The sequence below is a fragment of the Thiohalorhabdus sp. Cl-TMA genome (genome assembly GCF_041821045.1).
GTDB classification, from domain to species: Bacteria; Pseudomonadota; Gammaproteobacteria; order Thiohalorhabdales; family Thiohalorhabdaceae; genus Thiohalorhabdus; species Thiohalorhabdus methylotropha.
In genome coordinates this window covers 1-56,382 of record NZ_JBGUAW010000008.1, presented here as the reverse complement: position 1 = coordinate 56,382, position 56,382 = coordinate 1, and the positions used below count along the sequence as shown (strand labels likewise).

At 66.8% G+C, this 56,382-nt stretch carries 54 protein-coding genes, 5 tRNA genes and 1 pseudogene (1 of these 60 only partly in view); 41 read left to right on the top strand and 19 right to left on the bottom strand.

The genetic code is table 11. From position 1 onward, the window contains the following. The 15 genes from ACERLL_RS12230 to ACERLL_RS12160 all read left to right on the top strand — a co-directional run. Positions 1-648: the 3' portion of an NADH-quinone oxidoreductase subunit B family protein gene (locus tag ACERLL_RS12230; RefSeq protein WP_373656375.1), read on the top strand. The gene continues 372 nt to the left of window position 1, outside the view; 648 of the gene's 1,020 nt are visible here — the last part of the coding sequence; its start codon lies beyond the left edge, outside the window; it ends in the stop codon at positions 646-648. A gap of 45 nt (positions 649-693) precedes the next feature. After that, complete coding sequence (locus tag ACERLL_RS12225; RefSeq protein ID WP_373656374.1) at positions 694-2,145, top strand: nickel-dependent hydrogenase large subunit; 1,452 nt, start codon at positions 694-696, stop codon at positions 2,143-2,145. Positions 2,146-2,155: 10 nt separating this feature from the next. Beyond that, positions 2,156-4,498 (top strand): carbamoyltransferase HypF, encoded by a 2,343-nt coding sequence (hypF, locus tag ACERLL_RS12220; protein ID WP_373656373.1) that lies wholly within the window; start codon positions 2,156-2,158, stop codon positions 4,496-4,498. Between the two features lie 3 nt (positions 4,499-4,501). Continuing rightward, a complete protein-coding gene (locus ACERLL_RS12215) occupies positions 4,502-4,729 on the top strand; it encodes a HypC/HybG/HupF family hydrogenase formation chaperone (RefSeq protein WP_373656372.1) in 228 nt (75 codons plus the stop codon). 65 nt (positions 4,730-4,794) lie between these two features. After that, a complete protein-coding gene (gene hypD, locus ACERLL_RS12210) occupies positions 4,795-5,940 on the top strand; it encodes a hydrogenase formation protein HypD (RefSeq protein WP_373656371.1) in 1,146 nt (381 codons plus the stop codon). Positions 5,941-5,989: 49 nt separating this feature from the next. Beyond that, entirely contained in the window at positions 5,990-6,979 is a 990-nt protein-coding gene (gene hypE / locus ACERLL_RS12205) for a hydrogenase expression/formation protein HypE (protein WP_373656583.1), read from the top strand. Between the two features lie 10 nt (positions 6,980-6,989). Next, positions 6,990-8,723, top strand: coding sequence for a hydrogenase maturation protein (locus ACERLL_RS12200; protein WP_373656370.1), 1,734 nt, complete (start codon positions 6,990-6,992; stop codon positions 8,721-8,723). A gap of 5 nt (positions 8,724-8,728) precedes the next feature. Continuing rightward, entirely contained in the window at positions 8,729-10,075 is a 1,347-nt protein-coding gene (locus tag ACERLL_RS12195; RefSeq protein WP_373656369.1) for a sensor histidine kinase, read from the top strand. 349 nt (positions 10,076-10,424) lie between these two features. Then, complete coding sequence (locus ACERLL_RS12190) at positions 10,425-11,147, top strand: DUF4198 domain-containing protein (protein ID WP_373656368.1); 723 nt, start codon at positions 10,425-10,427, stop codon at positions 11,145-11,147. Then, on the top strand, positions 11,144-11,587 hold the full coding sequence (locus ACERLL_RS12185) for an ABC transporter permease (protein ID WP_373656367.1): 444 nt from the start codon (positions 11,144-11,146) through the stop codon (positions 11,585-11,587). Before ACERLL_RS12190 ends, ACERLL_RS12185 begins: the two co-directional genes overlap by 4 nt. After that, on the top strand, positions 11,584-12,567 hold the full coding sequence (locus ACERLL_RS12180) for a transporter (protein ID WP_373656366.1): 984 nt from the start codon (positions 11,584-11,586) through the stop codon (positions 12,565-12,567). Before ACERLL_RS12185 ends, ACERLL_RS12180 begins: the two co-directional genes overlap by 4 nt. 112 nt (positions 12,568-12,679) lie before the next feature. Continuing rightward, positions 12,680-13,330: an energy-coupling factor ABC transporter permease gene (locus ACERLL_RS12175; protein ID WP_373656365.1), complete on the top strand. Its 651-nt coding sequence runs from the start codon at positions 12,680-12,682 to the stop codon at positions 13,328-13,330. Then, positions 13,327-13,878: an energy-coupling factor transporter transmembrane component T family protein gene (locus tag ACERLL_RS12170; protein WP_373656364.1), complete on the top strand. Its 552-nt coding sequence runs from the start codon at positions 13,327-13,329 to the stop codon at positions 13,876-13,878. The genes ACERLL_RS12175 and ACERLL_RS12170 overlap by 4 nt, the downstream gene beginning before the upstream one ends. After that, the gene (locus ACERLL_RS12165; RefSeq protein ID WP_373656363.1) at positions 13,871-14,647 is read left to right on the top strand and encodes an energy-coupling factor ABC transporter ATP-binding protein; all 777 of its coding nucleotides are present in this window, start codon (positions 13,871-13,873) and stop codon (positions 14,645-14,647) included. Before ACERLL_RS12170 ends, ACERLL_RS12165 begins: the two co-directional genes overlap by 8 nt. A 398-nt stretch (positions 14,648-15,045) precedes the next feature. Further along, complete coding sequence (locus ACERLL_RS12160; protein ID WP_373656362.1) at positions 15,046-15,714, top strand: glutathione S-transferase family protein; 669 nt, start codon at positions 15,046-15,048, stop codon at positions 15,712-15,714. Between the two features lie 51 nt (positions 15,715-15,765). Here the strand turns inward: ACERLL_RS12160 and ACERLL_RS12155 are convergent, their stop codons facing one another. The 4 genes from ACERLL_RS12155 to nrtS form a co-directional block, all read right to left on the bottom strand. Next, a complete protein-coding gene (locus ACERLL_RS12155) occupies positions 15,766-16,485 on the bottom strand; it encodes a flavodoxin family protein (protein ID WP_373656582.1) in 720 nt (239 codons plus the stop codon). 167 nt (positions 16,486-16,652) lie between these two features. After that, positions 16,653-17,909 (bottom strand): DUF3179 domain-containing (seleno)protein, encoded by a 1,257-nt coding sequence (locus ACERLL_RS12150; RefSeq protein WP_373656361.1) that lies wholly within the window; start codon positions 17,907-17,909, stop codon positions 16,653-16,655. Between the two features lie 196 nt (positions 17,910-18,105). Beyond that, positions 18,106-19,392 carry an alpha/beta fold hydrolase gene (locus ACERLL_RS12145; protein ID WP_373656360.1) on the bottom strand — a complete coding sequence of 429 codons (1,287 nt, stop codon included), beginning with the start codon at positions 19,390-19,392 and terminating at the stop codon, positions 18,106-18,108. A gap of 4 nt (positions 19,393-19,396) precedes the next feature. Then, the gene (nrtS, locus tag ACERLL_RS12140; protein ID WP_373656359.1) at positions 19,397-19,636 is read right to left on the bottom strand and encodes a nitrate/nitrite transporter NrtS; all 240 of its coding nucleotides are present in this window, start codon (positions 19,634-19,636) and stop codon (positions 19,397-19,399) included. Between the two features lie 69 nt (positions 19,637-19,705). Between nrtS and ACERLL_RS12135 the strand changes: the two are divergent. The 6 genes and pseudogenes from ACERLL_RS12135 to ACERLL_RS12110 all read left to right on the top strand — a co-directional run. Then, positions 19,706-19,954, top strand: a pseudogene (locus ACERLL_RS12135) (helix-turn-helix domain-containing protein); the annotation flags it as partial. Then, on the top strand, positions 19,955-20,560 hold the full coding sequence (locus tag ACERLL_RS12130) for an MEDS domain-containing protein (RefSeq protein WP_373656581.1): 606 nt from the start codon (positions 19,955-19,957) through the stop codon (positions 20,558-20,560). A 143-nt stretch (positions 20,561-20,703) separates the two neighbouring features. Continuing rightward, entirely contained in the window at positions 20,704-21,306 is a 603-nt protein-coding gene (locus ACERLL_RS12125) for a TetR/AcrR family transcriptional regulator (RefSeq protein WP_373656358.1), read from the top strand. A gap of 78 nt (positions 21,307-21,384) precedes the next feature. Continuing rightward, positions 21,385-21,939, top strand: coding sequence for a carboxymuconolactone decarboxylase family protein (locus ACERLL_RS12120; RefSeq protein WP_373656357.1), 555 nt, complete (start codon positions 21,385-21,387; stop codon positions 21,937-21,939). Between the two features lie 108 nt (positions 21,940-22,047). Further along, positions 22,048-22,812, top strand: coding sequence for a peroxiredoxin-like family protein (locus tag ACERLL_RS12115; protein ID WP_373656356.1), 765 nt, complete (start codon positions 22,048-22,050; stop codon positions 22,810-22,812). 201 nt (positions 22,813-23,013) lie between these two features. After that, positions 23,014-23,730 (top strand): haloacid dehalogenase type II, encoded by a 717-nt coding sequence (locus tag ACERLL_RS12110; protein WP_373656355.1) that lies wholly within the window; start codon positions 23,014-23,016, stop codon positions 23,728-23,730. 176 nt (positions 23,731-23,906) lie between these two features. Here the strand turns inward: ACERLL_RS12110 and ACERLL_RS12105 are convergent, their stop codons facing one another. Next, complete coding sequence (locus ACERLL_RS12105) at positions 23,907-24,284, bottom strand: hypothetical protein (protein ID WP_373656354.1); 378 nt, start codon at positions 24,282-24,284, stop codon at positions 23,907-23,909. A gap of 132 nt (positions 24,285-24,416) precedes the next feature. Between ACERLL_RS12105 and ACERLL_RS12100 the strand changes: the two genes are divergently transcribed. Further along, positions 24,417-25,325 carry an AraC family transcriptional regulator gene (locus ACERLL_RS12100; protein ID WP_373656580.1) on the top strand — a complete coding sequence of 303 codons (909 nt, stop codon included), beginning with the start codon at positions 24,417-24,419 and terminating at the stop codon, positions 25,323-25,325. 26 nt (positions 25,326-25,351) lie between these two features. Here the strand turns inward: ACERLL_RS12100 and ACERLL_RS12095 are convergent, their stop codons facing one another. The 5 genes from ACERLL_RS12095 to ACERLL_RS12075 all read right to left on the bottom strand — a co-directional run bounded on the left by ACERLL_RS12095 (position 25,352) and on the right by ACERLL_RS12075 (position 31,642). Further along, complete coding sequence (locus ACERLL_RS12095) at positions 25,352-26,971, bottom strand: putative bifunctional diguanylate cyclase/phosphodiesterase (protein WP_373656353.1); 1,620 nt, start codon at positions 26,969-26,971, stop codon at positions 25,352-25,354. A gap of 44 nt (positions 26,972-27,015) precedes the next feature. Further along, complete coding sequence (locus tag ACERLL_RS12090; protein ID WP_373656579.1) at positions 27,016-27,534, bottom strand: HvfX family Cu-binding RiPP maturation protein; 519 nt, start codon at positions 27,532-27,534, stop codon at positions 27,016-27,018. Positions 27,535-27,734: 200 nt separating this feature from the next. After that, the gene (locus ACERLL_RS12085) at positions 27,735-28,001 is read right to left on the bottom strand and encodes an HvfA family oxazolone/thioamide-modified RiPP metallophore (RefSeq protein ID WP_373656352.1); all 267 of its coding nucleotides are present in this window, start codon (positions 27,999-28,001) and stop codon (positions 27,735-27,737) included. Between the two features lie 362 nt (positions 28,002-28,363). Further along, complete coding sequence (locus ACERLL_RS12080) at positions 28,364-29,707, bottom strand: glycoside hydrolase 100 family protein (RefSeq protein ID WP_373656351.1); 1,344 nt, start codon at positions 29,705-29,707, stop codon at positions 28,364-28,366. Positions 29,708-29,908: 201 nt separating this feature from the next. After that, entirely contained in the window at positions 29,909-31,642 is a 1,734-nt protein-coding gene (locus ACERLL_RS12075; RefSeq protein WP_373656350.1) for a methyl-accepting chemotaxis protein, read from the bottom strand. Here ACERLL_RS12075 and ACERLL_RS12070 point away from each other — a divergent pair. Next, positions 31,625-31,777 carry a hypothetical protein gene (locus ACERLL_RS12070; protein WP_373656349.1) on the top strand — a complete coding sequence of 51 codons (153 nt, stop codon included), beginning with the start codon at positions 31,625-31,627 and terminating at the stop codon, positions 31,775-31,777. The genes ACERLL_RS12075 and ACERLL_RS12070 overlap by 18 nt on opposite strands. A gap of 125 nt (positions 31,778-31,902) precedes the next feature. Here ACERLL_RS12070 and ACERLL_RS12065 read toward each other — a convergent pair whose 3' ends face one another. The 8 genes from ACERLL_RS12065 to ACERLL_RS12030 all read right to left on the bottom strand — a co-directional run bounded on the left by ACERLL_RS12065 (position 31,903) and on the right by ACERLL_RS12030 (position 35,825). Next, complete coding sequence (locus tag ACERLL_RS12065; protein WP_373656348.1) at positions 31,903-32,568, bottom strand: anti-sigma factor; 666 nt, start codon at positions 32,566-32,568, stop codon at positions 31,903-31,905. A gap of 74 nt (positions 32,569-32,642) precedes the next feature. Next, complete coding sequence (locus ACERLL_RS12060) at positions 32,643-33,296, bottom strand: sigma-70 family RNA polymerase sigma factor (RefSeq protein ID WP_373656347.1); 654 nt, start codon at positions 33,294-33,296, stop codon at positions 32,643-32,645. 544 nt (positions 33,297-33,840) lie between these two features. Continuing rightward, a tRNA-Ser gene (locus ACERLL_RS12055) sits at positions 33,841-33,929 on the bottom strand. 53 nt (positions 33,930-33,982) lie between these two features. Beyond that, positions 33,983-34,066 (bottom strand) — tRNA-Leu (locus ACERLL_RS12050). 68 nt (positions 34,067-34,134) lie between these two features. After that, positions 34,135-34,210 (bottom strand) — tRNA-Gly (locus tag ACERLL_RS12045). A gap of 37 nt (positions 34,211-34,247) precedes the next feature. Then, a tRNA-Gly gene (locus ACERLL_RS12040) sits at positions 34,248-34,321 on the bottom strand. Between the two features lie 77 nt (positions 34,322-34,398). Continuing rightward, entirely contained in the window at positions 34,399-34,695 is a 297-nt protein-coding gene (locus ACERLL_RS12035) for a hypothetical protein (protein WP_373656346.1), read from the bottom strand. A gap of 17 nt (positions 34,696-34,712) precedes the next feature. Beyond that, entirely contained in the window at positions 34,713-35,825 is a 1,113-nt protein-coding gene (locus tag ACERLL_RS12030) for a hypothetical protein (RefSeq protein WP_373656345.1), read from the bottom strand. A 176-nt stretch (positions 35,826-36,001) separates the two neighbouring features. Between ACERLL_RS12030 and ACERLL_RS12025 the strand changes: the two genes are divergently transcribed. From ACERLL_RS12025 to ppa, 17 genes are all read left to right on the top strand, one after another. Beyond that, a complete protein-coding gene (locus ACERLL_RS12025) occupies positions 36,002-36,823 on the top strand; it encodes a FecR family protein (RefSeq protein WP_373656344.1) in 822 nt (273 codons plus the stop codon). Then, positions 36,820-39,396: a right-handed parallel beta-helix repeat-containing protein gene (locus ACERLL_RS12020; protein WP_373656343.1), complete on the top strand. Its 2,577-nt coding sequence runs from the start codon at positions 36,820-36,822 to the stop codon at positions 39,394-39,396. The genes ACERLL_RS12025 and ACERLL_RS12020 overlap by 4 nt, the downstream gene beginning before the upstream one ends. A 71-nt stretch (positions 39,397-39,467) precedes the next feature. Then, positions 39,468-40,572, top strand: a protein-coding gene (gene prfB / locus ACERLL_RS12015; protein WP_373656578.1) for a peptide chain release factor 2 whose coding sequence is annotated in 2 segments (ribosomal slippage) — positions 39,468-39,542 and positions 39,544-40,572 — 1,104 coding nt in all. Because the reading frame shifts where the segments join, the coding sequence is not laid out codon by codon here. Between the two features lie 94 nt (positions 40,573-40,666). Next, a complete protein-coding gene (gene lysS, locus ACERLL_RS12010; protein WP_373656342.1) occupies positions 40,667-42,166 on the top strand; it encodes a lysine--tRNA ligase in 1,500 nt (499 codons plus the stop codon). A 28-nt stretch (positions 42,167-42,194) separates the two neighbouring features. Next, a complete protein-coding gene (locus tag ACERLL_RS12005) occupies positions 42,195-43,439 on the top strand; it encodes a lipoprotein-releasing ABC transporter permease subunit (protein ID WP_373656341.1) in 1,245 nt (414 codons plus the stop codon). Continuing rightward, complete coding sequence (locus ACERLL_RS12000) at positions 43,432-44,112, top strand: ABC transporter ATP-binding protein (RefSeq protein WP_373656340.1); 681 nt, start codon at positions 43,432-43,434, stop codon at positions 44,110-44,112. Before ACERLL_RS12005 ends, ACERLL_RS12000 begins: the two co-directional genes overlap by 8 nt. A gap of 100 nt (positions 44,113-44,212) precedes the next feature. Next, a complete protein-coding gene (locus tag ACERLL_RS11995; protein ID WP_373656339.1) occupies positions 44,213-46,546 on the top strand; it encodes a DNA internalization-related competence protein ComEC/Rec2 in 2,334 nt (777 codons plus the stop codon). A gap of 40 nt (positions 46,547-46,586) precedes the next feature. Continuing rightward, positions 46,587-47,195, top strand: coding sequence for a MotA/TolQ/ExbB proton channel family protein (locus tag ACERLL_RS11990; RefSeq protein WP_373656338.1), 609 nt, complete (start codon positions 46,587-46,589; stop codon positions 47,193-47,195). Then, the gene (locus ACERLL_RS11985) at positions 47,192-47,623 is read left to right on the top strand and encodes an ExbD/TolR family protein (RefSeq protein WP_373656337.1); all 432 of its coding nucleotides are present in this window, start codon (positions 47,192-47,194) and stop codon (positions 47,621-47,623) included. The genes ACERLL_RS11990 and ACERLL_RS11985 overlap by 4 nt, the downstream gene beginning before the upstream one ends. Beyond that, entirely contained in the window at positions 47,620-49,404 is a 1,785-nt protein-coding gene (gene msbA, locus ACERLL_RS11980) for a lipid A export permease/ATP-binding protein MsbA (RefSeq protein WP_373656336.1), read from the top strand. Before ACERLL_RS11985 ends, msbA begins: the two co-directional genes overlap by 4 nt. A gap of 325 nt (positions 49,405-49,729) precedes the next feature. Then, the gene (locus ACERLL_RS11975; protein ID WP_373656335.1) at positions 49,730-50,398 is read left to right on the top strand and encodes a tyrosine-protein phosphatase; all 669 of its coding nucleotides are present in this window, start codon (positions 49,730-49,732) and stop codon (positions 50,396-50,398) included. 545 nt (positions 50,399-50,943) lie between these two features. Further along, entirely contained in the window at positions 50,944-51,603 is a 660-nt protein-coding gene (locus tag ACERLL_RS11970; protein WP_373656334.1) for a lysophospholipid acyltransferase family protein, read from the top strand. Next, positions 51,600-52,766: a hypothetical protein gene (locus tag ACERLL_RS11965; protein WP_373656333.1), complete on the top strand. Its 1,167-nt coding sequence runs from the start codon at positions 51,600-51,602 to the stop codon at positions 52,764-52,766. Before ACERLL_RS11970 ends, ACERLL_RS11965 begins: the two co-directional genes overlap by 4 nt. Continuing rightward, positions 52,763-53,767 (top strand): tetraacyldisaccharide 4'-kinase, encoded by a 1,005-nt coding sequence (gene lpxK, locus ACERLL_RS11960; RefSeq protein ID WP_373656332.1) that lies wholly within the window; start codon positions 52,763-52,765, stop codon positions 53,765-53,767. The genes ACERLL_RS11965 and lpxK overlap by 4 nt, the downstream gene beginning before the upstream one ends. 44 nt (positions 53,768-53,811) lie before the next feature. Continuing rightward, positions 53,812-54,003 carry a Trm112 family protein gene (locus ACERLL_RS11955; protein ID WP_373656331.1) on the top strand — a complete coding sequence of 64 codons (192 nt, stop codon included), beginning with the start codon at positions 53,812-53,814 and terminating at the stop codon, positions 54,001-54,003. After that, a complete protein-coding gene (kdsB, locus tag ACERLL_RS11950; protein WP_373656330.1) occupies positions 54,000-54,800 on the top strand; it encodes a 3-deoxy-manno-octulosonate cytidylyltransferase in 801 nt (266 codons plus the stop codon). Before ACERLL_RS11955 ends, kdsB begins: the two co-directional genes overlap by 4 nt. A gap of 24 nt (positions 54,801-54,824) precedes the next feature. Continuing rightward, positions 54,825-55,346: an inorganic diphosphatase gene (gene ppa, locus ACERLL_RS11945; protein ID WP_373656329.1), complete on the top strand. Its 522-nt coding sequence runs from the start codon at positions 54,825-54,827 to the stop codon at positions 55,344-55,346. 54 nt (positions 55,347-55,400) lie between these two features. Here the strand turns inward: ppa and ACERLL_RS11940 are convergent, their stop codons facing one another. Next, positions 55,401-55,682 (bottom strand): hypothetical protein, encoded by a 282-nt coding sequence (locus ACERLL_RS11940; RefSeq protein ID WP_373656328.1) that lies wholly within the window; start codon positions 55,680-55,682, stop codon positions 55,401-55,403. 534 nt (positions 55,683-56,216) lie between these two features. Here ACERLL_RS11940 and ACERLL_RS11935 point away from each other — a divergent pair. Then, positions 56,217-56,293: transfer RNA gene (locus tag ACERLL_RS11935), tRNA-Met, on the top strand. Positions 56,294-56,382 lie beyond the last annotated feature (89 nt).

Sequence of the window (56,382 nt, the reverse complement as noted above, 5' to 3'; positions counted from 1 at the left end):
GCCTTCGGCGGGGTCACCTCTGCCGGCCCCAATCCCACCGAGGCCTGCGGCCTGCAATACGAGGGCGAGCAGAGCGGCGGCCTGCTGGGGGACGCCTATCGCTCCGGGGCGGGCCTGCCGGTGATTAACGTGGCCGGATGCCCGACCCATCCCGGATGGGTGCTGGAGACCCTCATGACCCTCGCCCTGGACGGCATGGGCGATCCGCTGCTGGACGACCTGGCGCGGCCCGCCCTGTACACGGACCACCTGGTCCACCACGGCTGCGCTCGCAACGAGTATTACGAGTACAAGGCCTCGGCGGAGGTGCCCTCGGACCTCGGCTGCATGATGGAGCACATGGGGTGCCTGGGCACGCAGGCGCGCGCCGACTGCAACATCCGGCCCTGGAACGGAACCGGCAGCTGCACCGACGGCGGCTACCCCTGCGTCAACTGCACTGCCCCGGAGTTCGAGGAGCCTGGCCACCACTTCCTGGAAACGCCCAAGGTGGCGGGCATCCCCATCGGACTGCCTACCGACATGCCCAAGGCCTGGTTCGTGGCCCTGGCCTCGCTGGCCAAGTCGGCCACTCCCAGGCGGGTCCGGGAGAACGCCGTGGCGGACCACATCGTCAACTCCCCGGCCAAGGAGCATGACGGGGAATAGCCGCGGCCGCCGCAGGGCCGCGTTCACCAGCAGGGAGCAGCGACCATGAGCCGCCTCGTCGTGGGTCCGTTCAACCGCGTGGAAGGGGATCTGGAGGTCCGTATCGAGGCGGAAGCCGGACAGGTCTCCTCGGCGTGGGTGAATTCGCCCATGTATCGCGGATTCGAGCAGATCCTTCACGGCAAGGATCCCGGGGACGCCCTGGTCTACGCGCCGCGCATCTGCGGCATCTGTTCCGTCTCCCAGTCCGTGGCCGCCGCGCACGCCGTGCGCGACGCCCTGGGCGCCGAGGCGCCGCCCAACGGCGAACGGCTCACCAACCTGGTGCTGGCCGCCGAGAACCTGGCGGATCACTTCACCCACTTCTACCTGTTCTTTATGCCCGATTTCGCCCGGGCCGCGTACGAGGGCCGCGCCTGGCACCCCGACGTGGTTCGCCGCTTCCGGGCGGAGCAGGGGGCCGCGGCCACCGACGCGGTGGCGGCCCGGGCGGCCTTCATGAACCTCATGGGCGTGCTGGCCGGGAAGTGGCCTCATACCCACACGGTGCAGGCCGGAGGGGCGGCCAAGGGCGTAACCGGGGCGGAGAAGCTCCGGGTGCTTTCCCTCCTGGGCCAGTTCCGCCGCTATCTGGAGGAGCATACCTTCGGCGACCGGCTGGAGACCGTGGCCGCCCTCGCCGGAGGAAGCGATCTGGCGGCCTGGGCCGCCGAGCGGGGACCGGAGGGCAGCGATCTGGCGCGCTTCCTGCGGGTGGCGGAGGACGTGGGGCTGGCGGAGCTGGGCCGTTCCCATGACCGCTTCATGAGCTACGGCAGCTACCCGTTCCAGGGCGAGCGGCTGTTCCCCGGCGGGGTATTCGCGGGCGGCGACCTCATGCCGCTCGATGCCGACGCCATCCGCGAAGACCTGTATTCCAGCTGGATGAGCGGCGCCCGGGAGCCCGTGCATCCCTACGAGGGCGTGACCCTCCCCGACGCGGAGCGGGAGGAGGCCTACAGCTGGTGCAAGGCGCCGCGGCTGGCGGGCCGACCCGTGGAGGTGGGGGCGCTGGCCCGGCAGGTGGTGGCCGGGCATCCCCTGATCCGGGAACTGGTGGCGGAAACCGGCGGGAATGTCCGCAACCGCGTGGTGGCCCGGCTGCTGGAGCTGGCCCGGGTGGTGCCGGCCATGGAGGCGTGGGCCCGGGCCATCGAGCCCGGTGAGCCTTTCTACCGGGAGCCCGGCGCGCTCCAGGAGGGTGAAGGGGCGGGCCTGGTGGAGGCCGCCCGCGGCAGCCTGGGCCACTGGATCCGGGTGCACAACGGCCGGATCCTGAACTACCAGATCGTGGCCCCCACCACCTGGAACTTCTCGCCGCGTGACCGGGACGGCGTGCCGGGGCCCCTGGAAGCGGCCCTGGAAGGAGCCCCGGTGGGGGCCGACGAGCGGACGCCGGTGGCGGTTCAGCACGTGGTCCGCTCTTTCGACCCGTGCATGGTCTGCACGGTCCACTAGGAGCGCCTCCATGATCCCCTCCGAGCATTCGCCGTCCGCCACCTCCCGCGCCGTCACCCCGGCGTGGGAAGGGCTGCGGGTGGACGGCCTGGTGCAGGGTGTGGGGTTCCGCCCCTTCGTGTGGCACCTGGCGCGCGAGGAGGGTCTGCGCGGCCGGGTCTGGAACGACGCCGAGGGGGTGGGGATCGCGCTCTGGGGCCCGCAGGCCGGACGGGAGCGCTTCCGCCGCCGCCTCCGGGCAGAGGCGCCGCCCCTGGCCCGCATCGACGCGGTCCGGTCCGTGCCGGTCGGGGAGGAGCGGCCTCCGGCGGATTTCACCATCGTTTCCAGCGGCGAGGGGCCGGCGCGCACGGGCATCGTACCCGACGCCCCGGTCTGCGCCGCCTGCCTGGAGGAGCTGTTCGATCCCGCCGGCCGCCGCAACCGCTACGCCTTCCTGAACTGCACCCACTGCGGTCCGCGCTATACCATCACCGGCGCGGTCCCCTACGACCGACCCTCCACCGCCCTCGCCGGATTCCCCATGTGTCCCGACTGCGCGGCGGAGTATGCGGATCCCGGCGACCGCCGCTTCCATGCCCAGGCCACCGCCTGCCCGGCCTGCGGGCCGCGCTTGGTCTTCCGCCGGGCGGGGGACGAGCCGGAGGGGGGTGATGCCATCGCCGCCGCCCTGGGGGCGCTGGGAGCGGGCGCAGTGGTGGCAATCAAGGGCCTCGGCGGCTATCACCTGGCCGTGGACGCCCGTAATGAGCGGGCCGTGGAGCGCCTCCGAGAGCGCAAGGAGCGCGGCGGCAAGCCCTTCGCCCTCATGGCGGCCAATACGGCCTCCCTGGACGGGGTCGCGGTGCTGGACGAGGCGGCTCGGGCGGCGCTGGAAGGCCCGGCCCGGCCCATCGTGCTACTGCCTAAGACGGAAGCGGGCGAGCGGCGCCTGCCGGGCATCGCGCCTGGCCTCGTCCACATCGGCTTCATGCTCCCCTACGCGCCGATCCATTACCTGCTCTTCCACGAGGCCGCCGGACGCCCGGCGGGGCGGGAGTGGCTCGAGGCGCCCCAGCCCCTGCTGCTGGTTATGACTAGCGCCAACCCGGGCGGAGAGCCGCTGGTCACGGACAATCACGAGGCGGAGCGCCGGCTTTCCGGCATCGCCGACGCCTTCCTGGAGCACGACCGCCCCATCCTGGTGGGCTGCGACGACAGCGTGGTCCGGCCCCGGGACCGGGGCGCACCGGTGTTCCTGCGGCGCTCGCGCGGCCACGTTCCAGCGCCGGTGGTCCTGCCCGAGGAAGGACCGAGCGTGCTGGCGACGGGCGGCTGGCTGAAGAACACCGTCTGCCTGACGCGGGGCGGGGAGGCCTTCCCCTCCCAGCACGTGGGCGACCTGGCTAACGGGGCCACCATCCGCGTCATGGAGAGTGCGGCGGCGCACCTGCGGCGGGTGCTGGAGGTAGACCCGCGGGTGGTGGCCTGCGACCTCCATCCCGATTTCCCAAGCACCCGGTTCGCCCAGGAGCTCGCCGACCGTTGGGATGTGCCCCTGGTGGCGGTGCAGCACCACCACGCCCACATCGCCGCCGTTGCCGCCGAGCACGGCCTAACCGGACCGGTCCTGGGCGTGGCCCTGGACGGCGTGGGGCTGGGACCGGCCGGGGAGGTCTGGGGCGGCGAGCTGCTGCGGGTGGACGGTGCGGATTACCGGGCCCTCGGCGGGCTCCGGCCCATTCCCCTTCCCGGCGGCGACCGGGCGGCGCGCGAGCCGTGGCGCACGGCCGCCGGGCTGCTGTACCTGCTCGGTCAGCGGGAGGAGATCCCCGCACGCTTCCGCCGGGAGGGCGCGGAACGGATCGCCGACTTGATGGACCGGGGCCTCAATTGCCCCTGGACCTCCAGCGCGGGGCGGCTCTTCGACGCCGCCGCGGCCCTCCTCGGGCTTCGGGAGATTACGGGATTCGAGGGGCAGGCGGCCATGGAGCTGGAGGGTCGCGCGCAATCGCGGGGACCGGTACCCGCCATGTCCGGCGGCTATCGGATCGCTGGGGGGCAGCTGGACCCGGCTCCCCTGATGGAGGCCCTCGCGGACTGCCGGGATTCCGGATGGGGGGCGGCCGTGTTCCATGCCACCCTGGCCGCCGGAATTGTGGACTGGGTGGCCTCGGCGGCCGCGGCGCAGGGTCTGGACCGGGTGCTGCTGGGCGGCGGCTGCTGGGCGAATCGGATCCTGGAGGAGGACGTGCGGTCCGGCCTGGCGGCGGCCGGCCTGCGGGTATTCACGGCGGAGGCGCTGCCGCCTGGCGACGGCGGGCTGAGCCTGGGCCAGGCCTGGGTGGCGGCGCGAACCATGAACAAGGAGTAGGTCATGTGCCTGGCGGTTCCGGGAAGGGTTGCCGAGGTGCGGGAGGACGAAACCGCGCTGGTTGATTTCTCCGGGGTTCGGAAGGAGGTGAGCCTGGCCCTGGTGGACGGTGTGGAAGTGGACGAATACGTGCTCGTGCACGTGGGCTACGCGCTCCAGCGGATCGACCCCGAGGAGGCGGAGCGGACCCTGGCGCTGTTCGCGGAGATGGAGCAGCTGCAAGGCGGGTAACAGAAATGGGCGAACGCCGGCTCGGATGCCTGGCGTGGTTGTGTTCCTGAAAGGCGGTTTGCGGCATGAAATACGTAGACGAGTTCCGTGACGGCCAGAGGGCCCGGCAGCTGGCGGGTGCCATCGCCGAGGAGGTGGAGGAGGAGCGGAGCTACCACTTCATGGAGTTCTGCGGCGGGCACACCCACGCCATATTCCGCTACGGGGTCCCGGACCTGCTGCCGGAGAACGTGCACATGGTCCACGGTCCGGGCTGCCCAGTGTGCGTCCTACCCATGGGCCGGGTGGACGCCGCCATCGACCTGGCCCGACGCCCGGAGGTGATCCTGTGCACCTATGGCGACCTGCTGCGGGTGCCGGGGTCGCGGAAGTCCAGCCTGCTTCAGGCCCGGGCGGCGGGGGCGGACGTGCGCATGATCTATTCGGCCGCCGACAGCCTGCAGATCGCGCGCGACAATCCGGACCGCGAGGTGGTGTTCTTCGCCATTGGCTTCGAGACCACCACGCCGCCCACGGCCGTGGTGCTCAAGCAAGCGCACGCGGAGGGCATCGAGAACTTCAGCGTGGCCTGCAACCACGTTCTGACCCCCGCCGCAATCACCCACATCCTGGAGTCGCCGGAGGTGCGCGAGCTGGGCACCCTGCCGTTGGACGGCTTCATCGGCCCCTCCCATGTCTCCACCGTCATCGGCAGCGCGCCCTACGAGTTCTTCGCCGAGGAGTACGAGAAGCCGGTGGTGATCGGTGGCTTCGAGCCGCTGGATGTGCTCCAGGCCATCCGCATGCTGGTGCGGCAGGTGAATGCGGGGAGGGCGGAGGTGGAGAACGAGTTCACCCGGGCGGTGACCCGGGCGGGCAACCGCAAGGCGCAGGCGCTGGTGGCGGATGTCTTCGAGCTGCGCAAGCAGTTCGAGTGGCGGGGACTGGGCACCGTTCCCTACAGCGGCCTGCGGATCAAGGAGGCCTACGCCGCCTTCGACGCGGAGCGCCGCTTCGCCGTGGAGGTGGGCCGGCCGCGCGAGAACCAGGCCTGCCTCTGTCCCTCGGTCCTGCGCGGCGTGGCCAAGCCCACGGACTGCACCCTCTACGGCACCACCTGCACCCCGGACAACCCCATCGGCTCCTGCATGGTGTCCTCGGAGGGGGCCTGTGCCGCCTACTACGCCTACGGCCGAACCCGGGAGCCGGCCGTCGCGCCGGTGGATGCCTGAGGAGGGCGCCTTGAGCGGAAAACTGGATCTTAAGCGCGGCCGGGTGGAGATGGCCCACGGTGGGGGGGGCCGCGCCATGAGCCGGCTCATCGACGAGCTGTTCGCGGCCGCCTTCGACAACGAATGGATGGCGGCCGGCAACGACGCCGCGGCCTTCACCGCGCCGGCCGGGCGCATGGTCATGGCCACCGATAGCCATGTGGTCACGCCGCTGTTCTTCCCCGGCGGCGACATCGGTGCGCTTTCCGTGCACGGCACCCTCAACGACGTGGCCATGGGCGGTGGCCGGCCCCTCTACCTTTCCGCCGGCTTCGTGCTGGAGGAGGGCTTCCCGCTGGCGGATCTCAAGCGCATCGTCGATTCCATGGCCGCGGCCTCCCGGGAAGCTGGGGTGCCCGTCGTTACCGGGGACACCAAGGTGGTGGAGCAGGGCAAGGCGGACGGTGTGTACATCAATACCACCGGCGTCGGCGTGGTGCCCGAGGGCGTGACCGTGGGCGGCAACCGGGCCCGGCCCGGGGATCGCATCCTGGTGAACGGCACCCTCGGCGATCACGGCATGGCCATCCTCTCCGTGCGCGAGGACCTGGGCTTCGGAACCGACCTGCAATCGGACAGTGCCGCCCTGCACGGGCTGGTTGCCGCTATGCTGGAGGCCGTGCCCGGAATCCGCTGCCTGCGCGACCCCACGCGCGGCGGGCTGTCCGCCACGCTGAACGAGCTCGCCCACCAGTCGGAAGTGGGCGTGCGCGTCCGCGAGGCGGAGCTGCCCGTACGGGAGGAGGTGCACGCCGCCTGCGAGTTTCTGGGGCTCGATCCCCTGAACGCGGCCAACGAGGGCAAGCTCGTGGCCGTCTGCCCGCCCGAATCGGCGGAAGTCCTCCTGGAAACCATGCGGGCCCATCCCCTGGGCCGTGCGTCCGCAATCATCGGCGAGGTGGCCGATTCCGATCGCCCCCTGGTGGAGATGGAGACCGCCTTCGGCGGCACCCGCCTGGTGGACTGGCTGCACGGCGAACAGCTGCCCCGCATCTGCTAAGGAGCCGGGAATGCGCATCCTGTTCCTCACCCATGCCTTCAACAGCCTCACCCAGCGGCTGTTCGCCGAGCTGGAGCGGCGCGGCCACGAGCTGTCCCTGGAGCTGGACGTTAACGACGCGGTGACCCGGGAGGCGGTGGCCGCCTTCGAGCCCGACGTGGTCCTCGCTCCCATTCTGAAGCGGGCCATTCCCGCGGAGATCTGGCGGCAGCGACCATGCCTGGTGGTTCACCCGGGCATTCCCGGGGATCGGGGGCCTTCCGCGCTGGATTGGGCGGTCCAGGAGGGCATCGAGCGCTGGGGGGTGACCGTGCTTCAGGCGGAGGCGGAGATGGACGCGGGCCCCGTCTGGGCCTGGGAGGAGCTCCCCATGCGGGACGCCCGAAAGAGCAGCCTGTACCGCAACGAGGTGACGGAGGCGGCCGTGGCGGCGGTGCTCCGCGCCTTGGAGCGGTTGGCGGCCGGCGATTATCGGCCCCTGCCGGCGAGCGCGCTGCCGCTGGACCACCAAGGGGGCTGGCGGCCCCTAATGCGGCAGGCGGACCGCCGCATCGACTGGAGCCGGGAGGACACGCGGGCCATCCTGCGCAGGATCCGGGCCGCCGACGGCCAGCCCGGCGTCCGCGACGAGCTGGCCGGCCGCCCGGTGCGGCTGTTCGATGCCCATCCGGAGGACCGACTGCGGGGTGAGCCGGGGACGCTGCTCGCCCGGCGGCACGGGGCAGTCTGCCGGGCAACCGTGGACGGGGCGGTCTGGATCGGGCACCTGCGGGCCGAGGACGAGGAGGCCGGCCCCGCCTTCAAGCGGCCGGCGGTGGAGGTGCTCGGCGAGGCGGCGCGGGCACTTCCGGAGGTCCCCGTGCCGCTGGAGAAAGGCTCCGGGCGCACGTTCCGGGATTTGATATACAGGGAGCGGGACGGCGTGGGCTTTCTCGACTTCCCCTTCTACAACGGTGCCATGGGCACGCCCGAATGCGAGCGCCTCCTCGCGGCCTACCGCGAGGCCCTGGAGCGGCCCACCCGGGTCCTGGTGCTGACGGGCGGGCCGGACTTCTGGTCCAACGGCCTCGACCTCAACCGCATCGAGGCGGCACCGAGTCCGGGCGAGGAGTCCTGGCGCAACATCCAGGCCATGAACGACCTGGTGCGGGCCGTCCTGACCACCGAGGACCGCCTGACCGTTTCGGTGATGCGCGGCAACGCCGGCGCCGGCGGGGTGTTCATGGCCCTGGCGGCAGACCGGGTCTTCGCCCGCGACGGGGTGGTCCTGAATCCCCACTACAAGAACATGGGTAACCTCTACGGATCGGAGTACTGGACCTATCTGCTCCCCCGCAGGGTGGGGCAGGAGCAGGGCCGCGCCATCATGCAGCGCCGGCTTCCCCTGCTGGCCGCCGAGGCCGCCGAGATCGGCCTGATCGACGGCGTGCTCGGAACGACGCCCGAGCAGGCCGGCCGGGCGGTGGAGGACTGGGCCGTGGCCCGGGCCGCCGATCCGGCGCTTGACCAGGAGCTTGCCGCCAAGCGGCAGCGCCGGGCCGCCGACGAGGCCGACAAGCCCATCGACGAATACCGGGCCGAGGAGCTGGAGCGCATGCGGCTCAACTTTTTCGGCTTCGATCCCAGCTACCACGTGGCCCGGTACAACTTCGTGCATAAGGTCCCCCACTCCCGGACCCCACTGTATCTGGCCCGTCATCGGAGCCTGCGCTACGGGCCGGGAGCCGCTGCAGCGGAGGCCTGACCCCAATGGCGCGCCGCAAGGAGCCAACCGCCTCGGAAAACCAGGATCCCGGACTTTCCGCGGAAGGCGAGCAGGCCTGGGTGGAGGTGGTGCGGAAGATGGACGAGACCTACGAGGAGCTCGTCCAGCAGCAGGTGGCGCTCGAGGAGAAGAATTCCGCCCTGGAGGAGGCCCAGCGCTTTATCGAGAGCGTCCTGGGCTCCATGTCGGACCTCCTGATCGTCTGCGACGTGGCCGGCCGCATCAAGCGGGTCAACCCGGCCTTGGAGGAGCTGGTGGGCCGCGCGGCCACGTTCCTCCAGGACACGGAGTTCCACCGGCTGTTCGCCGAACCGGACCAGGAGCGCCTGCGCACCTTCCCGCAGGTCATCCGCAATGACTCGGTGACCGACTGCGAGGTGCGGCTGGTGGACGCCGCCGGGCACTGGCAGCCGGTGGCCATGAACTGCACCAGTCGCTACGACCACCGGGGCCGCCTGGTGGGCATGGTGCTCACGGCGCGCAATGTCGGCGAGCTGCGGCGCGCCTACACGGAGCTGGACCAGGCCCACCGGGAGCTACAGGAGACCCAGCACCAGCTGGTCCAGTCGGAGAAGATGGCCTCCCTGGGGCGCCTTATCGCGGGCGTGGCCCACGAGCTGAACAACCCCATCTCCTTCCTCTACGGCAATGTCCACGTGCTGCGCCGCTACGCCGGGCGTCTGGAGCGCTATATCCGGACCCTCGAGGAGGGGGCTGACGAGGAGGAGCGGCTGCGGCTCCGCGAGGAGCTTCGTATCGGCGAGCTGCTGGAGGACCTGGATCCGGTACTGGAGGGCACCCTCGAAGGCGCCCAGCGCGTCGGCGACCTGGTGGGGGAGCTCAAGGGATATTCCGGGGGCCGGCGGGGCAGTCCGGAGACCTTCAACCTGAGCCCGGTGATCCGCACCGCCTCGCAATGGGTTCAGAAGGGCGCGGGCAGTATCGTGTCCGTGGATCTCGACCTGGCCGAAGAGCTGCCGGTCCGCGGTTATTCCGGCCAGATGCACCAGGTTTTCGTGAACCTAATCCAGAACGCCGTGGACGCGGTATCCGAGCACCGGGGCTCGGGCGGTGTCACCGTGGTTGCCGCCCGCACCGGCGGGGAGGTGCGCGCCTCCATCCGGGACGACGGCCCCGGCCTTGAACCGGACCGGATCCCCGAGCTCTTCGAGCCCTTCTTCACCACCAAGCCGCCCGGCCAGGGAACCGGCCTGGGCCTTTACATCGCCTACGGCATCGTCAGCGAGCACGGCGGCACCCTGCAGGCCGCCAACCGGCCCGAGGGCGGCGCGGAGCTCTCCCTGAGCCTGCCCCTGGAGGGCGCGGTGTGACCGCCGGCCGCGCGGGCCCGGCTCGGGACAGCGAGCCAGGCCCGCGCCTGTCCCGCGATGAAATCGCTACCGCTTTTGAGCCACCCTGCCCCTGGACGGGTGGAAGGGCTTCCTTCCCCCTCCACCGTTGGGCGCTCGGCGACCGGAAAGCTGCCTTCCGGTTTTTAGGAATACTGGCTGATGGGGTGCCGGTTCCGTGCCCATCCCGCGCCGGGAAATTCGGTCGATCGGGTAGACGCCGCTTGGCCCGGTTCTTGCCTGGATCGCTCCGCCCCATGGCCGTCGGCATCCGGGGCTCAGTGAGCCCGGAAGGGGAGCGACCGGTCCGGATAAGGTCAGGAGGAAGGCATTGAAACGGGGAAGCGCGCGAATCGCCCGGCAGGGTTTGCTGGCGCTGCTTATGGCGCAGGCCGCTCCGGCCTCCGGGCACGAGCTGTGGCTCGAGCCCGTGGACGGGGACCTGGCGCTCCAGAGGGGGCACCGAGACGGCGGCCACCAGGGCGACAAGCGCGTGACCTACGAGCCCTCCCTGGTCAAAGCGGTCCGATGCTGGAAGCCTGCCGAGGGAGCCCGCTCCGTGGATTTCGAAGCGGAATGGCCGGTGCGCGTGCCCGGGAACTGTGCCGCCCTGCTGGTCCGGACCGGATCCGGGTTCTGGACCCAGACCGCCAGCGGGCTGCGCAACATCCCCGCCACCGAGGCCGGGGAGCCCCTGGAGGCCTGGCGCTCCGTGGAATCCCTGAAACGCCTCTCCACCGCAGGGCGGCTGCCCGACGGACCCATCAGCGAGGGCCTCGAGCTGGTTCCGGAAACCGATCCGCGAACGCTGTCGGTGGGGGAGAAGTGGACCCTGCGCCTGTACTTCCGGGGCGAGCCGCTGGGCGGGGCCGAAGTCACCAATGACGGCCGCGTGGTGGGCGTGACCCGGAAGAACGGCGCCATCAACGTGCGCCTGCGCCAGGCCGGAGCGCAGCGGTTCGGCGCGGCCCACGCGGTGCCCTTTGACGGTCCCGAGGCGGAGCGAACGGAGTACCGGACCGTCCTCACCTTCACTGCCGGAGCAGGGGAATGAGACGGGTGGCTACCGCGACCATGCTCTGTGGAGGTCTTTGCCTCCCGCAGCTCGCCGGCGGCCACGAGGTCCACCACCGCGTGCTCCACCAGGAAGCCGTGGTGGTGCAGCTGCGCTATGCCGACGACCACCCCTTTCGCCATGAGCGATACACGGTCCGTCGCGCGGGGGCGGAAGCCCCCTTCCAGCGGGGTCGGACCGACGCCCGGGGGCGCATCGTATTCGTTCCGGAAGGGAAGGGGCCCTGGCGAATCAAGGCGCAGTCAGCAAGCGGTCACGGCCAGGTCCTGACCGTCGAGGCCGGCGGCGCGTCCGCCCGGGAGCCGGCGGAAGGTTCCGGAACCGGCACGCGCTGGTCACGGATGGTCTTTGCCGTGGGGCTCATCCTCGCCCTGTTCGGAGGTTTCACCCTGTTCCAAAACCGAAAGGGGAAAACGTGATCCCGCACCGGATACTGGCCGCAGGGGCGGCCTTGTGGCCGGCGCTCGCCGGCGCCCATCACGGGGTCGCCAGTCTCGGTGCCATTGGGCTGGAAGGCCCGGGGGCGCCCATCGAGACGTCCAGCTCGCAGACGCTTCCCGAAGGGAGCGCGCTCGCCTACATGAAGCTGGACCGCGCCGAGTATGAGCGCAAGACCGCCGCGCGGGACGACGAGCTGGAATATGCCGAGTTCTGGCTGTTCGGCCTCGGCTATGGCTTCACTCCCTACCTGTCCGGGTACGTCTTTTTGCCCAAGCATGACAAGGTGGTGGAGGACAACAGCTACAATACCGCCGGCTTCGCCGACATATCGCTTATGGCGGTGCTCGGATTCAAGTACGACGAGGGCTTCAGGCTGGTGCCGGAAAGGGAGTCCCTGGCTGACCTGGAGGACTGGCATTTCACCGTCTACGGCGGAGGCACCCTGCCCACCGGGGATCCCAATACCCGGGACGCCTCCGGAAACATCGATCCGGGCATGTCCCTGAGCTTCGGCGAGCCGTCGCTCACGGTGGGCGCCACGGCCACCAAGGCCCTGGGGCTCCGGCTGACCTGGGTCGCGGAAACCTCCTATATCCATTTCCGCCCGCATACCTACGCCGATGGCCAGCGCGTCCAGTTCGGGAGTGAGCTGCGGGTGAACAGCGCGTTTTCCTATCGTTTGCTCTCGTTTCCGGAACGCCGATTCCGGCTCGACGCCAACCTGGAGGCCCAGTTCCTGCGCCTGGGGCGGGACGAGGTGGATGGCGAACCGGAGGCGGCCACCGGTGGCGATATGCTCTATGCCCTGCCGGGCGTGCGGGCGTACGCGGATGCACTCAGCATCGGTGCCGGCCTCAAGGTGCCCGTGTGGACGGCGCTCAATGAGGAGGAACGCCAGCAGGGCGGAGAAGGCAGCGAGAAGTACCGGGTCATCGTGACGTTCTCCGCCCTGTTCTAGCGCTCCTTGTTTCGCCGCGCGTTTTCGCGACGGAGCACCAGATTCGGCGGCCGGATCCGGATCGCGGAGGGTTCAGCGAGTCGCAGGCGGAACGGATGCTTGAGGAGGCGGTTTGCACATTCCTGACGGGTTCATCGCGCCGCAGTGCTATCTGCCCGCCTACGCCGTCTGCGGCGGCCTCTGGATGCTCGCCGCCCGGCGGGCCCGGACCGGCCTGGCGGAGGAAGTCATTCCGAGATTGGCCGTGATGACGGCCCTGGCCTTCGTCCTTACTACCGTCATGATCCCGATTCCCGGAGGAACCTCCGTCCATGCATCCGGTATCGCTTTGCTCGCCTTGCTCTTCGGCGTCTGGCAGGCCTTCATCTCCATGAGCCTGGTGCTGCTGCTTCAGGCCCTTCTGCTGGGCGCGGGCGGCATCACCTCCCTGCCGGTCAACGCCCTGGCCATGGGGCTGGCGGGTCCGGCGGCGGCCGTGGGGACGTATCGGATGCTGCGGAGCCTCCGGGAGGAGCTGGCGGTGGGTGTCGCAGGGTGGACCGGCGTGGTGGCTTCCGGCGGCGTCCTGGCGGTGGTGCTCGGGCTGCAGCCGCGGTTGGCGCACACTCCGGACGGCGAGCCCCTGTTCTTCCCCTTCGGGCTGGTCGTGACCCTGCCCGCCGTGGGTTTTCCGGCGGCGCTGGTGGGCGTGGGGGAAGGGGTTCTGACGGTTCTCGTCTGGCGCTACGCCCGCCGGCGCGGCTGGCTGGAGCTCCGGGAATGAGGGACCGCTTCCTGCTGGCGGGGTATCTTGCGGCGGTGGTGGCGCTCACCTTCCTGCACAGCATTCCCGCCCTGGGCGTCTGCATCCTGGCCGCCCTGGCCCTCTCCGGACGGGCGGCGCCCCGGCTGCTCGGGCGGAGCGTCCGGGCGATCCTGCTCTTCAACCTGACGGTTTCCCTCAGCTACGCGGCGGTGGCCTGGTGGCAGGGCCACTTCCCGGCGGAGTACCTGCTGCGGATCAACCTGCGCGTGCTCCTGCTCGTCTTCCTAGGCTTCTGGCTGGTGGAGCGCGTCAACCTGGCGCGCGCGCTCGCCTTTTCCCGGTCGCTTATGGTCCTGGTAACCCTGTCGGCCGGTCAGGCCCTGGCCTTCCGGCGGCTGGTGGGGGAGTTCAGGCAGGCCTTCCGGAGCCGCGGCGTGGGCCCCATGACCCTGGCGGACCGCTACCGGTTCGCGGCCACGCTGGCCGGTCATCTCCTGGACCTGGCCGTGGAGCGGTCCGCGGAAGTGGTTCGGGCCATGCGCTCCCGGGGAGTCTTCGATGATTGAGCTCGACGGAGTGAGCTTCCGCTACCCGGGCGGAGAAACGGCCCTGAGCGACGTTTCCATGCGCCTGGAGGCGGGGGAGAAGGTCGTTCTCCTGGGTGCCAACGGTTCCGGGAAAAGCACCCTGCTCCGGATCCTCGACGCCCTGGAGATGCCTCAGGCGGGCACGTTTCGCTTTCGCGGGGAGGCCGTAAGCGGCCGGCGCCTCCGGAACAAGGCCTGGGCCCGCGATTTCCGGCGCCGGGTGGTGCTCCTGTTCCAGAATCCGGAGGCCATGCTGTTCAACCCGACCGTGCACGACGAGATCGCCTTCGGGCTGCGGCGGGCCGGGGTGGAGGGCGTGGAGGAGCGGGTGCGGAGCTGGGCCCACCGGCTGGACCTCAGCCGGCGGCTGTCCGCCTCCCCCCTGGCGCTAAGCCAGGGGGAAAAGCAGCGTACCTGTCTCGCCGCCCTCCTGGTGCTGGAGCCGGAGGTGCTGCTCATGGACGAGCCCACCAGCAGCCTGGATCCCCGCAGTACCGGCTGGCTGGTGGACCTCCTGGAGGAGCTTCCGGCTACGGTGGTGACCAGCACCCACAATCTGTCGCTGGCCGCCGAGCTGGGCGGACGGGCCCTGGTGCTCGGGGAGGATCATCGGCTGATAAGCGACCAGCCCACGGCGGAAACCCTGGCGGACACGGAAACCCTGTATGCCGCCAACCTCATGCACACCCACCGGCATCGGCACGGCGCCCTGGAGCACCGTCACTACCACCTGCACGACTGGGATTGAAGGGGCGGTTTGGGTGGAAGGAGAATCATCCGGGCTTTGTCGCAAGGGATTGGCGGAGAGGAGGGGGTTTCATTGGCTGCCCTGTCCTCGTGCCCTTGAACGTCGAGGAGATGGGTGCTGAACAAGCGCCACGATGATTCTAAAATTGTCTTCTTGAGTCCCGGATTAGGCTCAAAAAGACCTTATTTAACAGAAACGGTGTGTCTTTCCCCCCGGCTCTCCTGGCTGGTCGAATCCGCTCGCGGTCTCCGGACGTATGCTATTGGTAGCAAAGAACGGGAATAGGGCCCGGTGCAGCTAAGACTGAAGTTGCCGCCTTATCCTCAGGAGATGCCCAAGGCGGAGGCTGGTTCTTGCTCTGCTGATCCGGTCCTCCACAACCGAGAGAGGGGATATCCATGATTGAGCTTTATACCGCCGCCACGCCCAACGGGTGGAAGGCCTCCATCGCCCTGGAGGAAATGGGGCTGGAGTATACGGTCCGACCCATTGATTTGAAGGCGGGGGAGCAGAAAGCCGAGTGGTATCTAGCAATCAATCCCAATGGCCGAATTCCGGCCATTGTGGACCGGGACAATGAGGACTTCCCTGTCTTCGAATCCGGAGCCGTGCTGGTTTACTTGGCCGAAAAGACAGGCCAGCTCCTGCCGAAGGATACCAAAGGCCGCTCCCGGGTTATGCAGTGGCTGATGTTCCAAATGGGTGGGGTGGGTCCCATGCAGGGCCAAGCGAATGTCTTCTACCGCTATGCCCCGGAGACCATCGACTACGCCATCCAGCGTTACCAGAAAGAAACCCGGCGCCTGTACGAGGTGCTGGACCGCCAGCTCACCGAGCATGAATTCGTGGCGGGGGACTACTCCATCGCCGACATCGCCCACTGGGCCTGGGTGCACGCCCACGAGTGGTCCGGGGTTTCGGTGGACGGCCTGCCCCATCTCCAGCGCTGGCTGACCGCCGTGGGAAACCGCCCCGCGGTTCAGAGGGGACGCAATATCCCCGAGCCCGAGGGGGCGGGCGAGTCGGAGGAAGAAAAAAAGCGCAAGGGCTCGGGCATCCTGATCTAGCTGGCGCTCGTCCAGGGACATAGAGGCCAGGAGATAGAGCTCTGCAGGGGTCTATCTCCGATACTCGGGGTTGGCGTAATCAAAGCGGCATCCGGCCTGCCATGCCTCGCGGTCGTTCCCCTGGTTGGGGATGCCTCCGGCGTCCTTAAGGATCCGGGCCATGTGCATCAGGTTCCAGGTCATGATGGTGGTGTTTCGTTGGGTAAAGTCGTTATCGAGGCCGGCTTGTGAGCCATCCTCTAGAACATCCCCGTAGGAGGGGCCGGGGCCTGCCTCGCCAATCCAGCCACAATCGGCCTGCGGCGGGATGGTATATCCCAAGTGCGAAAGGGCGTAGCCAACGGTCATGGCAATGTGCTTGATGCCGTCCTCATTGCCGGTGACTATGGTGCCTCCTACCTTGTTGTAGTACACCGACTGACCCCGGGCGTTTAGCTGGCCGGACATGCCGTAGAGCCGCTCAATTAATACGCGGCAGACGGAGCTTTCCTCGCCGAGCCAGATTGGCGTTCCGATCACCAGAATGTCGGCGTCCTGTATCTTCTCCCAGATGGCGGGCCAGTCATCCCGGTCCCAGCCATGCTTGGTCATATCCGGGTAGATACCCGGCGGGACCTGATGGTCGAGCAGATGCAGGTGACTAACCTGGACCCCATTTTTCTTCATGATGTCGCTGGAAGCGTTGAGCAAAAGCCGGGTGTGGCTCCTGGCGGACTCCTTTTGGAGGGAGGTATTGATGAACAGGGCGTTCAGATTGGAAAAGCCCTCCACGGGCTGGGTATTTTCCTGGTTTTTCGTAGACACAGATTACTTCCCCATTTAACGGCAGGATCAAATTCAAAAGCTACCGATGGGCTTGGGTGGATCCGATTGTTGCCTGATAGTCCATTATTCCGGGTCGGAGACCACCCGGGCCGAACCCTGTAGGTGTCAGTTTTCTAGGCGGCTTTCCTCTGTTCGGCGGGCTGGGTCTCGGCAAAGACTTTGGTGTCGGGTTTGAAATGGGCCCAGGCAAACCAGAAGAGCTTGTTGAAATGGGGGAGCTCGGTGAGGTTCCTGCCCGCCAGGCCTCCCTCCCTGGCCCTGCCATGGATGTCCCACAGGCTTCCCGTTTCCAGGTCCCTGGCTACGATCCCTTCCTGCTCAAGGCGGTAGGGCTCAAACCTCAAGGTTTGCGCATCCAGTCGCCGGGAGAACACGGACCCCACGTCTGAGGCGGCGTCGTATAGAACCACTAAGGGCTCCCCGCCGAGGGTGTCCTGTATGACGCCTTTTTTCTTGGCAATGTCCACGGGATAGGCGCGACGTTCCCCGCCCTGCTCCACACCCAAAACGAAGGACATGGCCGGCAGCCGGTCATCGACCGGAGCCTCAAGCCGGTGCCACGGGCTCCGGCGACGGGTCAGCTTTTCCAGCGGGATGAGCTTTTGCAGCATCCAGTTGACCATTCGGTCGCGCAGGGTGCGTGGCGGGGCGAAACGGACCCGGGTCTCCGGGTGCAAGGCCTTCCATTCCGCCCAAGTGGTCAGCAGGAGGGGGAGGGCCTGAAGCTCTCTGCCCTCGTCGGGGCCCGCAAAAATCCGGCCATCCAGCTGCTGGATGAAGTTTCCCCGTTCCGGTTCGAAGAAAATGATGTTGTTGTTGGTGGCGGTCAGGGCCCGGAGGTTCAGGGGGCGACCGTCCAGCTCTGCCTCGAAGGCGATGCCGCTATTGCACAGGATGCAATAGGAAACGGTGACCGGGTGGCCGCCCAATTCGTCATGCAGGTAATGGGGCCGCGCCAGCAAACTCCGGGGATAGGCTCGGGTCTCCTCATTGTGGAAAAGCCCCAATACATGGGTATCCGGGTCAAGGAGCTCGTCGCCCTCCTCCGCCGACAGGATTTGTTGTCCTTCCGGTGGTGTCATTACGTAGGGGACGTAGCCGCTCCAGAACAGGAAGGCAAGGAAAGCCCCCGAGCCTAGGGTGAGCCAGAGCCAGAAGGGGTCGGTGGAGCCCGCCGGGAATGGCAGGGCGGCCGCCCCCTCTGCGAAGGGGCCGATTGCGCCCGCTAGCCCCCGAAGCAGCAAGGTCCCCAAGGCAAGGAGCCCAATGGCCCAGAAGAAGTGACGGTAGCGATAGATCCGGACCACCTGGTTACGGGGCACGAGGACAAAATCCACCGTCATGGGGGAGAAGGGGAGGAAGATGACCAACAGCGCTCCAACCCCGGCCAAAAAGAGAAACGAATTGAGGGCCAATTCCGGCAAGTTTTCCTCCTAAGTTTAAGAAAAAGGCTCCTCGACGCCGCGCATGGAATAGTCCTCGTACGGCCAAGGCCAAGGCCAAGGCCGAGCGGCGGGGGCAAGGCCTCCAGGCTCCAAGGGGCCCTGCCCTCCTTTCCTGTCGTCGTTAGACTTCTATCCCGTCGAGGGTCCGCAGCTCATTGATCATGGCCCTTTCGTCCCCCTTCCAGATGCCCTCATTGCCGAGATAGATGTCACCCATGTTTTTCCGGCCCACGACGCGTCGCATGAAATCGATCATGGTCTCCGCCACCCGTCGGGGCTGGTCGGTATGGGCAAAGTGCCCCGCGTTCGGGATGAGGGCGGTCTGCACATTATCGGTGCCGAGCACGTTGGCGTAGCGGTGAATCTGGGCCGCCGGCATCATGGTGTCGTTCTCTCCCCAGGCGATCAGGCAGGGGCAGTGGATGGCGGAATAATCGACCCCCAGCGGCTGACGGTCCGGATCGTAGGGAAGTAGCTGGGCCGGGCTGAGGGCCGCCGCCCGGTCGGACAGGACCCGGATGTTGTGGAAGTTCAGGGGGGCGGTGGCGGAACGGAAGACGTCGGTGACACCGTCTCCGTTCCGGTTGCGGGCATAGTCCACATCCACGTACGGGAAGGTCAGCAGGCGCAGCTTGTACTGGTTGTAGACCTGCTTGTTGTGGACCATGGTTTTGAGGATCTGCACCAGGGCTTGGTCGAAGGCCCCGAAGGCCGCCGCGAACTGCCGGTCGCCCTCCTCGTCATTGGGGAGCATTGCTGCGCGGCCGATGGCCTGGATCTCATTGACGGGGTACCCGTCGAAGGCAATGGCATCGAGCTCGATCAGTCCCAGAAGCCGGTCGCTAAGGCGCGCGGCGTAATGGGAGGCGATCCCGGCGCCCCAGTCGTCGGCGATCAGGAAGAATTTGCGCCCCGGGTACTCGTGCTGCATGAGGGCTTCGAGGTAGTCAACGTCATTGGCCCAATCCCACTGCGTAGCCTTGCCCTCCGGGATGGCCTGATCGACGCCTGCTCCGATCTTCTCTCCGTATCGCCGGGGCTTGCTGCTTTCCCCCATGCCCAGCATGTCGACATTGATGGTTTCGCAGAAAGGCGCCAGAAGCCGCTGTACCTCTTCCCACTGCCCCCGGTTGCAGGGCACCCCGTGCAGCATCAGGACCAGGGGGCCCTGGTCGCCGTGTTTGGTCCAGGCGATCTCGAAGCGGTCCGTCCATTCCGCTTGGGTAGGCCAGCCGCTTGAATCGCGGTCTCCAGTAGGGACCAGCCCTTGCGTCGGCCCCTGAAAGGGGAAACGGCCAAAGGTCATGGGCCCCGGGTTCCGGTATATGGAGCGGTCCACCTCGTTTCCTGCGGCCCGCTCGGGGTGATGGCTCAAGGCGGTATAGGCGTTATGCGGTTGTGCGGTCATTTTGCTACCCCCCGCTGGGAGGTTGGTGACCCCCGGGTGCCTGGGGGTCAGGCTTGGGACTGCTGGAAAGCTGGCCATGCAGGGAAACCAGAAAGGGGACCAGGAAGGTAAGGATCATCTGGGCACCCCGCCCCAAGGTCATGGGCGCACCCAGAAGGAGGTCCCCTTGGTTGATCGCATTCAAGGCGGTACCAACCACCAGAGCGACCTTCCCGGCTCGAATGGTGTAGTCTTTCCTGATCATGGTTCCAGTGTTCGCAAAGAGCAATTAAGATAATCATAGATCGTTAACGAGGCATGTCAACGTTCGCGTATGATCGCTTGGCCCTTCTCAGATTGGTTGGTAAATTCTCTGGGACCTGTAAGCCCAAGACCTAAAGGAGCCCTAATGGCCCCGCCAGCGGACCTAGAAACCGCCTCGGAGCCTCTGCTGACAACTCGGGAGGCCGCCGAATTGCTGAACGTCAGTGAGGTTTCGGTGCGCCGGTGGACCAACGAGGGCAGGCTACCCTGTATTCGGATGGGGCGCCGTGGCGTTCGTCGTTTCCGCCGGGAGGACCTCATGGCCTTCGTGGGGGGAATGCCAAATGCAGAGGAGCATGGCCCGGTCCTTGAGGGGGAAACTCCGACGGAGGTCACCCTGGAAGGCCTTAAAGTGAAATCCGGTAGTCACCTCTGCACCGTGTACGAAAGCGAACGTGGTCGATTGAAGCTCGCCCTGCCATTCCTGGAGCAGGGGCTGTCTCGGGGCGAGCTCTGCTTTCTGGTGGCGCCTGAAGGGTCCCGTGAAGCCTTGCTGGAGAGGCTTTCCGAACGGGTCTCCGTCCAGCAGGCAAGGGACGAAGGGTATCTGGTGGAAGCCAGCGGCTTCCCTACGGGCGACGAGGCATTCCGCTTCTTCGAGGAGGCCTTCTCCGAGGCCGTAGCCAGAGGCCGGAATGCCTTCCGGCTTCTGGGGGACATGGCCTGGATGCTCGACGCCGGGTTGGACGTGGAGGCCATGAACGCCTTTGAAATGCGCTATGAGCACTTCCTGGCCAAGCAATACCCTGTAGTCAGTCTCTGCCAATACGACGCTAGCCGGTTTTCGGGCGTAGAGGTGCTCCGCGCGCTCAAATGCCACAGCGATACGTTTGGGCAGCCGGTCGAGCGATTTTTGGCGGGATAGACCCCCCGGCCGGTTTCCAATCAAAGCGCTGCCGCGGGGAAGGCCCTGCACATAGGAACCTGTTTACCGGTCTGCCGGAATGGGTTGACGGCGGGAGGTAAAAGGGCGAGTCTTTATAGACAACCAGTCAAATAGAGGTAGTCATGGGCCGCCCCAGCACCGCAAGAGAGGATTTGGTCACTACGGCCGCCAACGAGCTTTGGCAGGGTAGCTACGGTTCGGTGAGTGTTGGGTCCTTGTGCTCGTCCGCCGAGGTCAAGCGGGGCAGCTTTTACTACTTCTTCGACTCCAAAGACGACCTAGTCTTGGCAGCGTTGGAGCACTCCTGGAAGCGAATGCAAGGTCGGTTCGAGCGCATTCTCGGTGACGAGACAATTCCTCCCTTGCAGCGCCTATCCCATTTTTTCCATGCCCTGGCGGATGTACACGAGCAATACCGGAGGGAGTCGGGTCACGTCCCGGGGTGCCCATTCGGGAATTTATCGGTGGAGCTCGGTAGTATCCATGATCCGATCCGGGAGCGGGTATCGGATATCTTTGGCAGGATCGTCGGATACTTAGCCGAACTACTGCACGCAGCTAGGGATGCCGGTGAGCTAGAGGCAAATTCTTCCGAGATCGAGCGCCGGTCGGAACAAATCTTCGTATGCTTGCAAGGGGCCCAAGTTCTGGCCAAGACCCATTCCGACCCTGAGGTTATACGCCGCATGGCTCCTGTTGCGGTGGCTATCGCTACAGGCTTTTGAAGGGGAAGAGGGCAAGGAGTAGCGGCGTTTTTTTAATCTCTAGTAGACGACCGGTAAACTACTAAGTCTGGAGGCTTCATGAGCGACTACCCAGTTCACACTCCCGAATCCGCCCCTAACGAGGCTGGCGACTTCATGCGCGAGCTGGAAAAGGGGTATGGATTCATTCCCAACTTGGCAGGCGTAATGGCCACTGCCCCCGCCCTCGTGCAGGGATACTTCAACCTCAATCAACTCTTCGAGAAGACCAGTCTTTCCGCCCCGGAGCGCCAGGTGGTCCTGCTGGCCGCAAGCTTCACCAACACCTGCGACTACTGCATGAGTGTTCATACTGCCCTGGCCGAGATGGCGGGGGTCCCCGAGGATTGCATCGCCGAGTTGCGCCAGGGGAGTCCCTTGCCCGATCAACGCCTGAACGCCTTGCGGCGCTTTACTCAGGCCGTGGTGGAAGACCGAGGGCACATGCCCGAGTCCCAGCTTCAGGCCTTCTACGAGGCCGGGTTTACTCCGCAGAACGTCCTGGAGGTGGTGCTGGGGGTAGGTATGAAGACCCTGTCCAACTACACCAATCATATTGCCGAGACCCCGTTGGACAAGGCCTTCGCAGGCAAGGAGTGGAATCCGCCAGTTTGATTCCCTCATCGGCTTCAGTGCGGAACAGGGCAGCAGTCCGCCCATCCCGTTGGGGAACTGCCGGAAGACCCCCGAAAGAGGGGACGGTCGAAGTACAGGAGGACGTCTATGCGAAAGAGGATTTTGCCCCTTGCCCTGGGTAGCCTGGCACTCCTTTCCGGAGGATTGGGGGCGGCTAGTGCCGACGAGCAGTCGGTACCGGATCTGGATGAGCGAATCGACAGCTATCAGCAGGAGCGTCGGGAGGAGGGTGAGCAGCTAAATCCCGCCACCCGCGAGACCGTACAGCGCTCCATGGAGCAGGTCCGCGAGGAGCTGCCTGATCCGGGCTTGAAGGTCGGAGCCGAGGCGCCGGGGTTCAGGCTCCCCAATGCCTTTGGCGAGCCCATAAGCCTTGCGGAGTACCTGAAGAAAGGTCCGGTCGTCCTTACCTTCTACCGGGGAGCTTGGTGTCCGTACTGCAATCTGGAGCTGCGGGCCCTGAAGGAAAGCCTGCCCGCCTTCCGCAAGCACGGCGCCCGTGTCCTCGCTGTCACTCCCCAGAAGCCTGGGCGCTCCCTTGAGCAGGTCAAGGAGGACGGCTTTCCGTTCGAGATCTTGAGTGACCTGGATAGCCGGGTAATGCGTGACTATCGCCTGCTCTTCCAGGTTCCTGAGGATCTGGTGGCGGTGTACAAGCGGGAGCTCGGGCTCGATCTGGCCGACTACAACGGCGATGGGCGCCATGTCCTGCCCGTGCCCGGCACTTTCGTGATCGACCGGCAAGGAATTGTCCGGGCCGCCTTCGCCGAGGTGGATTACAAGCAGCGCATGGAGCCGACAGCCATCCTTAAGGCCTTGCGCCGATTACCCGCCCCCGAAGACCAAGAATAGAGAAGGAACCGAAGAGCCATTCCCTACCTGAACGACAGCCGTTGAAGGATGGCCCAAAGATTGTCGTGGTGTATGCAGTCTGGATGTTGCCTGGTCTGGAAGTACCCAATAATCGCATACCCATCCAGGCTTCCTACTTCGTCCATTCCTGCCCAACCGATTGCCGTGTAATCAATCGCTTCCCCAGGGATTGCTAATAAAATGCCCCTCTTCGTTTTTGACCTCAATGAGACCCTGCTTGACCTGAAAGGGCTCGACCCGGCCTTCGAGGCGGTTTTCGGCGATGCCCGAAAGCGCACGGAATGGTTCGGGCAGGTGGTCGTTTCGACCCTTACCCTTGGTGCAACGGGCCGATACCGCCCTTTCAATGAGGTAGGCAGCTCCGCCCTTCGTAAACTAGGCGAGCGGCATGGCATTGCCATTGGAGCGGAAGAAACTGCCCGGGTGACGGAGGCGCTTCGCCGGCTCCCGCCCCATCCGGAGGTTACCGATGCCCTCGCCGAGCTGCGGTGGGAGGGCCACCATCTGGCCGTGCTGACCAACTCCCCGACCACGGTGATGGAAGCGCAGCTCGCCAATGCGGGCTTGGATGCCTTTTTCACCGACAGGATTTCGGTGGAGGAGGCGGGCGCGCTCAAGCCCGCACCCTTGGTGTATCGGAATGCGGCGGAGCGCTTGGGCGTCGCTCCGGAAGAGATGGTGATGGTGCGCCGCGCACGGTTGGGATCTTGCCGGTGCCGCGGCTGCGGGCTGCCGCTCCGCCTTCATTGCCCGGCCCGGCCAGGTCCCCGAGGATTTGGCGCCTGCCCCCGATATCCAGGCCCCGGACCTCCAGAGCCTTATTGGCCGCATGGATGTCCTGGCCCGCCTGGCGTAGCGGCCCCATACCATGCGGCTTCCGGATGTGCCCCGGGGTGAAGCCTGGGGACCCAAGAAGCGGTCTCCGGGCCGGAGATCGCCAGCCATGTTTCTGTGGTCTTGGTACAGCCCGTAAGACCCGGATTCTTGCCGCCTCCGTGCCCGGTTAAAGGGGGCGGGCGGCAGGCTGATTCGAAAAGACCGGCCCTCTGGGCCGGCCCTTTCGTGCCGGAGGTTCAGTCGGTGGTGATGTTGTCCAGGTTGTACCAGGGCGTGGGGTTGATGGGGCACCGGTAGCGGACCCCGGCTTCGCCCACTCGTACCGTGGCGCTCTTGGTATGTCCCGGTTTCAGCGGGAATTTGGCCAGGGTCTCGTGGCTTTCCATGTGCTGGACCTGGAACCCCACCACCTTGGGCGCCTTATTGGTGACCACGAATTTGTACCGGCCCGGTTGCAGTCCGCCCAGGGTATCCTCGGCGGCGAAATAGCCGTTGTACTCGTCCAGGTGGATAACGGTTACGCCATCCACGGTCTCCGGTTTCCCGGCCTGGGCCGTGGTGGTGGTCAGCAGGACGGCCAGGGCCATTCCGAGCAGCGCGGTGAATCTTCTCATGGTTACCTCCCTTGGATGAATGACCGGGCGAGGCCCGGGGTATTGCGGGATAGTCTGGGCGGTCCGGCGGAAAGGAGCTATGTCCATTTCGGCTGTTTTTATGTCTGAAAATCCAGAAAAAAGGCCACTGCCATCGACCCGCTAAGCGATGTCCTCCGCAACCTTCGGCTCCGGGCCCGGGTCATTCTGCACGCTGATTTCTGTGGTCACTGGGCGGTGGATACCTCGGGGCAATATGCCGCCACCTTCCACCTTGTTGCCGGAGGGCGCGCCTGGCTGCATCGCGAAGGCCGGAAGCCGCTGGCTCTGGGGGGCGGGGAGCTGGTGGTGTTCCCGCACGACGCTCGCCATGTGCTCAGCCACTCGCCAGAGCCCCCAGATCCATTCCCACGCAACCGAATCGGCGGGGTTGAGGAGGGGGCAGCGACCCGGCTGGTATGCGGCTATATCGAGTTTGAGCACGCTGGGGTCAACCCGGTCCTGGAGGCCTTGCCGGACATGCTGCATTTGGATCCTGCAAGGGAGAGGGCGGGACTGGAAGGAATTTGGCAGCTCTTGATGGTGGAGCTGGAGCGGGAGCGTCCGGGTGGCGAGGCCGCGGTCGACCGCTTGGCCGACCTTTTGTTCATTGAAGTTGTTCGGATTTTCATGGAAGGCTGGACAGAGCAGGTCGGTTTTTGGGCCGCGGTGAGGGATCCGGCTCTGTGCCGGGCCCTTGCCGCGATCCATGGGGACCCTGGACACCCCTGGCAGGTGGAGGAGCTGGCGCGAAAAGCGGCACTCAGCCGCTCCGCCTTCGTGGATCGGTTCCGGCGTTTTTTGGACAGAACCCCGGCCCAGTACCTGACGCAATGGCGCATGCAGTTGGCCGCGGAACGCTTGCGGAATGGAGGGGAGTCAGTGATCGCCGTTGCCGAGTCGCTCGGATATACCAGTGAGGTTGCATTCCGCAAGGCCTTTCGCCGTGAGGTGGGGTGCGGGCCCGGACGGTTGCGGCGGGAGCAGGCCGAGCCCCTGGACGAGGAGGCGGGAGGGCTATGACTCGGAAGGGATCCCCCGCTTGTAACCTACAGCCAGGCTTCGGCCTCGGGTGCGGGCAGGGCGGGGGCGAACCGGAAACCCTGGACGTATGCGGCCCCGGCGCCACGGACGAGCTCCAATTGCTCATCGGTCTCTACGCCCTCCGCCACCACAGCCAGGCCGAGGCTTTCGGACATGGCCATGATGGCGCGTACAAGCTCAAAGGAGCGTGAATGGGTGGGGGCGTCGACGACGAAAGCCCGGTCCACCTTCAGGGTATCGAAGGGAAAGCGGTGGAGGTGCGACAGGGAGGAATAGCCGGTTCCGAAGTCGTCAATGCTCAGGCTGCAGCCGATTTCCCGCAAACCTTCCAGGTTGCCCCGAACCCAGTCGGGGTCCCCAACCAGCGCGGACTCGGTGAGCTCCAGGCGGATCCAGGCCGGTTCGCAGTCCACCTCCTGCAAGATGGTCTCCACTTTCTCGACCAGACCCGCCTCGACTACCTGCTGGGGCGCCAGGTTGACGCTGACCGTGGCGGGACTGGCGGTCCCCCGGTTCCAGACGGCAGCCTGTTGCGCTGCCTGTTCCAGCACCCGCCAGCCCAGGCGCCCCACCAGGCCCGCATCCTCGGCCAATGCGATGAAAGCCCCCGGTCCCAGCCGGCCAAAGTCGGGGTGGTTCCAGCGGACAAGGGCCTCGAAGCCGACGGCCACCGGCTGGATCTCTGGCAGGGTCAGGATGGGCTGGTAATGGACAACCAGCTGCCCATCGGCCTCCAGCGCGGCGCCCAGATCGGTCTCCAGCCGCAAGCGGTCCCGAAACGCTTTTTGCAGGGATTCATCGAATACCCGCTCGCGGCCGGGTCCGGTGCTCTTGGCCCGCGCCATGGCGCTGTGGGAATCCCGCAGTAGCCCCGCACCGTCGCGGCCGGACCATCCGAGGACGATGCCGACGCTCAAGGAAATGGGGAAGGGGGCCCGCTCGGAGCACACGGGGCTGGAAAAGGCCTGCTGGATACGGGCCGCCTCCGACCGAGCCGCGTTCATATCCGCGATATCGGGAACCACCACGGCAAATTCGTCTCCGTGCACGCGTGCCACGAACCCTCGGGGGAACAGTCCGGACAGACGCTCGGCCACGGCGGAAAGCACACGGTCCCCTTGGGTATGCCCCAGCCCGGAAACGATGTTTTTGAAGCGGTCGGCCCCCAGGTAGAGGAGGGCGAAGGCGGAGGTGGCCGTCTCGTGCGGCCAGGTGCGCTCCAGATATTGAAGGAGGTGTGTCCGGTTGGGCAGGCCGGTGAGCAGGTCGTAATACGCCAGATGCCGAAGGCGCATGCGGGCTTCGTGGGCATCGGTGTCATCGGTGGCATACAGGTGCAGACAGCCGGTCTCCATATCCGGGACCAGGCGGAAGCTGAACAGACGATCGGCAACGGGGGCATTGAGCTCTACCGCCTCTTCTCCCGCCATTACTTCCGATACGGCCTGGCGCCAAGCAGGGGGCAGGGGGCCGCCCTCGACGGCGTCCCACCCCCGGAGCAGGACCGCGGCGGCCTCGTTGGCATACGCAATTTCCCCGTCAGTGGTGACCGCCATGACGGGTTCCGGATTGATCTGCGGGAAGCGGGCCAGGGCCGGGAGGGATTGCAGTTGGGAACCGGACATTAGAGGTCCTCGGTAACGAATCCAACGAATAGCGCTACGCCTTCCTACTCCAGACGGTTGGCCGCGGGCCCGGCGGGAGACGGGGCGTGGCGGGGCCGCCGATTCCAGAAACGGTTCATCCGGGTGCTGATCGGATAATCCAGGCTCAGTTTGCCGCCGCCCTTCAGGAGCAAGGGGAGCAACATGACCAGGAACAGCAAGGGCAGCTTCCAGCCATTGTCGCTTACGTTGTACCCGTGGCCGGCGTGGACGCTGACCCACGCTACGAGATCCAGAATAATCAGTACCAGAGCAGCCGGACGGGTCGCGAGGCCCAGAAGCAGCAAGACCGCGCCGATCAGCTCCGCCCACATGGCGATGATCCAGTTCAGCGCGTCGGGAAGCACGTTGAACGGGAAGGGATAGTCAAGAGCCGCGAACCATCCGGGTGCCGGGCCGAAGGCGCCGTTGGCCATGAACTTCATGACCCCGGACTCCCAGAATTCGTAGGCCAGTACCAGCCGCAGCCCCAACGGGGCCAGGTAGTCACCAACCCGGTCAAGGCCGGAGTACAGGCCCAGCATGCGCGCCATCCATTTATCCATTGTTTCCGTCCCTCGTGCTCTCGTTCCGGGGAGCATCCTCTCCCGAAAGCCGCGTCAAAGTGTCCCGGGTAAACGGGATACAATTTCCACTGTGCGGATGCCCCATAGGTACCCGTTTAATTAGCCGGGAGCGGGCCTAGGGCCCGCCCCCAGCTCGTCCTTATGGAATCTATGCGGACTCAACCGCTAGCGCACTTGCCCTCTCCGCATTTGCCTTCCCCGCCTTTTTTGTCGCCGTCATCTTTGCCGTCACCCTTGCTCCCGCATTTCCCTTCGCCGCATTTTCCCTCCGCGGCGGCGACGGAGTAGCCGCTTCCGAGGTCCGCGACCATGAAGGGATTGGCGCTGTCGGCTGCGGCCGGGCTGGGGGAAAGGGCCAGGCTGACCGCGAAGGCAGCGCCAGCGGCGCTTAGGTAGGCGGTGTTTTTCTTGAAATTGACGGACATGGTGCTGCCTCCAGATGGACAGTTGGTTCCAAGGGGGCCCGTATGGGCCCGGTGCATATAGATATACGGAGACCCAACGGCTGCGGATTCGCCTCCGGATTTTTCATGGGAGTGATTTGCCTTTTTTAGGAATCTCGGGCGTTTCTACGGTTTAGCCTCTGTCCGGCCGTTGTGGCCTTTGAGTGAGGAGGGGGCAGCGGTCAGTTCCGAATCCTCGGTCAGAGGAGTCGGGCTTTTCTGGGGCGTGCTTGTATTGTCCCTGGAGCCGGCTGGGAGCTTTTTCCTCAGCGGTTCGCAGGTATGGAATAGCCCTTTGGAAAATGCGCAAGGGGACCACCGATGACCATGATTCGGTGGCGGATTCAGAAGGTGCAGTCCTCGGCCGTAATGTTATCGGCGAAGGTGATGGCATCCATCAGGGCTGGCTCCGCCAGCAGGTGGTCAGCCAGCAGGCTCCCGGCGATGGTCCAGGTCTGATATAGGCGCGCTTCTTTCCCCACCAGGCGGCCCCGTCGACTGTCGAAATATTCCGGCCATTGCGTGGCCTGCAGCCGCGGGGCTGCATTTTCCAGGGCGGAGCGGGCCAGCGCCGTTTGGCCATAACGTAGCCCCGCGGCGGCCAGGATCCACAGGAGTACCGGCCAGCTGCCCCCATTGTGGTAGGACCAGGGAATGTTCTTGGGGTCGCTGCCCGTGACGGTGCGCCAATCCTGGCCTTCTAGAGCGGGGAAGCACAGCTTGAGTGGCATATCCGCCACGAGGTCGTCGGCCTTGGCGGTTACCAGAGCCAGAATGGCCTCTCCTTGTTTTTTGTTGGCCAGCCCGGAGATCACGGCCAACAGGTTACCCAGGGAAAAGAATCGGAAATCCATCCGCGAAGGCCCCAAATTCCCAACCAGGTAGCCGCCCTCCTCCGGCAGCCAGTCGGGTAGCCAGTCGGGGATGGAAGCGGGCAAGATGTTGAAGGCGTTGCTTCCCGCAACCCCGTATTCCTCGGTGCTGGCCCGGTAAATGCGGTTGAGCGCGGCTAGATCCAGCCAGTAATAGGTGCGCACGTAATGGATCAGCTTGCCCAGGCGGTCCCGTACCGCCTCGCGGTAGGGCAAGCTCTCCTCGCAGTCACCGAGCAGTTCGTCGGCGGAGCGCAGAGCCATATAGAACAGTACCTGGACTTCCAGGGGGTATCCGTAGACACCGAGCCGCCGGTCCACCATGAATGATCCATCGGGGACGAGCAGGGTGGGGTACATGTCAAACCGCCCGATCAGGCATAGCTCGAGGACGCGCTTTATGGCCTCCTGAAACTCGGTCCGGGCCGCCAATTCCCGATCGCCGGTTGCGCGGGTGTAGACCCGCAGCAGGTAGAGCCACCAAAGGCTGGAATCCACCGGGGCAATCCGGGCGATGGCCTGGCCTCCATAATCCGGCACAAGTCGGGTACCGTCATCGCTTACCTTGAAGCTGGCGGGAATCAGGCCGGCACCCGGGCGATAGCAGTCCATGGAGCGCTCCTTGGCCTGCAGTTGGCAGCAACGCTCCAGGAAGCGGTGAACCAAGGCCGGCTCCCCGGTAGCCAGGAAGTACAAGGCCACGGGAATGAAATCCCGTACGAAGATCTGATCGTAGTTGAGAAGCCCACGCGCGGGATCGGAGGCGGCCAGGGTTCCGATCGGGTCCCCGCGATAGGTAACGAACGCCTGTTTCAACAAGCGTTGGCCCTCCTGGCGTGATCGGGACGCCATTACGGCATCATTCGGTGCGATTGGGCCTTGCATCTCGGTCAGCTCCCGGGCTGGTTTGCATCACAGCCGCCGAGTGGTACGGCGTGAGCTCCGCATTTATCAATACCCCTGTCCTTCTCGCCCGCCTCATGGCCCCAGGAGCCTCGTCCCGGCAGCGGGACAGAGCTAAGAATGGGCTGGCTGGGGCCCCTCCTTCGGCCGAAAGCGGGTCGTAACGGCCTGTAGCTCATCGGCGAGCGCACCGATCTCCGTGGCCGTGCCCTGGATGGCGGCCACCTGGTCGGCCACCTGGTCGGTGTGGTTGCTGATGACCTGCATGTTGTCCGTGGTCTCGCCCATGGTGGCGGCCAGCTCCTCCGCGCTTGCGGCAATCTGGTCGGCGGAGCGATCGATCTCGCTGACGCGCTCAAGAATGGCATCCATGCGCTCCAGGACCTGGTTCATTGCCTCCTCGGACTCTTTCGAATGCCCCTGGACCTCGCCGACAATGTTTCCGACCTGGCCGGTGGCCTGACGGGTTTGCTCGGCCAGCTGCCGGACCTCGTCGGCGACCACCGCGAAGCCCTTGCCCTGATCACCGGCATTTGCGGCCTCGATGGCGGCATTGAGCGCCAGCAAGTCGGTCTTCTTGGCCACGGTCTGGATGGAGTTGAGGATCTCATCAGCGCGACCGCTGGCTTCCCTGAGTGCCCGGATCTTGTTCGCGGCCTCATCCACTGCCTGCTTGCCCTGCCGGGTGGTCTGGGCGGTTTCGGTGGCCGATTCCGATACACCCGTTATGTTGCCGGCCACCTCTTGGACAACGCCGTTGACCTCCTCGGCCGAGGTGGTCATTTGCTGCACCTGTTCCCGGGCCTCGTTGGCGCCCCCCGCGATGGCCTCGGCTCCTGCGGTCAGATTCGAGCGCCCGCGAGTAAGGTCATGGGTCTTGTCATCCAATGTGGCCACCACCTCCTGGAGGGCATCCAGGAAGGTGTTGAACGCCTGCCCCAGTTGGGCGACCTCGTCGCGGCCATTGGCTTCGATGCGGAGAGACAGGTCCCAGCGCTCCGACTGGGTGATGCGCTGCGTCATTCCCGCCGCATCCTGCAGGGGACGCACGATACTGCGCCCAACGGCGGCCACCAGACCGATGGTCGCCAGCACGATTAATCCCGCGAACCCGGAATACCCCCAAAGGGCCAGCTGGGCCGCGGCTACCCGCCGGTCGGCCTGGGCGGCCAGCTCAGAGGCCACATGGTCCGCCACTTCCTGGATCCGCTTGATGCGCTGCGAGGCAAGGCGGAACCAGGCATCGGCCTCCGGTCCCGAGCCCACCTCCTTGGAAGTGTTTAGGAAATCTTCTCGAATCTGGCGGACCCGCTCCACTGCGTCGGCCTGTAGGTTGCGCTCCAGAAAGTCCCGTTGGCCCGAAGTGGCATTCAGGGAAAAGGTTTCCCGGTAACGGTCCTGGGCTCGGGCGAAGCCGCGGATGGCGAGGAATTGACTCGGGGTGGTCTCTCCCGCCGCGAAGGCCTCGGTAAGCTTGCCGCGGGCCTTTGCCGCCTGTTCCTGCAGGCCGATCACCCCGTATAGGGAGCGTAGCTGCCGGGCCAAGGCGGCCTCGTCGATCCTGCCTGCTACCTGTCGCAAAATGTGCAGGGCATTGGCGTTTAGGTCGGAATAAAAGGCAAACACTTTTTCGGGGTGGCGCCCGTTATCCACCCAATGGCGGACCTCGCTGCGGCGTTGGAATGCCTGCCGCAGTTGGTGGATGGGCTCCTTCAAGTAACCGGTGTCGAAATAGGGAAGTCCCTCGCGAAAGAGGGTGTTCAGCTCGCGGGCGGCGCGATCGGCGTTTTCCCGGGAAGTGGGGAGCTCCTGGGAAGCCGTGCCTCCCGATTGCTGGAGAACACCCACGGACTGGTCCCGTTCAACCCCGTGGGTCTGGATCACCGCGTGCAAGTGCTGGGCAAGACGCCCGGCATCCTGGACCGCATGAGCCCGTGCCGCTTCTTCCAACTGGGCCTGGATCTGAGTCAGGACCAGAAGTAATACCGCAGCCAGCGGAAGTCCGGACAAAAGGGCTAATTTCGGGCGGATAGGGAGCCTCCTCAGCCAGGCACCGGTACTTACCATACATCCTCCCTGTTTCTAGGCGGGGACCCCGCCTGGTTGCGTTATAGTCGGGTCCAGTTGCCCTGGTAAATCAGCCGCCCACGGGGCCCTTCTTGGGGAAGGTCGCCGGCCGGCTCGACGCTGACCGCCAGGCGGGCCCGGTCCAAAGGCATATTTTCCGGAATGCGGAAAGTAGAGCTCCCCTTCTCTTCGGGAAGAATGGCAATTCTGCGCACTTCCTTCCCACCGTCCCACTGCAGCCAAAGCGGGCAGACGCGTCCCGGGCCCATCCCCGGTGCCTGCACAGTCCGCACGCGCAGCAATCCTGCAGGCGACCCGGTACTCAGAACCCAGACAGGTTCCTGTCGTGCATTACTGATCACTGCGATGCGTTCCGGAGCCAAGCCCGGGTGTACTCCCAGCCCGGACCAGGAAACGAATGCGAGTAGTAGGAGGGCGGCGGCCGCCAGGCCGCGCCAAAACGCCAGGCTATCCCACCAGTGTGAAATCCGCGGCTTGTCGGCTGGAGCGGCCGGCCGCAAGGGATCCGATGTTGGTAGCCGGTCGCGGATATGCGTCCAGACGGCCTCGGGGGGCCGCTCCGGATGGGCCTCCTCGGCCAGGGGGGCCAGGCGTTCTTCCCATTTTTGGGTCTTGATGCGCAAGTCCGCGTCTACCGCCAAGAGCCGTTCAAAGCGGACGCGGGCCTTGCCGTGCAGGGTACCCAAGGCGTAATCGCCAGCCAGGACCTCGCGGGCCTCCGCATTCCAGCGGAATGGGTATACTCCCGGCCTGCCTCCCTTCAGGCTTCCAGGCACTTTCTTAATTTCTCCATCCCCCCTCGAATCCAGGTCTTGACCGTTCCCAGAGGGGCTTGCAGATGTTCCGCTACCTCGGGATAGGCAAGACCGTCGAAGAATGCCAGACGCAGAACTTGTTGCTGGTTCCTGCCCAGCTTCCCGAGGCAAGCGGCCAGCCTCTCTCGTTCACTGAAGTCCAGCCCCGATTCGGGACCTTCGGCATGGTCCATTTGGTCCTTGTGCCGGAACAGCTCCTCGGGGTCATCGAGGACATGCTCCCGGTTGGCGCAACGGATCATGTCCAATGCTCGCCGGCGAACGATTATTCCCATCCAGGTCAAGGGAGCACCGCGAGTCCTTCGATAGCTACCCGAGTGCTCCCAGATCCGGATGTAGGCATCCTGCAAGCATTCCTGAGCCAGGCCTTCGTTTTTCAATATACGCAGCGCAAAGCCATACAGTTTCGCGGAGGTTGCCCCGTAGAGCTGGGCAAAGGCGTCTTGGTCGCCTTGGGCTGATGCCTCGACCAAGGCTGCGAGGTGCTCGAAGTGGTGTTGGGAGGAGGGGGACGGCTGTGAGCTCGACACGGACCTTCGGGGGTCGGTGGCTTGGCGCGCACCGCGGACAAAAAGGGATTGTAGGGCTGTACTGTTCATGACTGAATTCTCCTGGCGAAATCCCCTGGACGCTTGCTCACCGAGCCCTGAAGCAGGAGGCTCAAGCTCCCCAACCCCTTCGTCGAGGGGACCGGGGTATCGATGGCCTTTCCCCGAGCAGAGAATTGGGCCCTGCTTGGGAAATTTTCTGCTTGTGATTTGGCGGAGTTGAGCGGGGTAAAGATTTGAGCTCAAGGTCCGCGCTTTCCTTTCCGCATGGAGTTCGACCCTCGGGTGTTTCGCCGGGAAAGAACCGTTCCATGGCCGGACTTGGGTCAGTAGTTGACCGGTCGGTAAATAATTGCAGAAAGCTAACCCTGCTGCAATCTTCTTTTTGGTGCCCAGACCCCCTAGATTGGGAAGCCTCCCGCAAGATGACCGGTGTCGGTCATTGGAAGTGCTTTAAAGGGCGGAGCGTGAATTCGCACTTTTGGGGTGGGAAAACCCAGTTGGCTAAAGCAATATTTTACGGGGTTTTCCGGGGGGTAGGAGAACAAAAAAAGCGCTCTACCTTTTGGTAGAGCGCTGATTGATCATCAATTTTTGGCGGAGGGGGAGGGATTCGAACCCCCGGACGGCAGTACCGTCACCTGATTTCGAGTCAGGCGCCTTCGTCCACTCGGCCACCCCTCCGGTGCGGGGGATTCCCCGTTACTGCCTGCTTCTGCACCGCGCGAGTCGCGCTCTGGTGGGACGGGCGGGACTCGAACCCGCACACCGGAGGTACTGGATCCTAAATCCAGCGCGTCTACCAGTTCCGCCACCGTCCCACGGAATCGATCGCAAATGGCCCCGCGGCGCTCCGGGCGCCGTGTCCTGCGGACTCGGGGCGGGTATCTGGAGCGGGCGACCGGACTCGAACCGGCGACATCCACCTTGGCAAGGTGGTGCTCTACCAACTGAGCTACGCCCGCCCGGCAACGCGGCTCCGGAATCTCCGGGCCGGAAGAATGGAGCGGGGGACGGGAATCGAACCCGCATCATCAGCTTGGAAGGCTGAGGTTCTGCCGTTGAACTACCCCCGCAACCCGAAGGCGCTAGCATATCGTACTCTGCCGGCGAGGAAAACCACGGTACTCCTGCCCGGCCCGGCAAGCCGGCGCTATTCCGCTCCGGAGCGTGCCGGCAGTTCAATGTCGTAGGCCGTATTCACGCTGGAGGTGTCCAGCAGCAGCTCCAGGGTGTAATCGGCATTCCGGCGCCGGATGTAGAGCATTCCCGGCTCGGCCTCAGCCGGCTTGAGCAGGCCTTCGGCGCCCCGTTTGCGCTCCTCGGCCTTGGCGGTCTCGGGCTCTGCGGCATCGCCTATCTTCGGCATCTTGCCGGAGTCGCTCGCGCAGCCGGCCAGGAGGAGGCCACCGAACAGGGCCGGGAGGTACGTTCCCAGGAATCGACGCATGCGCTCCTCCTTACCCATTAGAAGCGGGCTCCGATGCTGATGTCGTAGCCGGTCCCGCCCACTTCCCCACCGGTCCGGCCCGGAGGGGCGTGGCCCATGTCCAGCTCCCTTTCCTCCAGGTACACCAGCCCCAGGTTCATGAACAGGGTCTGGGTGAACCGGATCTCCAGGCCCGTGCGTACCAGGAGGTTGTTGGTGTCGTCTATGAAGGCGTCACCGGGGGCCAAGTACAGCTCGAAGTTGTTGTAATCCTTGTCCGGCCAGCCGAGCAGGGGGTCCAGGGCCAGGCCGAGCCGGACATACAGGGCGCCGCCTTCCGCCTCCACCGCATCGGACCGGGCCGTGTTCTGGAAGGTGGTGATGCCCAGCCCGTAGGTCAGCCCCTCCGCCAGGGAGGTGGCCTCGCGGAATTCGGCACCGACGGCCACGAGGCGGTCCACCTCCACGTCGGGCTCCGGACCGTAGCCGAACTTGGTGGCCTCGATGCCCCACAGGCCCCCGTAAACGGCCCAGTTGCTCTGCCATTCGGTGCTGTGGGTGTACTGGTGGCTCCAGACGATCCTTCCCGTCTCCACGTCCATCATGCGGGTATCGAGCACCGCCCGGTCACCCTGGAAGTAGGCGTCCCAGAGCAGCATCCCGTCCACCCCCACCGATTCGGCGATCTGGCGCAGGCGGGCGTTGGAAGCGGCACGCCGGGCCATGGAGAGGTGGTCGTTCTTGATGGTGACCCGCACGGTCTTGCACTCCATGCACTCGTACACCTGGAAGGCGCCCCCCGCCAAGAGGCGGTCGAACATCTGGCTTTCCATGGCCTCGTAGAGCTCGGCCGGGAAGCGGCGGTTGCGCGGGTCGCCCACCCGGTACAGGGCGATCCGGTCTCCGGCGATGTCCGCTTGGCGCATGGTGGCCGGGGACAGGGTGTCGGGCTGGTTCAGGAGGGCCATGAAGCGCGTGTAGGCGTCACCGTTGGCCAGCTGCTCCTGCTTCCAGCTCGGGGTCTCGGCGGATTTTGCCGCGGATTCGCTGGCGCCATGGGCGGCGGAGGCCGCCAGCACCAGGGTCAGTGCCAGAGCGAGCAGACCGCCTGCCCGCTTCCGGCATTCGTGTAAGGTTCCGTTTGCCCGCATGGGTCACCTCGTGAGCCGTTAGGGTCTTCCGGGATCGGGGGACGATTGGGCCGCAAGTCTACTCCTTTCGCGGACTGTCCGCCACGGTCGGGCGACGTGTCTGTACAGGTTCTGCGGCAAGGGGTATTTTCGGACGGGAGCGAACGGCCGCCTGCCCGATTGGAAGGGTTTTGAACATGCGCGAAAACCGAAGCGGAATCCGGCTTGTCTGGCTGGGCCTGATCCTGATGCTGGCTTCCTCCGCCGTCTGGAGCGCGGAATCCCGCTCCGTGGGGAAGGTGGTAAGCCGGGTGGGAGACGTCCACGCGGTTGGCGGCGCCTGGGAGGAGCGTACCCTCCGCCGGGGCGATCCGGTCTACGAGGAGGACGTGATCAGAACGGGACCGGACGGCCGTACGCGGATCCGCTTTTTCGATAACGGGCTGGTGGAGCTGAAGCCGAATACCCGCTTCGAGGTGGAGCGCTACCGCGCGAAGGCGGGGGACGGCCGCGACAAAGGCGTCCTCATGCGTCTGTGGAAGGGGGCCTTCCGGACGGTAACCGGCTGGGTGGGCGAGGAGGAGAAGGACAGCTATCGGGTCCGCACGCCCGCCGCCACCATCGGCATCCGCGGCACCCGCTACGCGGCCCGCTATTGCGAGTCGGCCTGCGGCCGGGACTTCCGGACGGGCGAGAAGGTGCCCAGCGGTCTGTACCTGCGGGTGGAGGACGGTCAGGTGCGGCTCTCGAACCTGAAAGACGCCCAGGTGTTCGGCCGGGACAAGTACTCCTACGTGGCGTCCCGCACTGCCCCGATTGAGACCATCGAACGGCCCCCGGGCCCCATTTTCTCGGGAGAGACGCCCATCCAGGGGGGTGAGGACGGGGTTCGGCTCCGCCAGGATTCCTCGGATGACCGCTCTTTGTGGAAGCAGGGTCCCTCCAGCGAATCGGGACCGGATCTGCTCCTCGACGAGAGTGGCGAGGTGATGGGGGTGGAGTCGAGGGAGGAGCCGTGAGGCGGGCGGTGACCTCCAGGCCGGTGCTCCTGGGAATCCTGGTGTGGCTGCTCGGAGGTTGTGCCTCCACGCCTTCCTCCGATCAGCTCCGCCTTTCCCCGCAAGCGGACCTGGCCCGTGCCGTGGCCCACCTGGAGACGGGAAGCACCCTCCATCTGGCCGCCGGGCGCTATACGCTGGATCGCCCGCTGCGGATCCGCCGTTCCATAACCCTCAAGGGGGCCGGTCCGGACCAGACCCGCGTGGTATCCGGGGCGCCTGGCGCGGTGCTGCGCTACACGGGCAGCGGCACCCTGCGCGTGGAAGGGGTGGCCTTCCGGCACCAGGGGGATGAGCCCGCCAATGTGGTCTCCCTGGAAGGCGGCCGGGGCGAGCTGGTCCGTTGCCGCTTCAGCGGCGGCATTGCGGGCTCCGATGGACGCGGCGCCGGGGTGGTCTTCTGGAAGCGGAGCGACGGCGGCCGGCTGTCCGGCGGCGGCTCCGTCAACAACGAGGCCGCGGGCCTCGTGGTCGCGGGGCATGCCCGGCTGGAAGCGGACGGCATGGTCCTGACCGGCAACGGTGGGGCGGGCTTGGTGGCCTCCGACGGGGCGCGCCTCGCCTTGCGTGACGCCGACGTGGCACGCAACGCCGGCCACGGTATCGGCGTGGACGAGCTGGCACATGTCGAGCTGATGAGCAATCGGATCCGGGATAACGGCGCCAACGGCATCGTTTTCCTCAAGGGCGCGCGGGGCCGGCTGGTGGAGAACCGGATAACGGGCAACGGCCTGAACGGGGTCTCCCTGCAAGGGCGCACGGATCCGGACGTGATCGGCAATGTGCTCCGCGACAACGGGGCCGTTGGCATCGCCTATTTCGACAAGACCAGGGGCGCGGCGCGGGGGAATCTGGTGGCGGCCAACGGCCACCACGGGATCCGTGTGGGCGGGTCGGCGCGCCCCGCGATCTCTGAAAACCGCCTGGAGGGCAACGGCCGGGACGGTCTCGCCTATTCGGCAAGGGCGGAAGGAACGGCGCGCTTCAACCGCGCCAGCGGTAACCGCGAGAACGGCATCGCCGTGCGGCACCGGTCGGCTCCCCGGATTACCGGCAACACACTCGCGGAGAATCGGGAGAACGGCCTGGTGCTGGCGGACCGGACGGCGGTTCAGGCCCGGGAGAACCGGGCCGGGGGCAACCGCTACCACGGCGTGGCGGTCCTGGACCGCGCGCGTCCGGTGCTGACCGGCAACGTACTGGAGGGGAACGGGCAGAACGGGCTTGCCTATTTCGGGCGCTCGGGGGGTACCGCCCGGAACAACCGCAGCCTGGACAACGGCTTTCACGGCGTTTCCCTGAAGGACCGCGCCCATCCCCGACTGACGGGGAACTACCTGACGGACAACAAGCATTTCGCCATCGGCTACTTCGATGAGAGCGCCGGCCGCGCCGAGGCTAACGAGGCCCGGGACAACGGGGAGTACGGCATCGTGGTCCAGCAGCAGGCCGGGCCCATGCTCTCGGATAACCTGCTGGAGGCCAACGGGGAAAGCGGGCTGGTGTTCGTGGGGCGGTCCGAGGGCCGGGCCGCGAACAATCGCATCCTCGGCCATCCGGTGAACGGCATGGAGGTCCTGGACCAGGCACGGCCCATGCTGGCGGAGAACCTGGTGCGCGGCAGCGGCGAGCACGGGGTGCTGGTGGCCGACGAAAGCCGCGCGCGCTTGAAGGGCAACCGCATCCGCCGGAGCGGCAAGCACGGCGTGCTCATTCGGGGCCGTGCCCATGTGGAGCTTCGGGAGAACCGGCTCCGCGCCAACGGTGGATTCGGCATCAGCTTCGCGGAGCAGGCCGGCGGTACCGCGCTGCGCAACACCAGCAGCGAGAATCGCCTGCACGGCGGCGGCGTCGGCGGGAGCGCCGAACCGGCCGTGGTGGGCAATACGTTCCGGTCCAACGGGGAGGCCGGTCTCGTCTATGCCGGCAACAGCGGCGGGCGGGCTCGGGAGAACCGGGTGGCGGAGAACGGCACCCACGGCATCGTGGTCCGGGACGATGCGGCTCCGGCCCTGAAGACGAACACCATCGGCGGTAATGGGGGAACGGGCCTGCTGTTCACCGGCGCCGCCGAGGGGGCCGCCGAGGGGAACACCGTCCGCGGCAACCGGGAGCACGGCGGCGTGGTTCGCAGGAGCGCGCGCCCGCTCCTGACCGAGAATACCTTCCGGGACAACCGTCAGAGCGGCCTCGTCTATTTCGATCAGAGCGGCGGCACCGCCCGCGCCAATTCCTGCCTGGCCAACCGCCTCCACGGCCTGGTGGTGGCCGGGACGGCGCAGCCCGTGGTGGTCGGGAACCTGCTTCGCAACAACAAGAAATCCGGCCTGCTCTACCGGGAAGAGGCCGCCGGCGAGGCGCGCGGTAACCGCAGCCGGCAGAACGAGGGGCCCGGGATAACGGTGGCCGGTTCCGGCCGGCCGGCGCTGGTGGATAACCAGTGCGGCGACAACGGCGGGGGCGGGCTGACCGTCGGGCCGGATGCTGCCCCCGAGCTGCGGGGGAATGGCTGCGGGCGGTTGGCGCGTGAGTAGCGGGCGGGCTTATGGCAGAATATTGCGTTTCCCGGGGACCGGCGACCAACTGAATCCAGGAGACCGCCTTGATCGAAGAGCAGCGCAAGCCTCAGGAGTGGATCGAAGACCTGCGCGGCCGTATTGACGGCCTACGGGGGTATCTTTGACGTACCGCGACTGAAGGAGCGCCTCGACGAGCTGGAGCACGAGCTCGCCGCCCCCGACCTCTGGGACGACCCCGACCGCGCCCAGCAGCTGAGCCAGGAGTTCCACCGCCTCAAGGAGCAGGTGGAGCCCCTGGATGCCCTCGCCGCTGACATCGACAGCAGCGCCGACCTGCTGGAGCTGGCCGAGGCGGAAGACGACGAGGAGACCCTGGCGGAGGTGCGCGGCGACCTGGAGGACATGGAGCGCCGCGTCCAGCGCCTGGAGTTCCGCCGCATGTTCTCCGGGGAGATGGACGCCAACAATGCCTTCCTGGAGATCCAGGCCGGGGCGGGCGGCACGGAGGCGCAGGACTGGGCGGAGATGCTGCTGCGCATGTATCTGCGCTGGTGCGAGGCCCGGGGCTTCCAGGCGGAGCTGGTGGAGGCCAGCCCGGGCGACGAGGCCGGGATCAAGAGCGCCATCGTCAAGGTGGGCGGCGAATACACCTACGGCCACCTCAAGGTGGAATCCGGCGTCCACCGTCTGGTTCGGAAATCGCCGTTCGATTCCGGGGGGCGCCGCCACACCTCCTTCGCCTCGGTCTACGTCTACCCGGAGGTGGACGAGTCCATAGAGGTGGAGGTCAATCCCGAGGACGTGCGGACCGATACCTACCGGGCGAGCGGTGCCGGCGGGCAGCACGTTAACAAGACCGATTCCGCCGTGCGCCTGACCCATCAGCCTACGGGCATCGTGGTACAGTGCCAGAACTCGCGCAGCCAGCACTCCAACCGGGCCGAGGCTTGGCGGATCCTGCGCGCCCGGCTGTACGAGCTGGAGCTGCAGAAGCAGCGCGAGAAGCAGCAGGCAGAGTCCGCCGAGAAGGGCGATATCGGCTGGGGCAACCAGATCCGGTCCTACGTCCTGGACCAGAGCCGGATCAAGGACCTGCGCACCGGCGTGGAGATCGGCAATACCCAGGCGGTCCTGGACGGCGAGCTGGACTCCTTCATCGAGGCGGCGCTCAAGCAGGGGGTGGGGGCCTAGCCCGAGCCGAAAGCCGCCTTCTCTGGCGGCCGGGGCATGAACGCCCCGGCCGCCTCGTTTCTATCCACCTTCATCCGTGACCGGAGCCGTGCCGTTGAGCAACGAGGAGAACGAGCAGATCCAGCAGCGCCGCAGCAAGCTGGCCGCCTGGCGCGAGCAGGGTAACGCCTTCCCCAATACCTTCCGGCGCACCCACTGGGCGGCCGAGATCCACGAGCGGTTCGGTGAGCTGGACGCAGAAACGCTGGATGCCGAGCCCCAGCGGGTGCGCGTGGCCGGCCGCATGGTGGCCAAGCGGGTGATGGGCAAGGCGAGCTTCGCCCACATCGGCGACGGCTCCGATGGCCAGATCCAGCTCTTCGTCACCCGGGACGCCCTTCCCGAGGGCGAATACAACGCTGGATTCAAGAAATGGGACGTGGGCGACATCGTCGGGGCCAGCGGCGTCCTGTTCCGCACCAAGACCGGCGAGCTCACCGTGAGCGTGGACGAGGTGCAGCTCCTGACCAAGTCTCTGCGCCCGCTCCCGGAGAAGTGGCACGGGCTCACCGACGACGAGGCGCGCCTGCGGCAGCGCTACGTGGACCTGATCGTCAACCGGGAGACCCGCGAGACCTTCCGCATCCGGTCGTCCATGATCAGCGCCATCCGCCGCTATCTCCTGAACCGGGATTACCTGGAGGTGGAGACCCCCATGATGCAGCCCATCCCGGGGGGCGCCACGGCGCGGCCGTTCGTAACCCACCATAATGCCCTGGACATGGACCTGTACCTGCGGGTGGCGCCGGAGCTCTACCTCAAGCGGCTGGTGGTGGGCGGCTTCGAGCGGGTTTTCGAGATCAACCGCAACTTCCGCAACGAGGGCGTCTCCACCCGGCACAACCCCGAATTCACCATGCTGGAGTTCTACCAGGCCTACGCCGGATTCCAGGACCTTATGGACCTCATCGAGGAGATGACCCGCGAGGCGGCCCTGGCGGTGCTGGGGACGCCGGTGCTCACGCATCAGGGCAAGCATTTCGATCTCGGCCAAGCGTATCGCCGCCTGACCATCGAGGAAGCGGTGCTGGAGCACAACGAGGGGCTGTCGGCGGCGGAGCTGCGCGAACCGGTGGCCTTGCGGCAGTACCTGACCGGCCTCGGCGTGGAGCCCGACGAGGAGCTGGGCTGGGGCGGACTCCTGGTGGAGATCTTCGAGCAGACCGTGGAGGATCGCCTCGTCGAGCCCACCTTCATCACCCACTATCCCACCGAGGTCAGCCCGCTGGCCCGGCGCAACGACGACGACCCCGAGGTGGTGGACCGCTTCGAGCTTTTCTTCGGCGGCCGCGAGGTGGGCAACGGCTTCTCCGAGCTCAACGACCCCGAGGACCAGGCGGCGCGCTTCAAGGAGCAGGCCGAGAAGAAGGCGGGCGGCGACGACGAGGCCATGCATTACGACGCCGATTACATCCGCGCCCTGGAGTACGGTATGCCGCCGGCGGCGGGCGCCGGCCTCGGCATCGACCGGATGGCCATGGTCTTCGCCGACCAGGACTCCATCCGCGAGGTGATCCTGTTCCCCCACATGCGTCCCTCCGACCGGGACGAGTAACGCTCACCCTCCGTGGCCGAGGCCGTACGTGCGACCTTTTGAGCTCTTCATCAGCCTGCGCTATCTGCGCACCAAGCGCCGGAACGGCTTTCTGAGCCTGATCACGGTGATCTCCGCCCTGGGTATCGCCCTGGGCGTGGCGGCCCTGATCACGGTCATCTCCGTGATGAACGGCTTCCAGGGAGAGCTGCGCGACCGGATTCTCGGGGTGACCAGCCACGTGGTGGTCAGCGGCTACCGGCACCTGAACGGTTCCTGGGAGCAGGTGATCGATACCGCCACCGAGGTGCCCGACGTCAAGGGCGGCGCCCCGTACGTGCGCGAGCAGGGCATGCTCACCAAGGGCGGCTCCGTGAGCGGGGTGCTGGTGCGCGGTGTCCTCCCGGAATGGGAGCGGAAGGTGAGCGACCTCGCAGCCAACATGGTCGCGGGCCGCCTCAAGGATCTGGAGGCCGGGGAATACGGCGTGGTGGTCGGCAAGACCCTGGCCCACAATCTGGCTTTGGAGAAGGGAGATCCCATCACCCTGGTGGCGCCCACCGGTCAGGTGACGCCCGCCGGCATGCTGCCCCGCCTCAAGCGCTTCACGGTGGTGGGCATCTTCGACGCGGGCATGTACGAGTATAACTCGGGCATGATCTACGCCCACATGGCGGATGTTCAGAAGCTGTACCGCATGAACGGCAACGTCTCGGGGGTCCGTCTGCGCCTAGCCGAGCCCATGGAGGCGCCCCGCGTGGCGGCCAAGCTGCGGGAGCGCCTGGGCGGGGCCTACTTCGTGCGCGACTGGACCCAGCGCAACCGCAACTTCTTCCAGGCCCTGCATACCGAGAAGGTGGTCATGTTCGTGATCCTGTCCCTGATCGTCATGGTGGCCGCCTTCAACATCGTGTCCAGCCTGGTGATGCTGGTGAACGAGAAGCGGGGCGATATCGCCATCCTCCGGACACTGGGCGCATCGCCGGGCAACGTGACCGCCATCTTCATGGTGCAGGGCACCGTGATCGGACTGTTCGGGGTGCTGCTCGGCGGGATCGGCGGAGTGGCGCTAGCTCTGAACGTGGAGGGACTGGTGGCTGGTCTGGAGAGCCTTTTCCAGACCCAGTTCCTGCCCAGTAACGTCTATTCGGTGAGCCGGCTGCCCTCCGAGCTCCACTGGGCGGACGTGGCCTGGATCACCGTGGCCGGCCTGCTCATGAGCTTCCTCGCCACCATCTATCCGTCCCGGCGGGCCGCCAAGACCGATCCCGTGGAGGCCCTGCGGTATGAGTGAGCCGGTACTGGAAGCTGAAGGGCTGACCCGGCGGTTCTGGGACGGCGACCGGGAGATCCAGGTGCTGGAGGACGTCTCCTTCGGCGTGGGGCAAGGGGAAGCGGTGGCTGTCACCGGCTCCTCCGGCTCCGGGAAGAGCACGCTGCTGCATCTGCTCGGCGGCCTCGACCGGCCCACCGCGGGCAGTGTCCGCATCGGTGGGCGCGACCTGTTCGCCCTGGGCGAGGCGGAGCGGGGCGCCTTGCGCAACCGGGAGCTGGGCTTCGTCTACCAGTTCCATCACCTGATGGCCGAATTCGACGCCCAGGAGAACGTCATGATGCCGCTGCTCATACGCAGACAGGGCCGGGCGGCGGCGGAGTCGGCGGCCCGCGAGACCCTGGAGCGGGTCGGGCTGGGCGAACGGCTCCACCACAAGCCCAGCGAGCTGTCCGGCGGTGAGCGCCAGCGCACGGCCATCGCCCGGGCGGTGGTGAGCCGGCCCTCCCTGATCCTGGCCGACGAGCCCACGGGCAATCTGGATGGCCGGACCGCGGAGCGCATTCACGAGCTGCTGCTCTCCCTGAACCGGGAGCTGGGCACGGCCCTGGTGGTGGTGAGCCACGACCCGGAGCTGGCGGGCCTCATGCAGCGTCAGTTCCGACTCGTCGAGGGCCATCTGCACACGGACTGAACGGGGCGCACCACACGGATCGGCGGCCACTCGCAAGGGGGGGGGCGGGACGGCCATGCGCCATACCGGAGCATTTGCAACCGGGATCCGAACGCCGGCCATGTGGGCCGGCATCGCCACGTTCGCCCTCGGCATCCTGGCCTTCCACCGGCTTCCCTATCTGCTACCGCCCTGGCTGCTGGGGCTGCCCTTGCTGGGCGCGGTGATCTGGCTGTATCTCCGCCCCGGTTGGGCCCCGGCCCTGATCACCGCCCTGCTGGCGGGCTTCTTCTGGCAGGGTCTGACCGCCATCCAGCAGCAGGCGAATCCCTTTCCCGGCGCTCTGGAACGGCGCACGGTGCAGATTGAAGGCCGGGTGGCGGGATCGGTGGAGGAAAAGCCCGGACGGCGCCGTTTCCGGTTCCGGGCCGCCCGCCTGCGGGGGCCGGAGGGGCCGTGGCGGAAGTACGGCGGGGATCTGCGGCTCTCCTGGTACCGGACCGCGCCGGCGGATCTGGCATACGGTCAGCGCTGGCGCCTTTCCGTGCGGGTCCGGCGGCCGCGCGGGTTCCGCAATCCGGGTGGTTTCGACTATGCCCGCTACCTGCGCAGCCGGGGCCTTTCCGGGACGGGCTACGTCCGGCGGGAGCCGGCGCCCCGCAAGCTGGCGACCGGGGCGGGGCGCTCCTTCCGCGGCGGACTGGAAGCGCTCCGACGTCGGGTGCAGGCGGCCACCGAGGCCGCGGGGACCGCCGCTCCTCTGGCGCGAGCCCTCACCGTGGGCAAGCGCGACCGGCTCGCGCCCGAGACCTGGACGGTGCTGCAGGCAACCGGAACCGCCCATCTGGTGGCCATCAGCGGCCTGCACGTGGGCTGGGTGGCCTTCCTGCTGTTCCTCGTGACCCGGTACGCATGGGGCCGGCTGCCGGGCGCGGCGCTGCTAGTACCCGCGCCCCGGTTCGCCGCGGTGGCGGCCCTCGTTGGGGCAACGGCCTACGCTCTGCTGGCGGGACTCAGCCTCCCCACCCAGCGGGCCCTGATCATGGTGGCGGTGGGCCTGGGGGCCTGGCTGCTGGGCCGGCCGTTCCATTTTCCGCGCGCCCTGGCCATGGCGGCCCTGCTGGTGCTGCTCTGGAGCCCCGACAGCCTGCTGGGTCCCGGCTTCTGGCTGAGCTTCACGGCGGTGGGTGCCATCGGCCTGCTGCTGTCCGGGCCGGGGGCCGGGTGGGACCGATGGCGACGGGCCGCCGCGGTGCAGCTCGCGGTGGTGGCGGCCGTGAGCCCCTGGCTGGCGTACTGGTTCGGCCAGGTCTCGCTGGTGGCGCCCCTGGCCAACGCGGTGGCGATCCCCTACTTCAGCTTCGTCGTGGTGCCCCTGGGGCTGGTGGGCGCCCTCGCGGCGGTGCTGGGGCTGGCGGAGCTGGCCGAGCACGCCATGGCGGCTACCGGCTGGCTCCTGAGCGTGGCCATGCACTTTCTGGAATGGCTGGAGACCTGGCCAGGCGTCTCTTGGAGCCTCCCGCGTCCGGGGGTTGCGGGCGTGGGGCTGATGCTGGCCGGGCTGGGGCTGTTGTTGAAGGCGCCGCGCCCTTTCCGGTGGCTGGGCCCCGCCCTGGTTGCGGCGCCGCTGGCCTGGATGGGTCCGCCCGATCTGCCCACGGGGCAGGCCCGGGTCTGGGTGCTGGACGTTGGGCAGGGCAGCGCCACCGTGGTGGAGACCGCCCGCCACGTGGCGGTGGTGGACTGCGGGCCCAGGTTCAGCGCCACCTTCAACGCCGGTGAGGCGCTCGTGGCGCCGTTCCTTCACTCCCGAGGGTGGGCCGCGGTGGACCGGCTGGTGGTCAGCCACGGCGATAACGACCACCTGGGCGGGTGCGCGGGGCTGCGGGAACGGGTGGCCATCCGGGAGACGGCCGGGGCGCCCGCCGGCGGCGGACGGGTCCTGAACGCCGGGGATGGCTGGCGCTGGGACGGTGTGCGCTTCCGCGTCCTGGCACCGGCCCCGGGGGGCTCCGCCGAGGGTAATGCGGCTTCCCGGGTACTGGAGGTGACGGCCGCCGGCCAACGGGTCCTGCTCCCCGGGGATCTGGAGGAAGCCGGCGAGCGGCGGTTGGTCCGCGCGGGCGAGCTCCGGGAGCAGGCCGTGGTGGTGGCGCCCCACCACGGCAGCGCCACCTCCTCGTCACCGGCCTTCGTCGCCGCAACCGATCCCGAGTGGGTGGTGTACTCCACCGGGTACCGCAACCGCTGGGGCTTCCCCCGTCCCGAAGTGGCGGCCCGCTATGCGCGGGTGGGCGCGGCGGCGCTCAATACCGCTACCGACGGCGCGGTGCGCATCCGCCTGGGGGCGGAAGTGCGCGTGAACGGGTACCGGCAGGCCGCGGACCGCTACTGGCACGCCGGGGCCGCGCCACCACCCCTTTCGTCGCTGGCGGATATGGCTAGTATACTGTGAGCTTTTCCATTCCGGGGTGCCAAGGCGGAGGGAATCACCCTTGATCGAGCTCCTGATTCGTGGCGGCTGGATGATGTTGCCGCTGCTCGTCCTTTCCCTGTTGGCCCTGGCCATTATCGCGGAACGGTTGTTCAGCCTCCGTGCCCGCCGGATCCTGCCCCCGGAGCTGGTTTCGGCGCTGGAGGCGGATATCGAACGGGGGGATCTGGGGCAGGCCCGGGAGCGGGCGGAGCGCGATCCCAGCCCGCTCGCCGCCGTCCTCGCCAGCGGGCTCCGGAATTCCGGACTCCGGCGGGAAGTGATCAAGGAGTCCATCGAGGAGACCGGCCGCCACGTGGTGGCGGACCTTTCCCGCTATCTCACCCTACTCGGCACCATCGCGGCCATCTCCCCCCTGCTGGGTCTGCTGGGTACGGTGCTGGGCATGATCAATGTGTTCACCGTCATCACCAGCCAGGGAGTGGGCGATCCCAGCGTGCTGGCGGGGGGCATATCCCAGGCCCTGCTGACCACGGCCTTCGGCATGAGCATCGCCATCCCGGCGTTGGCCATGCACCGCTATTTCAACGCCAAGCTGGACCGCCTGGTGGTGGACATGGAGCAGCACGCGCTGCGCATGGCGGAGATCCTTCAGGGGGACCGTCCTTGAGATTCCGCGCCCGCGAGGCCGAGTCGCCCTCTATCGAGCTGACGCCGCTCATCGACGTGGTGTTCCTGCTGCTGATCTTCCTGATGATCTCCACCACCTTCGTTTCCCGCACCGGCCTGCAGATTCAGGTTCCGGAGGCGGACAGCGCGGCGGCCAACCCGGATTCCGCCCGCGTGGAGGTGATGGTGACGGAGAAGGGGGATTACCTGGTGGACGGCGAGGAGTTGGCCGGGGAGAAGGCCCTTGCTGCCGTCCTACGCCGGAGGTCCGAGCAGGTGGAAAACACCGAGCACCCGCTCCTGGTGATCCGGGCCGACCGCAACGCTCGGCACGGCGCCGTGGTTGCGGCCATGGACGCGGGATCCGCCGCGGGCCTGGGCCGGGTGGCCATATCAACCGTACGGCCGGAGGCCGGAGAGGCACCATGAGTACCGGAAGCGAGGCACCCACCCAATCCACCACCGACATCTACCGCAGGCTGCTTACCTATGTGTGGCCGTTCTGGGGGCGGCTCACGGTGGCGTTGGTGGCCATGGTGCTGGTGGCGGCGACCACAGCGGGGGTGGCCTATCTGCTCAAGCCGGTGATCGACCAGATCTTCATCAACAAGAACGAGGCCCTGCTGGTGGTACTGCCGCTGGGGGTGATCGTGCTCTACCTGATGAAGGGGGTCGCCAACTACCTGGAGACCTACCTGCTGAGCTGGGTGGGGCAGCGGGCCATGCGCCAGCTGCGCGACGACCTCTTCGGCCGGCTACTGCACATGCCGCTCGGCTTCTTCAGCGAGCACGCCGCCGGCACCCTGATCTCCCGCCTGACCTATGACGTGGACCAGGTGGAGAAGTCCGTCACCCGGGGCCTGAGCACCATTTTGAAGGACAGCCTGACCGCGGTGTTCCTGCTCGCGGTGGTCTTCTTCCACGACTGGCAGCTGGCGCTGGTCTCCCTAATCGGTCTGCCCATCGTCATCTGGCCGCTGGCTGAGCTCACCCGCAAGCTGCGCAAGAGCAGCCGCTCCTCTCAGCAGGCCCGGGCTACCATGACCCGGGTCATCGAGGAGGGCGTGGTAGGCAACCGGGTGATCAAGGCCTTCAACGGCGAGGACTACGAGCACGCCCGGTTCCACAAGGAGTCGGAGGTCCACCGCAAGCAGAACATGCGCAAGGCCCAGGCCACGGCCCTGTCGCTGCCGGTCATGGAGATCACCGCGGCCATCTGCATCGCCCTGGTCATCTACTACGGCGGGTACCGGGTGATCTCCTCGGGCGGGGAGACCTCCCCCGGGACCTTCTTCTCCTTCCTCGCCGCGCTGCTGATGATGTACGACCCCCTGAAGCGGCTCACCAAGATCAATCCCGTGATCCAGCAGGGCGTGGCCGCCGGCGAGCGAATCTTCCAGATGCTGGATCTGCGTCCCGAGCAGGACGGCGGGGGCCGCTCTCTGGAAACGGTCCGCGGCGCCCTGACGCTGGACGGAGTCTGGTTCGGCTACGACCCGGACACCCCGGTACTGCAGGGCATCGATCTGGAGGTCCCGGCGGGCAACGTGGTCGCCCTGGTGGGGCTTTCGGGGGCGGGCAAGTCGACCCTGGTGAATCTGGTTCCCCGGTTCTACCGGCCGGACCAGGGGCGGATCCTGCTGGACGGCGAGGACACGGCCGATCTGAATCTGCGCTTCCTGCGCGACCAAGTGGCCATCGTCAGCCAGGAGGTGATCCTGTTCAACGACACGCTCGCCGCCAACATCGCCTACGGCAAACCGGAGGCCACCCGCGCCGAGGTGGAGGATGCCGCCAATGCCGCCGGGGTGATGGAATACGTGGACCGGCTGGAATACGGACTTGACCATATCGTCGGCGAGGGCGGGGCGCGGTTGTCCGGCGGCCAGCGCCAGCGTCTCGCCATTGCGCGGGCTCTGCTCCGCGATGCGCCCATCCTGATCCTGGACGAGGCCACCTCGAGTCTGGACCCGCAATCGGAGAAGCTGGTCCAGCGCGGTTTCGAGCGGCTCATGCAGGGCCGTACCACCCTGGTCATCGCCCACCGACTGGCCACCATTCAGCGCGCCGACTCCATCGCCGTCATGGAATCCGGCCGGATCGTGGAGCAGGGCGGGCATGACGAGCTGCTGGCCCGCGGCGGTATCTATGCCTACCTCTGGGAGACCCAGTTCGCCAGCGCCGAGGAGCAGGCCCTGGGGGCCGAATGAGCGTGGCCGAACAAGGGCCCGGGCCGGTTGCCGATAAGGGCCGGGCGTCGCCTCCTCCCGCCCCGGGAGGGGCGTGCCCGGATTCCAACTCCCGGATGTTTTCTGGAAGCCCATGACCATACGGCCCGTCCTTTGGGCCATATGCGGGTAAGCCCTTAAGGAATGGCGCCTAAGGGCTAGCCAGTACTTCCTTGCGTGTTTACAATCCTCGCTCGCCCGGGTGCGGACAGGTCCATTCCGCGGACACGGGCGGACAGCGCCGGAGCAGTCCCGTCAGCTCGGTGCCCGGCTACCGCGACGCACGCAATATTCGCCGAAGGGCCGCATGAAAACCGAGGAAACCAGCAAGTCGGCGTTTTGGTCCCTGGCCCATGCACGGGCCTTTTTTGTGGATCATGGCTTCCTGCGCAAGGTGAATAACAATAATTTTCACCGCATCTCCCACCGCGCCTTCCGGTCCGGTCAGCCCCTGCCCCCCGACTTGAAGAAATACGTGTCCCGGCACGGAATCCGAACCGTGGTCTGCCTACGCGGCACCAAGGGATCGCGGCCCTATATCGACTTGGTGGAGCGGATGTGCGGGGACCTCGGGGTAACCTTCCGCAACTTCAAGATGTCTTCCCACAAGCCGCCGCCGCGTTGGCGCATCCACGCCGCCAAGGAGCTTCTGGAGGAGATCGAGTATCCGGCACTTTTCCATTGCAAGTCCGGGGCGGACCGGGCGGGTCTGTTCTCCACCCTCTATCTTCACCTGATGGAGGGGGTGCCCATGGACCGGACCCGGCAGCTCCGCTTCTGGCCGTACGGCCACATCCGCCAGGCCCGCACGGGCATTCTGGACCATTTCGTGGAATCCTACGTGGCCTATTCGCAGCGGGAGCCCATGGATTTCATGACCTGGGTGGACGAGGTATACGATCCTGACGCCCTCAAGGATCTGGAGCCCGCCGGGTTCATGAGCTGGTTCGTGGACCGGGTGCTCAGGCGGGAATAGCGGCCAGTGCCCACCATTCTCCCTGGATGCCGAGCCCGTTGTCGCGGTCCCGGGACCGCCCACACCGGCTGAGCGGTGGGTCCCGCCCCACCTGCTCCGGATCCCCGCGATTCCGCTCCCAACCGCCCGCAGGCTGTGCTGCAGCAGCTACCATCCTGGCTCGGGTGCCGGAGAAGGCATGATGGGGAACGGGCTGTTTCCCGGCGACCGCCGGGCGGCACGGGCGCGGGAACATGGGCTGCCCGGGCCGGGGCCCTTATGATGTCCCGGATAAACGCCATGGAGATAGCGGCTTTCGCCCCGTGGACCGCAATGGCGGATACTTTCTCATTCAATCCGATGACGTTGATGATGCCCTATGAACCGCTCGAGCGTATTGGCCGGTCTGATTCCGTGGTCCAGCAGGGGGTCCGCATGAGGGATATGGAAGGGGGGCGAACCATGGAGCAGCGGCTCGATGGGGTGCTCCCGGTGCGGGACGGTGATGGCGCTCGGTTGCCGGGGCGGCGGCGCGCAGGCGTGAACGCCCCGCCGGCGGAGTCCGCATGAAGCTCGGACCCGGTCAGCAACGCTGGGCGGCGCGTGTCGCCTCCTGGGTGATACGCTTCCTGGGCCGGGCGGTGCGCTGGAGGACGGAGGTGCCCGTGGCAACCGCCCGCCTCCTCGCGGAGGAACGGCCGGTGATCCTGGCCTTCTGGCACGGCCGGTTGCTCATGATCCCCGTCGCCTACCTGCGTGCCGGGCGGCGGCGCGTGAACGTGCTCATCAGCGAGCACGGCGACGGCGAGCTTATCAGCCGCACCATCGCCCACTTCGGCTTCGGCTCGGTGCGCGGCTCCAGCCGGCGGGGCGCCCTCAAGGCCATGCGGGACCTGATCCGCAAGGTCCAGGAGGGCGCCGATTTCGCCTTCACCCCGGACGGCCCGCGCGGTCCGGCGCATCAGGTCCAATCGGGGGTGATCGACCTGGCGCGTCGGACCGGATACCCCATCCTGCCCGTCACCTACAGCGTACGGCGGGGCAAGGTGTTCTCCAGCTGGGACGGCTTCCTTCTGCCCCGGCCATTCACGCGCGGGGTGTTCTGCTGGGGGGAGCCGCACTGGGTGGACGCGGGGGACGACAGCGAGCGGGCCCGGGCGGATCTGGAGACGGCCATGCAGCAGCTCACCCGGCACGCGGACGAGCTGGCGGGGCGCACGGCATGAAGGTTCGCGCCCCGAATCCACGGACGCCCTTCTACTGGGGACGGGACCTCTGGGACCGTCTCCAGCGGCGGCCCGAGCGGCCCTGGGGGCGCTGGGGCTGGTTCCGCCCCCCCGGCGGCCCCGGGCCACTGTTGTGGGTATATGCGCCGGATTGCGCGGGAGCGCGGGTCGGCGGCGAGATCGTCCGGGGAATCCGTTCGGTCCGTGTCGACGTGCGGGCGGTGGTCATGGCCGCGGACGGTTGTGGCGATACGCTGCGGCCGCTGTTCCGCGAGTATCCCGGAACGGCGGCCGCGCCGGCGGTAATCGACCACCAGCGGGCCGCGCGCAGGGCGGCGGGCCGCCTGCGTCCCAACGCCATGCTGGCCGTGCACGAGCTACCGCCCTACCAGGTCATGAAGGGGCTTGCCGAATCCGGCGTTCCGGTCACGGCGGTGAACTGTGAACCGCCTCGGCGACGGCCGCGAGGACTGCGGTTCGACCATGTGCTTCCGGTGGGCGCGGCCCAAGCCGGCCGCTGGCGGAGCGCCGGTACGGAGCCCGAGGCCCCCGTGGATCTGGAGGTGCTTCTGGCCCGGATGGACGTGGAGCCCACGTTCCGCTCCCTGCTCATTCCGGGAGAGGGCCGCCGCCTGATTTGGACCGACCGGCTGCCGACGCAGGCCACGGCGCGCCAGTCTCTGCTGGAACATTGGGGGGCGGGGGACCGGACCCTCGCGGTAAGTGGTCCCGGCTCGGAGGCCGGTCGAGGGCATCCCGGTATCCGGCTTTCGGACTGGGACCGGACCCGCCAGCCCGTGGCTCCCGATACTCTGGTGTGGATGGATACGGACCAGTGGCTGCCGGCCGTAACCGCTTCCGCCTTTGCCGGCTGCCAGTGGGAGGGCCGCCGACCTGCCCTGTGGCAGGCGCTGGCCAGCGGCCTGCCGCTCGCGGTGGGGCCCGCGGCGGCGGCCAAGCTGCGCGATCTGGGCGTGGATCCGCAAGTGGCCGCCGTACCGGTGGAGGATTGGGAGGCGGTCAGCCGGCAGTGGGAGCAATGGAGCGAGGAGGCCTTCGCCTGGCGGGATCAGCAAGCGCGGGCGCGCCGGGTCTTCTGGGAGGTGCGGCGCCAGGCCGAGCAGGGCATGGCGCTCCTGGACCGATGGGCGGATCGCTGGTGAAATCCCTGACGGACCAGTGGTACCAGGGAGGGGGGCTCGCCACGTTGCTCCGGCCGCTGGGCGGACTCTACGGCGCCGTCATGCGTCTGCGTCGTGAGATGTACCGGCGCGGCTGGCGAAGCCCGGATCCCCTGCCCGTACCGGTGCTGGTGGTGGGCAACCTGACCGTCGGCGGGACGGGCAAGACCCCGCTGGTGATCGCCCTGGTGGAGCGCCTGATGGCGCAGGGCCGCCGACCGGCGGTGGTGAGCAGGGGATACGGGCGCCGTGGCTCCGGAGTGGAAGTGGTCTCCGCGGGCGACGGACGGCGGCTACCCGTGGCCGAGTGCGGTGATGAGCCCGCCCTGCTGGCCGATCGCCTGCCGGTGCCCGTGGTAGTGGGCGCCGACCGGAGCAATGCCGTGCGCGCAGCCGCGGATCTGCAAGCTGACTGCGTGGTGGCCGACGACGGATTCCAGCGGTTGTCCCTGGCCAGGCACCGGGCCTTCGTGGTGGTGGACGCCCGGCGGGGCCTGGGCAACGGCCGATGTCTCCCGGCGGGGCCCTTGCGGGAGCCGGTTTCCACCCTTGCCGATGCGGATGCCCTGGTGCTGCACGGGGAAGGCCGGGGAAGCGGTATCCGAGCGGATATCCGCATGGAGCTGCACCCGGACGGCCTGCGTGGAATCCGGGACCCGGAGGCCCTTCAGGGTACGGATTGGCTGGAAGGGCGACGGGTGTGCGCCTTGGCGGGAATCGGGGACCCCGAGCGTTTCTTCGCCACCTTGCGTTCGCTCGGGGCGGAGGTGGTCCCCAGACCCTTTCCCGATCACTATGCCTATGGGGCCGAGGATGCACGGACGGATCCCGGCGAGGTCCTGGTCACCACCGAGAAAGATGCGGTGAAGCTGGCGGAGCTGGGCGTGGCGGGATGGGCCCTGCGCGTGACCGCGCGCCTGGAGCCCGACCCCGCCCGCTGGCTGGCCGATTTGCCGGAGGGGGGCGCAGGACGTGTATCCTGAGATATTCCCGTCGCCGAACCCCGTAAACCCGCAGGAGGAGCGCCGTGCTGGACCGTAAGCTGCTGGATATCCTGGTTTGTCCCGTCTGCAAGGCGGAGGTGGCGCTGAACCGAGCGAAGGACGGGCTGATCTGCTCCAAGTGCAAGCTGGAATATCCCATCCAGGACGACATTCCGGTGATGCTGCCGGACGAAGCGCGCTCCCTGGAAGGCTCCGGGACCGAGGAGGAAGGGTGACCGACTTTTCCGTCCTGATCCCGGCGCGCTACCAGGCCAGTCGCCTACCCGGGAAGCCTCTGCGGGAGATCGGCGGGGTACCGCTGGTTTGCCGGGTTATGGAACGGGCAAAGGCGAGCGGAGCCCGGCGCGTGGTGGTGGCCACGGACGATGAGCGTATCGGTGCCGCGGTTCGGGAGTGGGGCTGTGAGGCGGTGCTTACTTCCCCGGAATGCGCCAGCGGCACCGACCGCCTGGCGGAGGCGGTGGCCGCCCTGGACCTGCCGGAGCGGGAGCCGGTGGTGAACGTGCAGGGCGACGAGCCCTTTATGCCGTCGGAGCTGATCCGCGAGGTGGCGGAGGCCCTGGATGCGGAGCCGGCGCGGGAAATGGCCACTGCCGCGCATCCACTGCGCGAATGGCGCAGGGTCCTGGATCCGAACTGCGTCAAGGTGGTCACCGACCGCCAGGGGGATGCGCTCTATTTTTCGCGGGCCCCCGTGCCCTGGCCGCGGGACCTCTTGGGAGGGGAGTGGCCGGGACCAGAGGGCCCGGATCTGCGGGAGCCGCCCCGGGGGTTCTGGCTGCATATCGGTATATACGCCTATCGCGCCGGCTTCTTGCGCGCCTACCCGGAATGGACGCCCACCCCCCTGGAGCGGCTGGAATCCCTGGAGCAGCTGCGCGCCCTGGAGAACGGCGTCCGTTTGCGGGTCATCGAATGCACCCGCCCTCCCGGGCTCGGCGTGGATACGCCCGAGGACCTGGCGGAAGCGGAGCGGCGCCTGACGCGAACCGATTCCGACGCACTCCAGTAACTTCGCAACCTGAGGAGAAGCCTGATGGACCTGAGCAAGGTTAAGGCGGGCAAGGAGCCGCCGACCGACATCAACGTGGTGATCGAGATCCCCCAGGGCTCGGCCGTGAAGTACGAGCTCGACAAGGATTCCGGGATGGTGGAGGTGGACCGGTTCCTGTTCACCCCCATGTATTACCCCCTGAACTACGGCTTCATTCCCAATACCCTCTCCGAGGACGACGACCCCACCGATGTGCTGGTGGTGTCCCGGGAGGCGGTGTACCCGGGTTCGGTGCTGCGTGCCCGTCCGGTGGGCATCCTGGAGATGGAGGATGAGGCCGGCGTGGACGCCAAGATCGTGGCGGTTCCTCACGAAAAAGTGGACAACGGCTACGTGGATATCCAGGAAGTGACCGACCTTCCGGAGTCTCTCCGGAGCTCCATCAAGCACTTCTTCGAGCACTACAAGGACCTGGAGCCCGGCAAGTGGGTGAAGGTCAAGGACTGGAAGGGGGCCTCCGAGGCGCGGTCCGTTATCGAGGCCGATATCGCCCGCGTTTCCTGAGCCGGTCTGTGGCTGTCGCCCGAAAGCCCTCCCCGCCGGGGAGGGCTTTTGCCTTTAGTGGCCGGTTTCCTCTAGGTACAGAAGGTCAAGCAGTTCGCTGGGGGCGCCGTCGGCGTTCCGGGTATGGAGGCAGACGGTGCGGGGGACTCGACGGTAGGGTCTGCCCTGGAGGTCCGATTGTATGCTCTGCTCCCGCTGATGCTGGAGCACCAGCTGCGGGCCCTCGGGCAGGACATCGAGTACGGTGTAGGGCTCACCGCCGTATTCCGCGTGACGGCCCACCAGGTTCAGGAGATAGCTCCAATCCCCGGCTTGCTCCTTGTCGAATGGCTGCATACGGCGATCGCTCCAGGCTTCCGGGATTCTGCGGAAAGAATAACCCGAGTGCGCTACTGGGAAAAGCCGGCCTGCAGAGGCGTGGCTCAGAAGTGGTGGGGCCCCGGGAGCCCGGGGAGGTTCGAAGGGTCCCAGCATATCGTTCCATAGGGTGAATGGCCGGTTGCCCCTTATCATCCCGGTGGCTCGCGCCTTTTCAGGTCCGGTGCTCCCGCCCCCGAAAGGGTTCGAGCGGGAGACTCCCCGCGCCAGGCGAACTTCCGGTACCTGTATGGGGCTAATCTTCTTGTCCGGAGTCGCCGCGGGTGGAGGTATGGGGACTTTGATCTCCGGGCGCGCGTAATGAGGAAAAGGTGTTGACGCCCGGGGCGTGGATAGATAAATTACGCCTCCCTTAACGGCGACGCGGCGGACGGCCGGAAGGGCGCAGAAAAAACCGACGAAACATGGTTGACGGCCCAATCGGATTTGTCTAAAGTGGTTTTTCTCGGTTCGCGGAACAAGGCGATTCGGGCGCCGAAAACTGAATACGATTGCGGGGTGGAGCAGTCTGGTAGCTCGTCGGGCTCATAACCCGAAGGTCACAGGTTCAAATCCTGTCCCCGCTACCAATCAGCTTGGTTTTCGCTCTTTAACAATCTGGGATGAGGAAGCGTTGTAGGCTCTGTGGTTTGTGGGGTCTATGGAGCTGGGAGCTTCG

Excerpts from the sequence above, each read along its gene's own strand:
- ACERLL_RS12225 (WP_373656374.1), top strand. The coding sequence starts at position 694 with ATGAGCCGCCTCGTCGTGGGTCCGTTCAACCGCGTGGAAGGGGATCTG.
- hypF (WP_373656373.1), top strand. The coding sequence starts at position 2,156 with ATGATCCCCTCCGAGCATTCGCCGTCCGCCACCTCCCGCGCCGTCACC.
- ACERLL_RS12215 (WP_373656372.1), top strand. The coding sequence starts at position 4,502 with ATGTGCCTGGCGGTTCCGGGAAGGGTTGCCGAGGTGCGGGAGGACGAA.
- hypD (WP_373656371.1), top strand. The coding sequence starts at position 4,795 with ATGAAATACGTAGACGAGTTCCGTGACGGCCAGAGGGCCCGGCAGCTG.
- hypE (WP_373656583.1), top strand. The coding sequence starts at position 5,990 with ATGGCCCACGGTGGGGGGGGCCGCGCCATGAGCCGGCTCATCGACGAG.
- ACERLL_RS12200 (WP_373656370.1), top strand. The coding sequence starts at position 6,990 with ATGCGCATCCTGTTCCTCACCCATGCCTTCAACAGCCTCACCCAGCGG.
- ACERLL_RS12195 (WP_373656369.1), top strand. The coding sequence starts at position 8,729 with ATGGCGCGCCGCAAGGAGCCAACCGCCTCGGAAAACCAGGATCCCGGA.
- ACERLL_RS12185 (WP_373656367.1), top strand. The coding sequence starts at position 11,144 with ATGAGACGGGTGGCTACCGCGACCATGCTCTGTGGAGGTCTTTGCCTC.
- ACERLL_RS12170 (WP_373656364.1), top strand. The coding sequence starts at position 13,327 with ATGAGGGACCGCTTCCTGCTGGCGGGGTATCTTGCGGCGGTGGTGGCG.
- ACERLL_RS12165 (WP_373656363.1), top strand. The coding sequence starts at position 13,871 with ATGATTGAGCTCGACGGAGTGAGCTTCCGCTACCCGGGCGGAGAAACG.
- ACERLL_RS12160 (WP_373656362.1), top strand. The coding sequence starts at position 15,046 with ATGATTGAGCTTTATACCGCCGCCACGCCCAACGGGTGGAAGGCCTCC.
- ACERLL_RS12145 (WP_373656360.1), bottom strand. The coding sequence starts at position 19,392 with ATGACCGCACAACCGCATAACGCCTATACCGCCTTGAGCCATCACCCC.
- nrtS (WP_373656359.1), bottom strand. The coding sequence starts at position 19,636 with ATGATCAGGAAAGACTACACCATTCGAGCCGGGAAGGTCGCTCTGGTG.
- ACERLL_RS12130 (WP_373656581.1), top strand. The coding sequence starts at position 19,955 with ATGGCCTTCGTGGGGGGAATGCCAAATGCAGAGGAGCATGGCCCGGTC.
- ACERLL_RS12125 (WP_373656358.1), top strand. The coding sequence starts at position 20,704 with ATGGGCCGCCCCAGCACCGCAAGAGAGGATTTGGTCACTACGGCCGCC.
- ACERLL_RS12120 (WP_373656357.1), top strand. The coding sequence starts at position 21,385 with ATGAGCGACTACCCAGTTCACACTCCCGAATCCGCCCCTAACGAGGCT.
- ACERLL_RS12115 (WP_373656356.1), top strand. The coding sequence starts at position 22,048 with ATGCGAAAGAGGATTTTGCCCCTTGCCCTGGGTAGCCTGGCACTCCTT.
- ACERLL_RS12110 (WP_373656355.1), top strand. The coding sequence starts at position 23,014 with ATGCCCCTCTTCGTTTTTGACCTCAATGAGACCCTGCTTGACCTGAAA.
- ACERLL_RS12105 (WP_373656354.1), bottom strand. The coding sequence starts at position 24,284 with ATGAGAAGATTCACCGCGCTGCTCGGAATGGCCCTGGCCGTCCTGCTG.
- ACERLL_RS12095 (WP_373656353.1), bottom strand. The coding sequence starts at position 26,971 with ATGTCCGGTTCCCAACTGCAATCCCTCCCGGCCCTGGCCCGCTTCCCG.
- ACERLL_RS12090 (WP_373656579.1), bottom strand. The coding sequence starts at position 27,534 with ATGCTGGGCCTGTACTCCGGCCTTGACCGGGTTGGTGACTACCTGGCC.
- ACERLL_RS12085 (WP_373656352.1), bottom strand. The coding sequence starts at position 28,001 with ATGTCCGTCAATTTCAAGAAAAACACCGCCTACCTAAGCGCCGCTGGC.
- ACERLL_RS12060 (WP_373656347.1), bottom strand. The coding sequence starts at position 33,296 with ATGAACAGTACAGCCCTACAATCCCTTTTTGTCCGCGGTGCGCGCCAA.
- ACERLL_RS12035 (WP_373656346.1), bottom strand. The coding sequence starts at position 34,695 with ATGCGTCGATTCCTGGGAACGTACCTCCCGGCCCTGTTCGGTGGCCTC.
- ACERLL_RS12030 (WP_373656345.1), bottom strand. The coding sequence starts at position 35,825 with ATGCGGGCAAACGGAACCTTACACGAATGCCGGAAGCGGGCAGGCGGT.
- ACERLL_RS12025 (WP_373656344.1), top strand. The coding sequence starts at position 36,002 with ATGCGCGAAAACCGAAGCGGAATCCGGCTTGTCTGGCTGGGCCTGATC.
- ACERLL_RS12000 (WP_373656340.1), top strand. The coding sequence starts at position 43,432 with ATGAGTGAGCCGGTACTGGAAGCTGAAGGGCTGACCCGGCGGTTCTGG.
- ACERLL_RS11995 (WP_373656339.1), top strand. The coding sequence starts at position 44,213 with ATGTGGGCCGGCATCGCCACGTTCGCCCTCGGCATCCTGGCCTTCCAC.
- msbA (WP_373656336.1), top strand. The coding sequence starts at position 47,620 with ATGAGTACCGGAAGCGAGGCACCCACCCAATCCACCACCGACATCTAC.
- ACERLL_RS11975 (WP_373656335.1), top strand. The coding sequence starts at position 49,730 with ATGAAAACCGAGGAAACCAGCAAGTCGGCGTTTTGGTCCCTGGCCCAT.
- ACERLL_RS11970 (WP_373656334.1), top strand. The coding sequence starts at position 50,944 with ATGAAGCTCGGACCCGGTCAGCAACGCTGGGCGGCGCGTGTCGCCTCC.
- ACERLL_RS11965 (WP_373656333.1), top strand. The coding sequence starts at position 51,600 with ATGAAGGTTCGCGCCCCGAATCCACGGACGCCCTTCTACTGGGGACGG.
- ppa (WP_373656329.1), top strand. The coding sequence starts at position 54,825 with ATGGACCTGAGCAAGGTTAAGGCGGGCAAGGAGCCGCCGACCGACATC.
- ACERLL_RS11940 (WP_373656328.1), bottom strand. The coding sequence starts at position 55,682 with ATGCAGCCATTCGACAAGGAGCAAGCCGGGGATTGGAGCTATCTCCTG.